Raw genomic sequence first — 57,671 nt, 5'->3', positions numbered from 1 at the left:
CGCTCCCGCCGCGTCCGACCCGGGCTTGAGCGAGGAGAACGAGCGGCTGCGGGCCGAGATCGCCCGACTGCGCGCCGCCGCCGAGCTGCCCGCCGGCCGGCAGGCCGACGCGGAGGCCCGGCCCGAGCCCGCGGAACGGGAGACCGGCCGTGAGTGAAACGGAGATGGAGTACGTGTACGCCGTCGGCCTGGGGGACCTGGCCCTCGACGGGACGGCCCCGGTCACCGGGGTCGACGGCGGCACCGTACGCACGGTCGGCGGTGGACGGGGGCTCACCGCCCTGGTGTCCGCCGTCCCCGCCGACCGGTTCGCCGAGGAGCACCTCGCACCCCAACTGGAGGACCTGGAAAGGCTGGAGGCGATCGCGCGGGCCCACCACGCCGTGGTGGACGCCGCCTTCGCCACCGCCACCGTCCTCCCGATGCGGCTGGCCACGGTCTACCGCGACCAGGCGCGGGTGGCGGCGATGCTCGACGAGCAGCACCCCTATTTCGAGGAGCTGCTGCGCACCCTGGACGGCCATGTCGAACTCGGGCTGAAGGTGTACGCCGAGCCGCGCGCCGCCGCGCCCGCCGAGGAGCCCGAGCCGGCGGGCGCGAGCCCCGGCCGCGCCTATCTGCAGCGCCGCCGCGCCGAGCGCCGCCGCGCCCAGGACACCTACGGCGCCGCCCGCGACACCGCGGAACAGGCGGCCGGGGTGGCCTCGGCGCTCGCCTCCGCCCGTGCCGTCCACCGTCCCCAGCAGGGCGAGTGGTCGGCCGGGCGGGGCGAGAACGTGGCCAACGAGGCGTACCTCGTGCCCCGGCAGGACGTGGAGCGGTTCCGTACCGAGCTGGCCGCGCTCGCCTCGGACCTCCCCGGTGTCACCATCGAGGTGACCGGGCCCTGGGCGCCGTACTCCTTCGCGGGCGGGGTCACGAGTTGAGCATGCGGCCCGCGAACGGACAGGACGCCGAGCCGGTCGGACAGCCGCCCGTCGCCCTGATCGACCTGCTGGACCGGCTGCTGAACGGCGGGGCGGTGCTCACCGGCGACATCGTGCTGAGCATCGCCGACGTCGACCTGGTGCACATCAACCTGCGCGCGGTCATCCGCTCGATCACGGGGGACGCGCCGGGCCCCGCCATCATGCCGCCGCGTGCCCGCCCCGAGGAGGAGCGATGACGCCGGAAACACCCGCGAACGCGCTGGCCGCCCATATGCGGACGGACCCCGACACCGTGGAACGGGATCTGATGAAGCTGGTCCTCACCATTGTTGAATTGCTGCGCCAGCTCATGGAGCGCACCGCCATTCACCGGGTGGACCAGGGAGATCTCGAAGAGGACCAGGAAGAACGCATCGGTATGACGCTGATGATTCTCCAGGAACGCATGGAAGAACTGTGTGAGCGATACAACCTGACAATGGACGAACTGAATCTGGATCTCGGGCCGTTGGGATCGTTGCTTCCCCGAGACCTGTGAATTCCGAAAACCTGTTTTGCCGCCGGGGGAAAGGACAGTAGGGCACTATGACTGACGACAAAAAGAGCAGCAGGAGCACCACCGCGGCGAGTGCCAAGAAGGCCGCCTCCTCCCGCACCGCCACGGCGCGGGCGACGGCCGGCAACGCCAAGGAGCAGGCGCAGGAGGCCAAGAAGTCGACGGTCTCCACCGCCCAGTCGGTCGGTGACACCACCCAGCGCGTGAGCCGCGCGGCCGTCGCCGGTCTGCAGACCGGCCAGCAGGTCGTCGCGGCCAACACCGCCAAGGCTGTCCAGGCCGCGGGCACCGCGTGGACGGTCATCAAGCACCGCAAGGCGGTCGCCGCCGCGGCCGCGGCCGGTGTGGCGGGCGTCGCCGGAGCGGCCTTCGCGATAGGCCGCACGACGGCCAAGCCCCCGATGGGCCCGCTGACCCGACTGGCCAAGGGCCGGATCTGAGCACACTCGCTCCGCGAGAACAGCACCACCCACGGCGACCTCCCCCGCGTCCCCCGACGCGCGGGAGGTGCTCGTGTGTCCGGGGTGCCTTCTGTGACGAACCGCACCCTACGGGCGAAGGCGCAGGCAGACGCGGGTGCGGTGGCTGACCGTACGCGAACGTCACAGGCGGCGGACCGGGGGAGGAGTACGGGTCTGCCACGATGGTCGGGCCGCAGGCCGGGCAGGTCCCCTTGGTGACACCCGCCGCGGCAGCCGACAGTTCCGGCGGAACCACCGCGCAGGCCGACGAGGGCCCGCGGCTCCGCCGCCTCCGCCGAGACCCGCGCGCGTCACCGCGACCGGGCCTGTTCCACCGGGTACGCCATCATGTCCTTCTCCTCCGCCGGTGCCCCGCGCCCGCGTGCGCTCACCGACGCCTCCTCGCCCTGGCGTTCCCTGAAGTACCCCAGCATGCGGTGGTGGTCCGTCGCCCACCTCGTCTCCAACACCGGCACCTGGATGCAGCTCACGGTCCAGAACCTGCTGGTGCTCCAGATCACCGGCTCGGCCGCGGCGACCGGCCTGTCCATGTCCGTACAGGCGGCCCCCGGACTGCTGATGGGCCTGGCGGGCGGCACCTTCGTCGACCGGTGGCCGCGCAAGCTGACCGCAGCCGTCAGCCAGGCGCTCCTCGGCGTCGTCGCCCTCGTCACGGCGTTCCTCGTCGTCACGCACCGGCTCGACCTGCCCGCGCTCATGGCGCTGGCCGCCGTGACCGGTCTCGTCGCCACCGTCGACGGACCGGCCTGCTCGCTGCTCGGCAACGACCTCGTACGCGCCGAGGACGTGCCCTCCGCCATCGGCGTGGGCTCCCTGGTGCACAGCGCCGGGCGGCTCGCGGGCGCGGCGCTGGCCGGAGTCACCGTCGGCCTGCTCGGGACGGCCTCCGCCTACGCGGCGAACGCGCTGTCCTTCCTGTTCGTCGCGGCCGTGATCCCCTTCCTGCGGCCCCTGCGACACACCGAGCCCGCCACCCCGGACCGCGCCTCGAAGCCGGACATGAGCGCCAGGGAAGGGCTGCTCTTCTTCGTGCGCCGCCCGCGCCTGGTGGCTCTCGCGGGCATCACCGGGATCAGCGCGGTGTTCGGCCGCAACTACGCGCTCACCCTGGCGGTCCTGGTCACCGGGCCGCTCGCCGGCGGGGCCGGGTCGTTCGGCACGGTCTCCACGGTGCTCGCCGCCGGGGGCATCGTCGGCGCGGTGCTGGCCGCTCGGCTGCGCAAGCCGTCGGTCCGGCTGGTCGGTCTGCTCGCCGCGGCCGGGGGTCTGCTCCAGGTGGTGGCCGGACTCGCGCCGTCGCTCGCGGTGCTGCTGGTGCTCGTGCTGCCCATGGCCGTCGTGGAATCGGTCTCGGACACCGCCGGGACGACCGTCCTCCAGACCGACCCGCCGCCCCGTCTGCGGGGCCGGGTGCTCGGCGTCTGGAGCACCGTCTCCACCCTCTGGGGACTCGCGGGTCCGCCGGTGCTGGGCCTGCTGATGCAGCACGCCGGGGCGCGGGGCGCCCTGGTCGCGGGCGGGCTGCTCATCGCCGCCACGGTCGGCGCGGGCCACCTGCTGCGCGGCCGGTGGACCTCCGCGCCGGTGCCGGCGGCCAAGGACCCGGCCGCCGTCCTCGTCACCGCCGCCTGAGGGTCATTCCTCGCCGGTGCGGCGTACGCACTCGGTGACGACCGCGCGGAGACTGTCCGTGCGGGCCAGGATCGCGCGCTGGATCATCGCGCCGTTGCCGTGCTTCAGCAGGCCCGCGAGGGTGTCCTGGACGCCCTTGGCGTCGCCGTGGTCGTCCAGGGCGTCGCGTACGTGGTCGAAGAGCGCGCGCACCACCGTCTCCGCCGGGGCCGGACGCATGGTCAGGGGGTGCAGCAGGTGCTCCTCCAGGCCGAAGCGGGCGGCCTGCCAGGCGGCGAGCCGGACCAGGGAGGTGCTGAGCCGGGCCGGGGGTTCACCCGCCTGCCACTCGCGGGCGGCCGTCTCCACGAGCGCGCGGCACAGCAGGGCCAGCAGGACCGTGGTGTCCGGGTCCAGACAGACGTCGGCGACCCGGATCTCGACCGTGGGGTACTGGGCGGAGAGCCGGGCGTCGAAGTAGATCATCCCGGTGTCCCGCAGCACGCCGGTGCCGACCAAGTCCCGTACCTGCTCGTGGTACCGGTCGGCGGAGCCGAAGACGTCCGTCGGCCCGGCCGAGGGCCAGCGGCCCCACATCTGGCTGCGGTAGCTGTTGTAGGAGCTGTCCTGGCCCTGCCAGAAGGGGGAGTTGGCGCTCAGCGCGAGCAGGACCGGCAGCCAGGGGCGGATGCGGTCCAGTACAGCCACGCCCTCCTCGTCCGAGTCCACCGAGACGTGCACATGACACCCGCAGGTGAGCTGGTCCGACAGGGTCAGCCCGAAGCGGTCGGCCATCCAGTGGTACCGCCGGTCCGGAGTGAGGGTCGGGTTGACCGGCAGGGGAGAAGTACCGAGCGCGGCGACCGCCGCACCCGTGCGCCCGGCCAGCCGCCCCGCCTCGGCCCGGCACCGGCGGATCTCGGCGGCCAGTTCCTCGGCGCGGGTCTGCGGGGCGGTGGCGAACTCGAGCTGCTGGCGTTGCAGCTCCGGCTCGAAGACCTGCTCCCCGTCCTTCCGGACGGCGTGGCCGGCCTGCGCCAGCACCGCCGCAGCGACCGCCCTCGGCTCGCCGCTCTCCGCGTCCACCAGGAGGAGTTCCTCCTCCACTCCCACGCTGCGCACCCGGCCCGTCCTCCCTGCCCGGTCCGGGGACCGGCCTTCTTTCCTCGCGTCCAATCGGTCAGTCGTCGCCCGAGCCGGGTTCGGCCATCCTGCGATGGGCCTCGGCCTTGAGCTTGTCGGGGACCACCTTGGCGGCCATACCCTGCGCCTTCGTCCTGGCGGACCCCGCGATTACTTTGTCCTTGCCCTCGAAAAGGGCGTCCAGTCCCTCACGCGCGACCTCGGCCGGATCGTCCTTCTCCTGGCGGCCGACCTGCGTGTCGTCCATGTCGGCGCGGTGGAAGAACTCGGTCTCGGTGGGGCCGGGCATCAGCGCGGTCAGGGTGACACCGGTGTCCTTCAGCTCGCTCTGCAACGCCTGGGTGAAGGACTGCACGAACGACTTCGACGCGTTGTACACCGCCTGGAAGGTGCCGGGCATCGTGGAGGCGATGGACGAGGTGACGAGGATGCGGCCCCGGCCCCGGGACACCATCTCGCGCACCACCCGCTTGCCCAGGTGCACGGTCGAGCGCACATTGAGGTCGACGATCTCCAGCTCGTCCTCCAGATCGGTCTCCGCGAACGGGCCGCCCTGGCCCACCCCCGCGTTGAGCACCGCCACATCGAGGGGACGGCCCGTCGCGCTGACCGCCGTCCACAGCTCCTCCGCCTGGTCGTAATGGCGCAGGTCGGCCCGGACCGGCTCCACCGACGCCCCGGTCTCCGCCCGGATGTCCTGGGCCGCCTGCCGCAGCCGGGTGTCGTTCTCGGCGTTGACGATCAGGTCGTAGCCGCGCTCGGCAAGCTGCTTGGCCAGCTCGAAGCCGATACCGCTGGACGCGCCCGTGACCAGGGCGAGAGGCTTGAGATCGTTCATGGCCGGGTCTCTTCCTGTACGAGTTCTGTACGAGTTCTGCTGTAAAGGGCCGGCGCGGGCGGGGCGCGCCTCGCGTACCTCCCGCAGTTCCCATATCGGCCGGTCCTGAACGGTCCGGGGACACGGTGGCCCCGATCGAGGGCGTTTCCGTGCTCCCGTCGGAGGGGACTCGCTGTCCATGGTGGCCAACCGCGTGCCGGTCCTGCGGGCCCGCTGGCTGACGCAGACCTTCCTGAGCTGGCCCTACCCGCCGGCGACGGTCCAGGCGCTGCTGCCCGAGGGGCTGGTCGCCGACGAGTTCGAGGACGCCGCGTGGGTCACGCTCACGCCGCTCCTCATGGCCGACGTCCGGGTTCTCGGGATGCCCGCGCTGCCCGCCTTCGCGGAGACCAACCTGCGGACTTATGTGCGCGGAGGGGACGCCGTGTGGTTCCTCTCCCTCGACGTGACCTGCCCGCCGCTGCTGGCGGGCCGCGCGCTGGGCGTGCCGTACCACCTGGCCGACCTGCGCGTCTCCGTCACCGGGGACACCGTCACGTACACCGGTACGCGCCGCACCGGCGACGCCGGGTACCGCCTGGTCGTCCGGCCGGGCGCGCCCGTGGAGCCGACGGAGCTGGACGGGTGGCTGACCTCGCGGTGGCGGGCGTACAGCAGGCGGCTGGGCCTGCTCTGGGAGACGCCCGTGGGGCACGAGCCCTGGGCGCCGGCCGGGGTCTCGGTGGCGGCGCTGGAGCAGACGGTCACGCAGGCGGCCGGGCTGCCCGCGCCGCGCGGCGAACCCAGGGCGCTGTTCTCCCGGAGCGTCGACCACGCATGGGTGGGCGCGACCCGGCCCGTGCGATCCCCGACCCCACCGAACCCCCGACAAGGAGGCCGGACATGAGCGAGCAGACCCCGACCCCGTCCCAGGCAGAGGGCGAGCGGGAACCGGACCCGGAGACCGAGGGCCGTACCCGTGCCGTCCACCCCGACGTGGCGCGCACCACCCCCTCGCAGGCCGAGGGCGAACGGCTGCCGGAGGACGACGAGTAGCCCCCGCTACCGGAGCGCGTGCACCGCAGCCGCGAACACCGGCGGCATCCGGGACGCCACCGGCACGATGAGCCGGGCGGTGCCCGGACGGCTGCTCGCGGCCAGCAACGCCCTGGTCAGCAGCCGGTGGCGGCGGGTGACCAGCGTCCACTCCCGCTCGTACCGCTCCGGCCGCCCGGCCGCGAGGCACCGTACGGCGGCCTCGGCCGTCGCCAGGGCGAGCGCGATGCCCTCGCCGGTGAGCGCGTCCACGTAGCCCGCCGCGTCCCCGACGAGCAGCACCCGGCCCGCGACCCGGCGCCGCACCCGCTGCAGCAGCGGCCCGGCACCGCGCACCTCGGTCGCGCCGGCCCCGCGCAGCGCGGCGGTGAGCGCCGGGAAACCGGCCAGGTGCTCGTCGTAGCCGCGCCGGACCCGGCTCAGCACCGCGACCCCGACCAGGCCGTCGGCGACCGGGGTCACGTACGCCTCGCCCTGGCCGGACCAGTGGACCTCCACGAAGTCCGTCCACGGGGCGATCCGGTAGTGCCGGCGCAGTCCGTACCGCCCCTGCGTGCCGCCGGGCAGCTCCAGGCCGAGGCGGCGGCGGACGGGGGAGTGCAGGCCGTCGGCGGCGATCAGCCAGCGGGCCGTGATCCCGGCGGCGGTGACGCTGTCCCGCGTCTGACGCACCTCGCCGACCTTGCCGGGCACGATCCGCACACCGAGGCCGAGGGCGCGCTCGTGCAGCGCGTGGTGCAGGGTCGTACGGCGGACACCCAGCCCCGGCCGGTCGCGGAAGGGGGCTTCGGCGCGGCGGACGCCGTCCACGTAACGGATGCCGCGCAGCTCCCGGCCCGCAGGCTCCACACCGAGCGCCCTGAGCGAGGCGACCCCACCGGGCATGACGCCCTCGCCACACGCCTTGTCCACGGGCGCGGAACGGGGCTCGACCACCACGACGGTCAGCCCGGCCAGCCTGGCGTGCACGGCCGCCGCGAGTCCGGCCGGGCCGCCCCCCGCCACCAGGACGTCGATCACGCCGCGACCGCGGCGGCCAGCGCCTGGTTCTCGCACCGGATGCGCACGGTCAGCACGGCGGCGTTCAGCACCGTGAACGCCACGGCGGTCACCCAGGCGGTGTGCACCAGCGGCAGCGCCACCCCCTCGGCCACCACGGCCACGTAGTTCGGATGCCGCAGCAGCCGGTACGGCCCCCGCGCCACCAGCGGCAGACCCGGTACGACGATCACGCGGGTGTTCCAGCGCGGCCCGAGCGTCCCGATGCACCACCACCGCAACGCCTGCGCGCCCACCAGCACGGCCAGCATCGGCCAGCCCAGCGCGGGCACGAACGGCCGCCCGCCGAGACACACTTCGAGCGGACAGCCCACCAGCAGACCCACGTGCAGGGCGACCATCGCCGGATAGTGCCCGTCACCCGCCACGATCGCCCGACGGGCCCTGCTCCAGCGCTCGTTGCGCCGGGCCACGACGAGTTCGCCGACCCGCTCACCCGCGACGACGGCCACCAGCAGCGCGTACCAGATCATGTTTCCTCCTGTCGGGCTCACCAGCTCAGCAGCACCAACTCGCAGGCCAGGCCCGGCCCGATGGCCAGGAGCAGGCCCGGAGTGCCGGGAGTTGGGCGGCGTTCGGTGAGGGTGTCGCGCAGGATGTGGAGTACGGAGGACGAGGAGAGGTTGCCGACCTCGGCCAAGTGGCGCCAGCTCAACGCGAGTTCCTCGGCGGGAAGATCGAGCGCCTCGGTGACGGCGTCCAGGATGCGGGGGCCGCCGGGGTGACACACCCAGGCCGTCACGTCCTGCGGCTTCAAGCCGTGGTCGGCGAGGAACTCCCTTACGTCGTCGGCCAGATGGTGCCGGAGCACCCGCGGGATGTCCGGATCGAGGACGACCTTGAAGCCCGACTCCCCGATGTCCCAGCCCAGTACGCCGCCCGCGTCCGGGTACAGACGGCTGCGCGAATCCACGATCACCGGGCCGGTGAACGCGCCCGCGCGGTCCGCCCCGCAGGCCACCACGGCGGTCGCGCCGTCGCCGAAGAGGCCGGTGGCGACCAGGTTGGCCGTCGAGGCGTCGCCGCGCTGGAAGGTGAGCGAGCACAGCTCGACCGACAGCAGCACCGCCACCTGGTCCGGCCGCCCCAGCAGGAAGTCGTGCACGCGGGCCAGGCCGGCCGCGCCCCCGGCACAGCCCAGCCCGAACAACGGCACCCGCCGCAGGTCCGGGCGCAGCCCGAGCCGGCCCGCCACCCGCGCGTCGACGGACGGGACGGCGACCCCGGTGACCGAGGTGAGGACCAGCAGGTCCACGTCGGCCGCCGACAGCCCGGCGGTGCGCAGCGCCTCCCGGACCACGCGGGCGCCGAGATCGGTGGCGGTGGTGATGAAGAGGTCGTTGGCGGCGCCGAAGCCGTCCAGCGTCTCGTACCGCTCCAGCGGCAGCGTCATGTGGCGGGCGCGGACCCCGGCGTTGCGGTGCAGCCGGTCCAGGACCTGGCGGTCGGTGCCCTCGGGCAGACAGGCGCGGGCCACCATGTCGGTGATCTCGGCCTGGGCGAAGCGGTACGGCGCGAGGGCACCGTGCACGGCGGCGATCCGCGTCATGAGGCTCCCGTACGTCGGCCGATCCGGGTGGACTCAGCAGCCCTTCCCTGCACCGCCGACCCGGCACCAGAGATCGCCCGTCCGGCCGTTCCGGATCGTGACGCGCCGGGCGGGCCCCTACGATCGCCGGGTGGTGACCCCCGAGCAGTCGACGATCCCGGCCCGCAAGGTCTCCGCCCTGGCCGGGTCCTGTCACCCGGGCCCGCTGGTGGTGGTCACCGCACTGACGGCGGCGCTGGCCGTGACGGCCGGTCAGGAACCCGGCCGCTGCCTGCTCACCACCGGCGCCGTGCTGACCGGGCAACTCTCCATCGGCTGGTGCAACGACGCCTTCGACGCGCGCCGGGACATCGCCACGGGCCGCCGGGGCAAGCCCGTCGCGGACGGCGCGATCGAGGTGCGAGAGGTGTGGACGGCCGCCTGGGCCGCGCTGGCCCTGTGCGTACCACTCTCCTTCGCCAACGGGTGGGCGGCGGGGGCCGCGCATCTGACCGCCGTCGCGGCCGCTTGGGCGTACGACCTGCGGCTCAAGGCCACCCGCTGGTCCTGGGCGCCGTACGCGGTGTCCTTCGCCGCGCTCCCGGCCTTCGTCACGCTGGGTCTGCCGGGGCGGCCGTGGCCCGCCTGGTGGGTGCTCGCCGCCGGGGCACTGCTGGGCGTCGGCGCCCACCTCGGCAATGTGCTCCCGGACATCCGGGGCGACCTGGCGACCGGGGTACGCGGCTGGCCGCAGCGGCTGGGCCCCGACCGCGTACGGCTGCTGCTGCCGGTGCCCCTGGTCACCGCGTCCGCCCTGCTGGCGCTCGGCCCGGCCGGACAGCCCGGTACCCGGCAGTTGGCCGCGCTGGCCGGGGCCGGGCTGATCGCGGTGGCCGGGACGGTGCTGGGCCGCCGCCGCGAGCGGGCCGCGTTCGCGGCGGCGGTCGCCGTGGCGGTGCTGGACGTGGCACTGCTGCTGAGCGGCGGCGGGCTGGGGACCGGGGCATCCTGAGACCGGGGCGTTCTGAGACCGGGGGAGCCGCATCCGAGCGGTGTCCCGAGGCCGAAGTACCGCATGAGCCGCCCGCTGCCAGGAGGTGAACCATGCCCGACGCACTGCCCCCGCCCGAGTCGCTGCCGCCGCCCGGCGAGACCCCGCCCGTCGAGGGATCGACCGCCGAGGCCCACCCCGAGCGGCCGGACGGCGGACCCTTCGAGCACCCCCGGCTCTGGCTGGGCCTCATCGTCCTCGGCTGCGCACTCGTCGCCGCGTACTTCCTGGTCAGGATGATCGACCTGTGAGAGGCCCGCTCACTTCAGGCCGCTGAGCATGATCCCGCGTACGTAGTGCCGCTGGAGCAGCAGGAAGAGCACCAGCACCGGCAGGATGCTCAGCACCAGCCCCGCCATCACGATCGGCATCGTGCGCGTCGGGTCGACATAGTCCTGGAGCAACTGGATGCCGACCGGCAGCGTCATCACGTCCGGGTTGGCGGTCGACACCAGCAGCGCCCAGATGTACTCGTTCCACGCGTCCACGAACGTCAGCAGCCCCAGCGTCACCATGACCGGCTTGGTCTGCGGCACCACGATCCGCCACCACACCGCGAACTCCCCGGCGCCGTCGATCCGTGCGGCCTCCAGCACCTCGTCCGGGATCGACACCATGAACTGGCGCATCAGAAAGATCCCGAAGCCGTTGACCAGGAACGGCATCGCCAGCGCCACGATGCTCACGGTCAGCCCCGCACCGCCCCGCCCCAGCACGTCGTTGCCGCCCGCCAGCGGCCAGTGCACCAGGATCAGGAAGTGCGGGATGAAGAAGAGGAACGGCGGGAACATCATCGTCGACAGCACCAGCCGGAAGATGAAGTCCCGTCCGGGAAACCGGAGTTTGGCGAGCGCGTAGCCCGCGAGGGACGACGTCAGCAGCACCGAGGCGTTGATCAGGGTCGTGGCGATCACGCTGTTGCGGAACAGCACCGGCAGATCGAGCTGGTCGACCGCAGCCTTGTAGTTGGACAGGTCGAACGCCTGGGGCAGGAACCGGTACGGCAGTGTGCCCGACTCGCCCGGCCCCTTGAACGAGGTCATCACCATGTCGAGGAACGGCACCACCGTGAGCACGGCGCCCGTCACGACCAGCAGATACGACAGCCACGGGAAACGGCGGCGGATCACGCGTCCTCCCCCTTGCTCCGGAAGATCCACAACTGGGCCAGGGTGACCACGAGGATCACCACGAACAGCACGAAGGCGGCGGCACTCGCGGTGCCCCAGTCGCCGTAGGAGAACGCCTGCCGGTACATCTCCAGCGCGGCCACATTGGTCGCGTCACCGGGACCGCCCTTGGTCATCACGATGATCAGCGCGAAGGACTGGAGCCCGGTGATGAACTGCGTGACGCACACGAACAGCAGCGCCGGCCGGAGCAGCGGCAGCGTGATCCGGAGGAAGACGGTCACCGGACCGGCGCCGTCCAGCGCGGCCGCCTCGTAGTACGACACCGGGATGGACTTCAGCCCGGCCGTCAGGATGAGGATCGCCGACCCGACCGACGCCCACGCCTGGACGACCACCACCGCGGGCAGCGCGGTGTCCGGGTCCTGGAGGAACGCCACCGAGTCCAGCCCGACGGCGTTCAGGGCGCCGTTGACCAGTCCGCCCGGCTCGTACATGTACTTCCACACATTGCCGACGGCGACCACGGTCGTCACGATCGGCAGCAGGTACAGGGTGCGCCACAGCCCTTGGAAGCGGAGGTTGTCGATGCAGGTGGCGACCAGCACCGAGCCCGCCAGCGCCAGGGCCACCGTGCCGAGCGCGAACAGCAGGGTGTTGGTGAGGATCGGGGTCAGGAACGTCGAGCCGTCCGCGAAGAGGCTCGTGAAGTTGTCCAGGCCGACCGGCCGGATGTCGGCGAGGTCGAACCCCGCCCAGCGGGACAGCGACAGCAGCAGCGCGAAGCCGAGCGGCAGGATCAGGAAGACGGCGAAGAACAGCAGCACCGGCGCGAGGAACAGATAGGCGACGACCGCCTGATGGCGCCGGGCACGGGCGCGGGGGTCCACGGCCGTGCGGGCCGGGTCGGCGGAGCGGGGGCGCGGGGGACGCGCGGTCGTCTCCGGGGTCAGGGCGTTCACCATGAGCGCGACACCTCCTGGTCGACCTGGCGGCGGATGGTGCGCAGCGACTCGTCCACCGACTGCTGACCGGTCCACAGCGCCTCGACGTTCTTCCGCAGCAGCGACTTGGCCTGCTGCGCGCCCGGCACGTTCGGCTCCGGCACCGCGTACCCCAACGCGTCGAGAAACGGGAGCAGGTTGGGATCGCCGCCCTTGCCGAGCAGCGTCCGCATGTCGTCGGCGCGGCCGGTCAGTGAGCCCACCGACACCTGGAGGGCGCTCATCCGGGTCACCGTCGCGCCCTTGCCGACGCCCACCCGTTCGGTGTTGAGCCAGCGCAGGAACTCCCATGCCTCACGCGGGTGTTGGCTGGAGGCGTTGACGCCCAGCATGAACCCGGTGGCGAGGGTGGCGGGCTTGTCGCCCAGCTCCGGGACGGGCACCGGGGCCACGGCCACATCCCGATAGGCGGCGCCCATCTGGGACTTGAGGCTGCCGGTCCACCATCCGGCGCTGATCACCATCGCCACCTGTCCGGACTGGAACGCCTTGTAGACGTTGACGCCGGGCTCGCTCGCCCCTCGATTGACGAGGCGGTGCTCCAGGTCCAGCACGGCCCGCCCGGCCGGTGAGTCGATGGCGGTGCGCCTGCCGTCCCCGGACACGAAGCTGCCCCCGGCCGCGTTGAGCAGGGCGAGGGTCTGGCCGACGGTGGTGGAGTCGTCGTACGTCGAGAGGCCGAAGCCCTGGACCAGGGTGTTGCCGTACCGGTCGCGCCGGGTGGTGCGGTACGCGGTGTCCTCCAACTCCCGCCAGGTGCGCGGGGGGCGGGTGATGCCGGATTCCTGGAGCAGGCGCTTGTTGTAGTAGAGGGCGTACGTCTGGGCCTCGGTGGGATAGCCGTAGACCTTGCCGCCGACGGATGCCGAGCCGACCGCCGCCGCGCCGTAGCCGCGGGTGATCTCCGCCGCGTCCTCGGGCGGGGCGGGGCGCAGGACTCCGGCGCGGACGAGCTGGCCGTTCCAGAGGCAGTACGGCTGGAGGATGTCGGCGCCCTGGCCGGCCGCCTGCCGGACCATGAACGTGGTCAGCAGATCGTTGAACTCCACCGCCTTGGTGCGCACCTTGACCCGGTCGTGCGTGGCGTTCCACTCGTCCACCGGGCCCTGCAGGGCCGCCTTCAGCTCGCCGCTCGCGTAGTGGGAGAGCAGGGTGAGGACGATCGGGTCGCCGGGGCGCCCGGTGCCCTGGTGCGGCGCGGCGCAGCCCGCCGCGAGCAGGGTCGCGGTGAGCGCGAAGCGGCGGCGGCTCAGCCCGTGCGGTGCGCCGGTCACCGGGCCGCCTCCCGGCGCAGCACCCGGAAGACCCGCGTCGTGCCGAACCCGGCCCGGCGGTACAGCCGGGCCGCCGACGAGTCCCGGTCGGTCCACAGGAACCACGCCGACCCCGCGCCGAGCGCCCGCATCCGCTCCAGGACCAGGTGCAGCAGCACATTGCCGAGCCCGGTCCCGCGCATCTCGTCCAGCACACCGAACGGGCCGAACCGCTCGATCGCCGACTCGTACGCGCCGTGCATCGCCCAGCCCACCAGCCGGCCCGAGGGGTCCCGTGCGACCACGATCCGGTCCAACGGGGCGCCGGTCAGCAGGCATTCGCGGATCGCGCGTGCCCAGTCCGGGACGAAGTGGACGGCGGCGAGGGCGAGGAGTGCGGGCAGGTCGTCGTCGGTGGGGGTGCCGAACGCGTAGCCCCGCGCGGTCAGTTCGGCGGCCCGGCGCCCGACCTCGGGAGGGAAAGCGTAACCGGTCAGTGAGCGGTCCATCGCCACCGCCTCGTCCACAGTGCGGAAGCCCAGGGACTCCAGCAGGGCGGCCGCCTCCGGGTAGGTCTCGGCGTCCAGGCCGGGGAGGAAGTAGTTCGGGGTGTACGGGGCGAAGTCGACGCGGGTGCGGCCGTGGGCGAGCAGCCAGTCCAGGGCGTCGGCCAGCAACTCGCGGCCCACGCCGCGCCCTTGGGCGGCCGGGTCGACGAAGAAGAAGGGGAGCCAGCCCTGTTCCGGCTCCAGGTCGGTGCCGGTCATCGGGGTCAGCCGGCGTACCGCGTAGGCCGCGCCGACGAGGCACCCGTCCTCCTCGGCGATCCGGAGGCCGGCCGGGTCGAAGTTGGCGTCGAGCAGCACCAGGGAGCGGAAGCGGTCCGCGGTGACGGGGTCGGCGGGCGCGCTCCGGCACCACGCCGCCACCAGCGGCGGACCGTCACCCGGCCGGAACCCGCGGATCCGGGTCCGGGCTCTCGTCGTGGGATCGGTCATCGGCGTCCTTCCGTCTCAGGGGTAGAGCAGTACGTCCTCACCGGCCCACCGGCCGGGCGGTGCGGGCGGCTCGCACAGCGTCAGCGGGTCCTCGCCCGCGTCGACCGTCCGCCGCAGTGCGTCGGAGCCCCAGAGGCGGTCGATGAAGTCGCCGGACCAGGCGAAGTCGTCCGGGTACAGCCGCCGCAGCGTGCCGATCATGGCGACGGCGGTGCGTACGGGGGCGAACGCCTCGCGGTCCGTGATGTGGAGGTGGACCCCGCGCAGGGGTACTCCGGCGTGCTTGTCGAAGGTGGGTACGTAGCGCACCTCCCTGAAGTGCACGCCAGGCAGGCCGAGTTCGGCGAGTGCGGGGGCGAAGCGGGCGTCGATGTACGGGGCACCCACGGTCTCGAAGGGCTGGGTGGTGCCCCGGCCCTCGGAGACGTTGGTGCCCTCGAACAGGCAGGTGCCGGGGTAGACGACGGCCGTGGCGTACGTCGGCATGTTGGGGGAGGGCGCGATCCAGGGGAGACCGGTGGCCTCCGCGTCCATCCTCCGCTGCCAGCCGGCCGCCTTGATCACCGTCAAGTCGGCCTGGCGTCCGGCTACTTCGGCCACGGCCGACCTGTTGAGGCACCAGGCGAGTTCCCCGCAGGTCAGCCCGTGCCGGATCGGCACCGGCGCCCGGCCGACGAAGCTCGCGAACGCCGGGTCGAGCACCGGGCCCTCGCTGACGAGCCCGCCGAGGGGGTTGGGCCGGTCGGCCACCACGAACCGCACGCCGGTGCGCGCGGCGGAGACCATCAGGTCGAACATCGTCCAGACATAGGTGTAGAAGCGCGCTCCCACGTCCTGGAGGTCGTACACCAGCGCGTCCACGCCGCTGTTGATCAGCACCTTGTCGAGCCGGTCGCCCTCGCGGCGGTACGTGTCGTAGACCGGCAGGCCGGTGGCCGGGTCGACCTCGTCCGTCTCGCTGCCGCCCGCCTGGGCGGTGCCGTACAGCCCGTGCTCGGGGCCGAACAGCGCGGCCAGGTGCACGCCCGCCTCCATCAACGCGGGTGCCGTCGGGCTCAAGTCGGGCAGCACACAGGTGTGGTTGGTCACCAGCCCGAGCCGGCCCGGCCCGGCGAGCCCGGGCAGCGCGCACAGCCGGGCGATCCCGGTCGTCACCATGAATCGGTCGTCCCCAGTAGCACTACTCATTCTTCGCCCCTTATCGGAAATTCTCTTGAATGTCCCGGAATTGGGCAATGCTGCGGACACTACCTCCCGGTACCGGCACCTCCCCGACGACGACGTTCCCCCGTCAGGGTGGAAACCCGTTCGACTCCCCCCACTTCGCGGTGACCGGGTTCGGTTGGCTGGAAAGGGGTCCCTCGGGAGGGGGTTGACGGCCCAGGAGGGGTTTGCGGCAGCTACCCGTGGGGCGGGGCATCGGGGGCGGAACGGGTCTTTCCGGGCCCCGTACCTGTGGGTGAGCCTGCGCAGCCCTCTATCACGCCCCGCTGTAGCAATGGTTGCTTCACGACGACTTCAGGTCCGGGGGCTCAGGAGGGGCCATTCGGAACTTGGGTCACTCCGGTGTGACTAGCATGTGGGCATAACCGGACTGGAAGATCGCCTTCCTCCGAGGCGGCCGCTTCCGGACCCGCGATCGAGGCGTTCGGTCGCCGATTCTTCTGCTCGCAGACCGAGGGACCGCGGAATGTCAGTTCCTGCACCGTCCGTTCAACACCGCTCGACGGCCGTTCAGCGCAGTTCGTGGGCGGTGCCCGCGGCCGTGGTCGCGGTGACCGCCGTCGCGGCCGCCGTCGCGGTCGGGGCGGCGCCGTCCGGCACCCGCAGATGGACCCTGATCGTGGCGGGCGCGGGTTGGGCGTGCGTCGCCGTCGCGGTGCTCGTCGGACACCTCCTCGTCCGCCGGGCCAGGCTCGCCGCCGCCACCCAGGCCGCCGAGAACGACCGGCTCCGCGCGCAGGCGCAGCAGACGGCCGCGCAGACCGGCCACCTGGCCAACGTCACGCTGCCCTCCCTGCACAACCTGGTGCTGACCGGCAGCGGCGCCGCCGACGCGCTCGCGGGCGTCTCGATGCCCAACGACCAGAACCTGCGCCGCCTCGCCCAGCTCTCCGCCGGCGCCCTGGAGGAGGCCGTGGGCCGCGCGGCCGCCGCCGACGAGGAGTCCCGGCAGACCCAGGAGGCCCTCAACGAGGTGCTGGCCGAGGTGGACCGGCTCGGCCGGGAGACGCTGCCCGCCGCCGTCGCCCGGCTCGCCGAGGGCCGCTCGGCCGACACCGTCCTCGGTGAACTCACGCTGCCCCGGATGCCGTTGATGCACGACCTGAGCGAGCTGGTCGTCCGCGAACTGGCCCGCAGCGAGCGGCGCGCAGGCGGTGCCCGGATCGCCTCCACCAAGGCGCTCAGCCGGGTCCAGGCCAAGGCCGTCAGCATGCTCGCCGACCTCAGGGCGATGCAGGACGAGCACGACGGCAAGATGCTCGGCGACCTGATGCGGCTGGACCACAAGACCTCCCAGCTCGTGCTCATCGCCGACCGGCTGGCACTGCTCATGGGCGGCAAGACCAGCCGTACCTGGAACAAGCCGATCCGGATGGAGAGCATCCTCCGGGGCGCCATCGGCCGTATCGCCGCCTATCAGCGGGTCCGGCTGCACTTCACCTCCCAGGCCGCCATCTCCGGCTTCGCCGCCGAAGGCGTGATGCACCTCCTCGCCGAACTGATCGACAACGCGGCCAACTTCTCCCCGCCCACCGACGAGGTCCACGTCTACGTCGAGGAGCACCGGGCCGGGATCGTCGTCACCGTCGAGGACAGCGGACTGACCATGTCCGAGGCGGCGATGCGGCACGCCGAGGGCGCGGTGGCCGGCAGCATGGCCGACCTCGCCTCCCTCCAGGGCACCCGGCTGGGCCTCGCCGTGGTCGGACTGCTCGCGCTCAAGTACCGCATCAACGTCAGCTACCGCCCCTCCTCGCGCGGCGGCACCGGCGTGGTCGTCCTGCTGCCCCGGCACCTCATCGCGCAGCAGCGCGACCCGTGGCCCGCACAGCAGGAGGCGGCCCGGACGGCCACCGCCCGCGCGGTCCCGGCGCCCGAAGCAGCGACGCCCGCTCCCGTCGTCGAGGCCCCCGTCGTCGAGGCGCACGTCCTGGAGGCGCACGTACGCCCCGATCCCCCAGTGAAACTGCGGGAAGTCCCCGAGCAGACCCGGCACGAGCCGCCCGCGGCCATGCCCGCCGACGCCACCCCGAACGGCCTCCCCGTCCGCAAACCCGGCCGCACCATGAGCGACGCCGAGCGCGCCCAGCGTCCCCCGAGCGAGCCCACCCCGCCCCGCAAGCGGCCCGTGCACGACGTCGGCTCCCGTTTCGGCGCCTTCCACCGCTCGCGCAAGTCCTCGGGCGACACCCTGGGCGGCCGCCCCGACCCCGAGCCGCCGACCGCCGGTTAGCACCCCCAAGCCCCGCCGGGCCCGCGCCCGGCAGCCACGCCCCCCTCGTGCCCATGAGATTGGAGGAACGGGCCGGTGACCGAACAGCCGGACACCACCGTCCCATCACCCATCATGCAGACCACCGACAACAGCCTCGTCTGGCTGCTGCAGAACCTGCTGGAGCAGACGCCCGGTGCCCGGCACGCCCTGGTCCTCTCACGCGACGGCCTCAAGCTCTGCTGGACCCCCGACCTCGCCGCGGACCAGGCCGACCAGCTCGCCGCGATCTGCTCCGGCCTCCAGGCCCTCTCCCACGGCGCGTCCGTGGAGTTCGGGGACGGCTCCGGCGGCGTGCTCCACGCCATGACCGCCTTCCACGGCGGCCTGCTGTGCATCGTCGGCGCCGGTGAGGGCGCCCACCTCGCGGTCGTCGCCGCCGAGGACGCCGATCCCGGCCGCCTCGGCGAGGAGATGACCGGGCTGGTCGACAAGATCGGCGAGCATCTGCGGGCCGCGCCCCGGCAGCCGTTCCAGGGGAGTACCCCGTGACCCGCAAGCCGGTGGACACCGGTGCCCCCGACCGGCTCTACACGGTCACCGGCGGGCGCAGCAGCGTCGACGACACCCTGGACCTGGTCACCCTCATCGTCGCGGAGTGCCAGCCGACCACGGGCATGCAGTCGGAGCACACCCGCATCCTGAACCTGTGCCGGCACCCCACCTCGGTGGTGGAGATCTCCGCCGAGCTGGAACTGCCGATCACGGTCTGCCGCATCCTGCTGGCCGACCTGCTCGACACCGGCCGGATCACCGCGCGCCACCCACCCGTGAATCCCTCGCTCCCCGATCCCGCCCTTCTCAAGGAAGTGCTCCATGGGCTCCGCAATCTCTGAGCTGCCCGCCCACCGCACGCCACTGGCCGACGCGGCGGAAACCGGGCTGAAGATCGTCGTCGTGGGCGGCTTCGGCGTCGGCAAGACCACGCTGGTCCGCTCCGTGAGCGAGATCCGGCCGCTGAACACCGAGGAGGTGATGACGGAGGCCGGCGTCGGCATCGACGAGACCAGCGGCGTCGCCGCGAAGTCCACCACCACCGTCGCCTTCGACTTCGGCCGGATCAGCCTCAACGACACCATGGTGCTGTACCTGTTCGGCGCGCCGGGCCAGAAGCGCTTCTGGTTCCTGTGGGACCGGCTCTTCTCCGGCACCCTCGGCGCCGTCGTCCTCGTGGACACCCGCCGGATGGACGACTCCTGGTACGCGATAGACCGGCTGGAACACCACGGCACGCCCTTCGTGGTGGCCGTCAACCGGTTCGACGACGACGCGGCCCACCACTCCCTGGACGAGATCCGGCAGGCCCTCGCGCTCCCGGACCACGTGCCGATGATCGACTGCGACGCCCGGGTCCGGCAGTCGGGCAAGGACGTGCTGATCACTCTCGTGGACCATGTGTACACGCTGGCCACGGCCCAGGAGGCGACCCCGTGACCGACCCCGGCCCCATCTCCGCGCACCAGGCACCGCCGCCCGGCTGCCCCGCCCACACCGACGCGGTGCGCCTGGCGGGCCTGGAGTACCAGCAGACGCCGTCGCAGATGTACCGGGCGCTGCGCCGCGAGCACGGCGCGGTCGCGCCGGTTCTGCTGGACGGCGACATCCCGGCCTGGCTGGTGCTCGGCTACCACGAGGTCGCCCAGGTGACCAGCCACGACGAGCTGTTCGCGCGGGACTCGCGGCGCTGGAACCAGTGGGACAACATCCCGCCCGACTGGCCGCTGATGCCCTTCGTCGGCTACCAGCCCTCGGTGCTGTTCACTGAGGGGGAGGAGCACCGGCGTCGGGCCGGGGTGATCACCGAGGCGCTGTCCGGGGTGGACCAGTTCGAGCTGGCCCGCGACTGCGAGCTGATCGCCGACGAGCTGATCGCCCGGTTCGCCGGCAGCGGCCAGGCCGAGCTGATGACGTCGTACGCGCACGCCCTGCCGATGCGGGCCGTGGTGCAGATGTGCGGTATGCCGATGTCCGGCGCCGACACCCAGCAGCTCGTCGACGACCTGCGGATCTCCCTGGACGCGGCCGAGGGCGACGACCCGGTGGCGGCCTACGGGCGGGTGGGCGAGCGGCTGGTGCGGCTGGTCCAGGACAAGCGGGCCGACCCCGGCAAGGACGTCACCTCGCGGATGGTGCTGCACCCGGCGGGGCTCAGCGACGAGGAGATCGTCCAGGACCTGATCTCGGTCATCGCCGCCGCGCAGCAGCCCACCGCCAACTGGATCTGCAACGCGCTGCGTCTGCTGCTCACCGACGAGCGGTTCGAACTCAGCGTGTCCGGCGGCCGGGTGAGCGTGGGCGAGGCGCTGAACGAGGTGCTCTGGCTCGACACCCCCACCCAGAACTTCATCGGCCGCTGGGCGGTACGGGACACCCAGCTCGGCGGCCGTCAGATCCGGGCCGGCGACTGCCTGGTCCTCGGGCTGGCCGCCGCCAACACCGACCCGAGTCTGTGGCCCGAGGGCCATGTGGGCGCGGAGAACGCCGCGCACCTGTCGTTCAGCAACGGCGAGCACCGGTGCCCGTACCCGGCGCCGCTGCTCGCGGACGTCATGGCGCGCACCGCAGTGGAAACGCTGCTGGAGCGGCTGCCCGACCTGGTGCTCGCGGTGGACCCGCACACGCTGACCTGGCGCTCGTCCATCTGGATGCGCGGGCTGACCACCCTCCCGGTGCGGTTCACCCCGGTCGACGGATAGCCGCCGGCCCGCTGGGCCCCCGGGGGAGGGGGCCCAGCGGCGCGGGTCAGGCGGTGGGGGTGAAGCGCACGGGCAGGGCCTGGGGGCCGCGGGTGAACACGCCCTGCTCGACCGGGTCGAAGCCCTCGGCGAAACGCAGGTCCGGCATGGCGTCCAGCAGTTGGGCGACGCCGATCTCGACCTCCGCCTTGGCGAGCAGCGCGCCCACGCAGAAGTGCCGGCCCAGCGCGAACGCCAGGTGGTCGGCGGCCGCGGAGAAGGCGTTGGTGGCGGTGAGGTCCTCGCGGAAGATGTCGAAGCGGTCGGGCTCGCGGTAGCGGTTCTCGTCCCGGTTGGCCGAGCCGATCAGGCAGGTGACGGTGACCCCGGCCGGGATGGTGCCGCCGCTGAGCTTCACCTCGGTCGCGGACTGCCGCATGATCATGTGCACCGGCGGGGTGAAGCGCAGGGTCTCCGCGAACGCCCGCGGGATCAGGCTGTGGTCGGCCCGGACCGCGGCGAGCTGGTCGGGGTGGCTCAGCAGGTTGGCGAAGATGCTGGCGATCGCCTTGTCCGTGGTCTCACCGCCGGCGGCGAGCAGCAGGCTGCAGAACGCCTTGATGTCCTCGTCGCTCATCCGCACCCCGTCGACCTCGGCGGCGCACAGCACCGACAGCAGGTCGTCGCCGAGGTTGTCGCGGCGCTCGCGGATGATCGGGAGCATGTACTCCGCGAACTCCACGCGGGTGCGCTCGCCGGCCGCGGCCACCTCCTGGTCGCCGGACAGGTTGCCGAGGAAGGCGATGACGGCGGTGTACCAGCGGTGGAAGCGGCTGTGGTCGGCCTTGTCCAGGCCCAGCATGTCCGCGATCACGTTGACCGGGAACCGGGTCGCGTAGTCGGTGACGAGGTCGGCGGAGCCGGAGTGCCGGAAGGCGTCGATCAGTTCGCGAGAGTTGCGCTCGATGACGGGCAGGAACTTCTCCTGGAGGTCCCGGCCGCGGAAGGCGGGGGCGACCAGGGCCCGGCGCACCGCGTGCTCACGGCCGCTGAGCTGGAGGATCGTCTTGCCGTGGACCGGCTCGATCTGCCAGTCGTAGTTGTCGGTGGTGAACTCGCCGTCCTTGTCCTTGAAGACGCGTTCGACGTCTTCGTAGCGCGAGACGATGTAACTCTGCGTGGCCTCGTGCCAGATGAGGGGCGCGGACTCCCGCATCAGCCGGTAGGCCGGGTACGGGTCCGCCGCGAACTCGGGCGAGAGGATGTCGGGTATCGGTGCCGCAGTGGTCATGATGCTCCGTCGAGACCGGGAATGGCGTGTTCCGTAAGGTTATTGATCATTCGTCAGCCATGACAGCCCCCTAAGGCTTCGAGTGGGGCACAGTGCGCGCCTTGGCCGGATACCGGTCGTCCGGAAAGCGGGGTGCGCGGTCTGTTCTTCGACCCGCGTGTCCTGATCTGGTCGGTGCGGCGGGGGGTCACGGGTGAAAACGGGGCGCACGGTCGGCGCACAGGCGCGTGGTACGGAGTCATGTGCGCTCAAGTGAGAGCGTGGTGGCACATGCGCCGGATCGGCCGGATCAGCGTGGGTCATATCCGGGTGAACTGCCGTACTCCGGGCGCCTGTTGGCCGAATGGTGGATGCTGAATGCCGTTAGGCATATGCCAAAGGCAGCGCGGGCGATTATTGCGCGCTCTATTACCCATCGGTAATCGATCGAACGAGTACCTCCGGTCGTGGACTTTCCCTTAGTGTGATGAGTGTGAATGAACAGGGTCCGGGCAGTCTGGTTCCGACCGGCCGCACGGGAACTGTCATCTCGGGGATGGAGCGCTTCGCTCCTTCGTTCGATCTGACGCACTGTGCGGATCGGGCAAGCAGTCCGGGAGCCGCGGAAACGGAATGCGCGGCGGCTCGGAAAAACAAGCTGATGTACGTGCTGCCAAGGGGGGCGTCGTGGTCAATCCTTTCGACGATGAATCGGGCAAGTTCCTGGTGCTCGTGAACGAAGAGGGCCAGTACTCGCTCTGGCCGGCGACGCTCGCCGTGCCGGGGGGCTGGCGGGCCGAGGGTCCGGAGGGGTCGCGCCAGGAGTGCCTGGACGCGATCGAGGCCCAGTGGACCGACATGCGGCCCGCCAGTCTGGTGCGGGCGATGGCGGCCGACGGCTAGGCCGTCCCCGCAGCCCCGGCCCGTCCGGGGTGTCATGCCTGGTCGTACGGCATTTTGCCGCCAAGTGATCCCCTGGGCGCCGCTCTCGCCCCGGGGGCCGCCGGGTCGGCGGGGCCGGACGACCGTCACCGCCGGCGAGACGCTCGCGCCGGTTCCCGTTCCCGCTCGCCGAGGTCCCGGCGGCCCGCCCGGCCGCAGGGTCGACGCGCGTGGATACGACGGGCACTCGTGCGCCGGTAAGCGGAAGTGCGGATGGGCGCGGCCGTTTCGACATCTCGCAGACGCACTTTCTTCCTTTCACCGTCACGGAAACGCCTTGGGGCGAGCCGCTGCGCGCGCGTTCGTTTTACCCGGGCTTTCCTTACCGTCCCCGGAACCTCTCCCCAAAGGTTGATCCCGCATGCGTGAAAACCGCTCGGCCGCGTTCGCAGCGACGCCCGAAGAACCGTTCGAACTGACCATCGCCCAGCAGGGCGTGTGGTATGGGCAACTGGTCGACCCGGACAGCCCAAAATACAACATCGGGGAATGCCTGGAGATCCGCGGCGGCCTCGACGAGGGTTTATTCGCCGCCGCGGTGGACCGTGCGGTCCACCTCCACGACAGCTTTCACCTGGTATTCGTCACTGACGGTGAAACGATTCGCCAGCGGGTGGTGCGTCCCGGACCGGGCGCCCCGAGCCGGCTGCACCGGGTCGATCTGAGCGAGGCGGAGGACCCGGCCGCCGAGGCCGAGCGGTACATGGCCGACGACATGGCCACCGTCGACCGACTGGACGCCCCGCAACACCACTTCGCGCTGCTGCGGCTCAGTCCCACGCTGCACTACTGGTACATCCGCTACCACCACATCGCCGTCGACGGCCTCAGCGGCGCCCTGTTCGCCCGTACCGTCGCCGACCTCTACACCCGCGCGGTACGGGGCGAGAGCACCGACGACATCACCGCCGCGCCCCTGCGGGACCTGGTGGACGAGGAGGCCGCCTACCGCGCCTCCGGCCGCACCGAGGCCGACCGCGCCTACTGGACCGGCCGCTTCACCACCCCGGCCGGGGACGGCTCCGACGACGGGACCCGCGCCGCCGCGCCGCTCGTCCGCCGCCGCACCGACGCCCCCGCCCCGCGCACCGCCTCCGACGCGCCGGTGGAACTGCACTCCGGCGACACCCTCCCCGTCACCGTGCTGGACGAGCTGCGCCGCCTCGCCGGGGACAGCCGCACCACCTGGACCGCCGTCCTGGTCAGCGCGGTCGCCGCCTATGTCGCCCGGGTCACCGGCACGCAGGACGTCAGGGTCGGGCTCGCCTCGCACGGCCGGCACGCGGGGCTGCGCCACATCATGGGCATGACCTCCAACATTCTCCCGCTGCGCCTGGCCGTCACCCCGGACATGACCGTCGGCGCCCTGGTCCGCGCCGTCGCCGCCGAGATGCGCGGCGCGATGCGCCACCGCCGCTTCTCCCGCGAACAGCTCGCCCGCGAGCTGAACATGGCCGACGACGGCGCCCGCCTCACCGACGTCGTCGTCAATGTCATGGGCTTCGAGTACGGCCTCGGCTTCGGCGACAGCACCGCCACCTCCCGGCTGCTGTCCATCGGCCCGGTGGACGACGTGTCCCTCTTCGTCTCCGAACGCTCCGAGGGACAGGGGCCGTTGATCGGCTTCGACACCAACCCGGAGCTGTACCACCCGGACGACGTCCGGCTGCACCAGCACGCCATGGTCTCCTTCCTCACGGCACTGGCCGGGGCGGACGCCGAAACCCCGCTCGCCGAACTCCCGTTGCTCGACGACACCGCCACCGACGAGGTACTCGCCCAGGGGCGCGGCGCCGAACTGCTCACCGGGGACACCACGCTCCCGCAGGCGTTCGCCGCGCAGGTTGGCCGTACCCCAAACGCCCCGGCCGTCGTCGCCGGGGCGCAGACCCTCACCTACCGCGAACTGGCGCAGGCGGCGGCCGAGTTGTCCGGTGCGCTGAGCGGCTGGGGGGTCGGCGCCGAGGACGGGGTCGGGGTGCTGGTGGACCGCTCGGCCGCCGTGGTGACGGCCTCGCTGGGCGCGGTCGGCGCCGGTGCCGCGTACGTGCCGATGGATGCCACGTGGCCCGCCGACCGGCTGGACCGCGTCGCCGGAACCGCCGGGGTCCGCGCCCTGATCGTGGACGCGGCCAACGCCGAGGCGGACTGGGTCAAGGAGCGGGCCGCCACCCTCCCCGTCCTCGTCGTGGACGAGCGCGGCGGCCTCCTGCACGGCGCCCCGGAGCAACCGGGCACCCCGCGCGCGGTGGAACGGGGTGACCGCCTCGCCTACGTGATGTTCACCTCCGGCTCCACCGGCCTCCCCAAGGGCGTCGGCGTCACGCACGACGACGTACTCGCGCTGGCCGCCGACTCGGCCTGGCGGGACGGCGTCTTTGACGCGGTGCTGATGCACTCCGCGTACGTCTTCGACGCCTCCACCTTCGAGATCTGGGTGCCGCTCCTCAACGGCGGCCGGGTGGTCGTCGCCCCGCCCGGCGGCCTGGAGCCGCGCGTCCTGAAGGAGCTGACGGAACGGTACGGGGTCACCTCGCTGTTCCTGACGACCTCGCTGTTCAACCTCGTCGCCGAGACCGACCCGGCCGCCTTCACCGGGCTCCGCCTGGTGGCCACCGGCGGTGAGGCGGCCGCCCCCGGCCTGACCCAGCGGGTGGCCGAGGCCGCCCCCGGCACCCGCGTGCTCAACGCCTACGGCCCCACCGAGACCACCACCTTCGCCACCCGCCACCAGGTCACCGCCGGCACGACGGGCGTGCCCCCGATCGGCCGCCCCCTGGACGGCATGAACGCCTACGTCCTCGACGACCGCCTGCGCCCGGTCCCGCCCGGCGTGGTCGGCGAGCTGTACGTCAGCGGCCGGGGCGTGGCCCGCGGCTACCTGGGCCGCGCCGGGCTGACCGCCACCCGCTTCGTCGCCGACCCGTACGACACCGACGGCGCCCGGATGTACCGCACCGGCGACCTCGCCCGCTGGACCGCCGACGGTGACATCGAGTACGCCGGGCGCGTCGACGGACAGGTCAAGCTGCGCGGATTCCGTATCGAGCCCGCCGAGATCGAGAACACCCTGCTCACCGACCCCGCCGTACGCTCCGCCCGCGTCGTGGTCCGCGAGGACGTGCCCGGCGACCCGCGCCTCGTCGGCTATGTCGTGGCCGAACCCGGCACCGCCCCGGACGCCGCCGCGCTCGCCCGTACCGTGGGCCGGGCGCTGCCCGCCTACATGGTGCCGTCGGCGTTCGTCCTGCTCGACGCGCTGCCCCTCAACGCCAACGGCAAGCTCGACCACCGCGCCCTGCCCGCGCCCCGCGCCGCCACGGCAGCCGGGCGTGCCCCGCGCACCGCCCACGAGGAAGTGCTCGCGGGCCTGTTCGCCGATGTGCTCGGCGTGGACGCGGTCGGCGTGGACGACGACTTCTTCGCCCTCGGCGGCCACTCCCTGCTCGCCACCCGTCTCGCCGGCCGGGTCCGCACCGCGCTCGGCGCCGAGGTCGACCTGCGTACCCTCTTCGAGCACCCCACGGTCGCCTCCCTGGCCGCCGTGCTGGACACCTCCGGCGAGGCCCGCCCCGCGCTCGTCCCGCAGGACCGGCCCGATACCGTGCCGCTGTCCTTCGCGCAGCAGCGGCTCTGGTTCCTCAACCGGGCCGAGGACTCCGGCGACACATACAACGTCCCGCTCGTCCTCGACCTCGAAGGCCCGCTGGACACCGACGCCCTGCGCGGCGCCCTCGCCGATGTGGTGGCCCGGCACGAGAGCCTCCGTACCGTGTTCGCGGAGGAGGACGGGGTGGCCCGCCAGGTCGTCCTGGCCGCCGCGCACGCCGCCGAGCTGGTCCCGCTCGCCGTGGAGGAGCCCCCGGCCGGGGCCGACGCCGAGGTGTGGGCCGAGGAGGCGGTGGCCCGGCTGGCCGGTGCCCCCTTCGACCTCGCCGGCGGTGTCGCCTTCCGCGCCGGGCTGCTGCGGCTCGGTGCCGACCGGCACATCCTGGTCCTGGTCCCGCACCATGTCGTCGCCGACGGCTGGTCCCTCGCCCCGCTCAGCCGGGACGTCGGCGCCGCCTACCGGGCCCGGCTGGCGGGGGAGGACACCCCCGACTGGCCCGCGCTGCGGGTGCAGTACGCCGACTACGCCTTGTGGCAGCGGGAGCTGCTCGGGGAGGACGGCGACCCGGAGAGCCTCGCCGGGCGGCAGCTCGCCTTCTGGCGGGAGGCGCTGCACGGCGCCCCCGACCTGCTCGAACTCCCGCTGGACCGGCCGCGCCCGGCCGTTCCGAGCCACCGGGGCGGGGCGGTGCCCTTCGAGCTGCCCGCCGACGCGCACACCGCGCTGACCGGGCTGGCCCGCGCGGCCGGCTGCACCCCGTTCATGGTGCTCCAGGCCGCCCTCGCCGTGACCTTGGGCGCCCACGGCGCGGGCGAGGACATCCCGCTCGGCACCGCCGTCGCCGGGCGCGCGGACGAGGCGCTGGACGACCTGGTCGGCTTCTTCGTCAACACCCTGGTGCTGCGCACCGACCTCTCCGGCGACCCGACGTTCCGGGAACTCCTCGGCCGAGTCAAGGAGTTCGACCTCGCCGCGTTCAGCCACGGGGACATCCCGTTCGAGCGGCTGGTGGAGGCGGTCAACCCCGAGCGCTCCGGCGACCACCACCCGCTCTTCCAGACCATGCTCGTCCTGCAGAGCCAGGAGCGGGCCGGGATCGACCTGCCCGGCATCACCAGCCGGGACCGCTCCGGGCACACCGGGATCAGCAAGTTCGACCTGACCTTCTCGCTCACCGAGAACGCGGCCTCCGCCGACCGGTCCGAGCCCGCCCGGGGCATCGGCGGCTACCTGGAGTACGCCACCGACCTCTTCGACGAGGCCACCGCCCGCGACCTGTGCGACCGGTTCGCCCGCGTGCTCACCGAGGCCGTCCAGCACCCCGACCGGCGCCTCGGCGACCTCGACCCGCTGGGCCCCGGCGAACGCGACCGCCTCCTCGCCCAGGGCCACGGCACCCACCGCCCGCTCCCCACGGCAACCGCCCCGGAAGCGGTCCGCGCGTGGGCCGCCCGCACCCCGGACGCCACCGCCGTACGGGACGCGGACACCAGCTTCACCTACGCCGAACTCGACGCCCGCGCCGACGCGTTGGCCCACGTACTGCGCGAGCGCGGCGCCGGGCGCGAGACGCTGGTCGCGCTCGCCCTGCCGCCGTCCGTCACCACCGTCGTCGCCATGCTGGCCGTGCTGCGCGCCGGTGCCGCCTACCTGCCCGTGGACCCGCGCTACCCGGCCACCCGCATCCGGCACATGGTCACCGACGCCCGCCCGGTCCTGCTGCTCACCACGCCCGACGTCCACGAGACGCTCCCGCCCACCGGCGTACCGTGGCTCGACCCGGACCAACTCGGCTCGGGCAGAAGCGAGTCGGAGCATCCGGTCCACCCCGCCGACCCGGCGTACGTCATCTACACCTCCGGTTCCACCGGCCGGCCCAAGGGCGTGACCGTGCCGCACGGCGCGCTCGCCAACCACATGGCCTGGATGGCCGGGCACCTGTCGCTCACCCGGGGCGACCGCGTCCTCGCCCGCACCTCCACCAGCTTCGACGCGTCCGTGTGGGAGCTGTGGCTGCCGCTGATGAACGGCGCTGAGGTGTGCGTGCTGCCCGACGGGGTCAACCAGGACCCGAGGGCGCTGGTCGACTGGATGGGCCGGTTCGGCGTCACCGTCGCCCAGTTCGTGCCCTCGCACCTCGCGCTGGTCCTCGCCGAGGCCGCCGACGCGGCACCGCTGCCCGCGCTGCGCGCCGTCCTGTGCGGCGGCGAACCGCTGCCCCGCGCGCTCGCCGACGACATCGCCCGCACCTGGCACGCCGAGGCGCACAACCTGTACGGCCCCACCGAGGCCACCATCGACGCCACCGCCCACCGCGTCACCGAGGACGCCGAGGGCCACGCCGCCGACACCGTGCCGATCGGCCGGCCCGTCGACACCATGCGCGCCTACGTCCTCGACACCCGGCTGCGCCCCGTACCGACCGGGGTCACCGGTGAGCTGTACCTCGCCGGGCCCAACCTCGCACGCGGCTACCTGCGCCGCCCCGGCCTGACCGCCGAGCGCTTCGTCGCCGACCCGTTCGCCACCGACGGCGCCCGCATGTACCGCACCGGCGACCTCGTCCGGTGGAACCGGCACGGGCTGATCGAGTACGTGTCCCGCGCCGACGACCAGGTCAAACTCCGGGGTTTCCGGATCGAGTTGGGCGAGGTCGAGGCCGCGCTCCTGGCCCGCCCCGGCGTCACCTCGGCCTGCGCCGTCATCCGCGAGGACGCGCCCGGCAGGCGCCGGCTGGTGGCGTACGCCGTCACCGCCGACGGGGCTCCGCGTGCCCTCACCCTGCGCGACGACCTCGCCGAGACGCTGCCGCACTACATGGTGCCCGGCGCCGTCGTCGTCCTGGACGAACTCCCGCTGCTGCCCAACGGCAAGGTGAACCGGCGCGCGCTGCCCGAACCCGAGCCGGAGGCCGAGAACTCGGTGACGCCCGGCCGGGGCACGCCGCAGGAGGAACTCCTCGCCGGGATCTTCGCCGACGTGCTGCACCGCCCCGCCGTCGGCCCGCACGACAGCTTCTTCGACCTCGGCGGCCACTCCCTGCTCGCCATGCGCGTCGTCAGCCGCATCCGCGCCGTCCTCGGGGCGGAGGTCGCGGTGCGGACCCTCTTCGAGCACCCGACCGTCGCCGGACTGGCCCGCGCCCTCGACACCCCCGGCCGGGCCCGCCCCGCCGTGCTGCCCGCGCACCGCCCCGAGCCGCTGCCCCTGTCCTACGCCCAGCAGCGCCTGTGGTTCCTCAACCGGCTGGAGGGGCCCAGCTCCACCTACAACATCCCGCTCGTCCTCGAACTCGACGGCGCCCTCGACCCGGACGCCCTCCGGGCCGCGCTCGGCGATGTCATCGAGCGGCACGAGGCACTGCGCACGGTGTTCCCCGAGCGGGACGGCGTGCCGTACCAGACGATCCTGCCCGCCGAGGCGGCCACGCCGGAGCTGCCCGTGGTGAGCACGGCACCGGCCGACATGGACGCCACCGTGCTGGCCGCCGTGCGGGAGACGTTCGACGTCACCGCCGACCTGCCGCTGCGCGCGCTGCTGCTGCGCTCGGCGCCCGAACACCATGTGCTGGTCCTCGTCGTCCACCACATCGCCGGCGACGGCTGGTCCCTCGCCCCGCTCGCCCGCCACCTCGGCACCGCCTACCGGGCGCGCCTGGAAGGCGCCGAGCCGGGGCTCACCCTCGGCACCCCGCTCCAGTACGCCGACTACACCCTCTGGCAGCGCGGCCTCCTCGGCGACGGAGAGGGCGAGGCCGACGACGGCGTACTGCGCGGGCAGTTGGACCACTGGAACACCGCCCTCGCCGGGATGCCCGGCCTGATCGACCTCCCGCTGGACCGGCCCCGCCCGGCATCCGTCGACCCCAGGGGCGGAGTCCACACCTTCGAGGTGCCCGCTGAACTGCACAGCCAACTCAAGCGGCTGGCAAGGGAGTCGGGCAGCAGCCTCTTCATGGTGCTCCAGGCGGCCGTGGCCACCCTGCTGCACCGGCACGGCGCCGGCGACGACATCCCGCTCGGCTCGCCCGTCGCGGGCCGCACGGACGAGGCGCTGGAGGACCTGGTCGGGTTCTTCGTCAACACCCTCGTGCTGCGCACCGACCTCTCCGGCCGCCCGACCTTCCGCGAACTCCTCGTACGCGTGCGGGAGTTCGACCTCGCCGCGTACGCCAACCAGGACGTGCCCTTCGAGCGGCTGGTGGAGCACCTCAACCCGGTCCGGGCCCGCGACCACCACCCGCTGTTCCAGACCATGGTGGTACTCCAGAACCAGGACAGCGTCCGCCCCGACCTGCCCGGCCTCACCGTCGAGGACCGGCTCGTGCACAACGGGCTGAGCAAGTTCGACCTCACCTTCGCCTTCACCGAGGAGCGCGACGGCGGCCTCGGCGCCGGGGTCGAATACGCCACCGCGCTGTTCGACCGCAGCACGGTCGAGCACCTCACGGCCCGGCTGCTGCGCCTGCTGGAGCGGGTCGCCGCCGAACCCGAACGCCCGGTCGCCGAGCACGACTTGATGACACCGGACGAGCACACCCGCGTCGCCCGCTGGGGCACCGGCCGCGCCCTGCCCGCCACCGACGAGCCCGCCGTGCTCCCGGCGCTGTTCGCGGCCCAGGCCGCCCGCACCCCGGACGCGGTGGCCGTCACCGACGACGACGCCTCCCTCACCTACGCCGCACTCGACGCCCTCTCCGCCGATCTCGCCGCCGCCCTCGCGGGCCTCGGCGTCGGCCCGGAGACCGGCGTCGGCGTGCTGCTCGGCCGCTCCCCGGCCGTCGTGACCGCCTCCCTCGCCACCGTCCGCGCCGCCGGGGCCTACGTCCCGCTGGACGCCCGCTGGCCCGAGGAACGGCTCGACCAGGTCGCCGGAGCCGCGGACGTGCAGGTCCTCCTGGTCGACGAGGACGCCCACGGCTCACCCTGGGTGCGCGCGGCCGCCGGGCGGACACCGGTCGTCGTCCTGGACCGGCTCGGCCGGGTCCTGCGGGGCGCCCCCGCGCGGCCCGGCCGTACGGCGCCCGTGCCGGGCCCCGCCGCGCTGGCCTACGTGATGTTCACCTCCGGCTCGACCGGCCTGCCCAAGGGCGTCGGCGTCAGCCACGCCGACGTGGTCGCGCTCGCCGCCGACTCCGCCTGGCGGGAGGGCGCCGCCGACGCCGTACTGATGCACTCGGCGTACGTCTTCGACGCCTCCACCTTCGAGATCTGGGCCCCGCTGCTGCACGGCGGCCGGATCGTCGTCGCACCCGAGGGCGTCCTGGACGCCCGCGCGCTGGACGACGCGGTGCACACCCACGGGGCCACGGCCGTCTTCATGACGACCGCCCTGTTCAACGTGATCGCCGAGACCGACCCCGGCGCCTTCACCGGCCTGCGGCTGGTGTGCGCCGGTGGTGAACTGGCCTCCCCGGACGCCATGCAGCGGATCGCGGCCCTCGCGCCCGACACCCGCGTCCTGCACGTGTACGGCCCCACCGAGACCACCACCTTCGCCACCCGCTACCCGGTGGCCGCCGGCCTGCCCGCCGGGCCGCCGCCCATCGGCCGCCCGCTGGACGGCATGCGCCTGCACGTCCTGGACGACTCGCTGCGGCCCGTACCGCCCGGTGTGGTGGGAGAGTTGTACCTCGCCGGACACGGAGTGGCGCGCGGCTACACCGGCCGCCCCGGCCTGACCGCCACCCGCTTCGTCGCCGACCCGTTCGACGTTGCGGGTGGCCGGATGTACCGCACCGGCGACCTGGTCCGCTGGACCCCGGACGGGCAGATCGCCTACGTCGGCCGGTCCGACGGCCAGGTGAAGCTGCGCGGCTACCGCATCGAGCTGGGCGAGATCGAGAACACCCTCGCCTCCTGCCAGGGCGTCGCGGACGCCTTCGCCGTGGTCCGCGAGGACACACCGGGCGACCGGCGCCTGGTCGCCTACGTGGTCCCCGCCGGCGGGGCGAACCCCGACCCTGCCGACCTCGCCCGCGCCGTCGGCCGCTCGCTGCCCGCGTACATGGTGCCCAGCGCCCTGGTCCCGCTGGACGCGCTCCCGCTCACCCCCAACGGCAAGGTGGACCGGCGCGCGTTGCCCGTCCCCGAGTACGCCCCGGTGAGCGGACGCCCCGCCCGTACCGCCCGCGAGGAGATCCTCTGCGGACTCTTCGCCGACGTGCTCGGGCTGGACGCGGTCGGCCCCGACGACGACTTCTTCGCCCTCGGCGGCCACTCCCTGCTCGCCACCCGGCTCACCGCCCGCGTCCGGGCCGCACTCGGCGTGGAGGTCCCCGTCAAGACGCTGTTCGAGCACCCGGCGCCGGCCGCGCTGGCCGCCGTGCTCGACGGCGCCGAGGCGGCCCGGCTCCCGCTGACGCGGGCCGAGCACCGGGCGGAGCCGCTGCCGCTGTCCTTCGCGCAGCGCAGGCTCTGGTTCCTCAACCGGTTCGAGGGCCCCAGCGACACCTACAACGTGCCGCTCGTGCTGCGCCTGGACGGCCCGCTGGACGCCGAGGCGCTGGAGAGCGCGCTCGCCGACGTGGTCGAACGCCACGAGAGCCTGCGCACCGTCTTCCCCGACACCGACGGCGTGCCGCGTCAGCTCATCCTCGACGCCCGCACCGCCGACCTGGACCTCACCCCGCGCGACACCGATCCCGCCCGCCTGGACCAGGTGCTCGCCGCCGAGGTGGCCCACGCCTTCGACGTGAGCGCCGAGGCACCGGTACGGGCCCGGCTGGTGCGGCTCGGCAGCGAGACGCACGTCCTCGTCCTGGTCCTGCACCACATCGCCGGCGACGGCTGGTCCCTCGCCCCGCTCGCCCGCGACCTGGGCGAGGCGTACCGGGCGCGGCTCGCGCACGAGGAGCCGGGCTGGACCGAACTCGCCGTCCAGTACGCCGACTACACCCTGTGGCAGCACGCGCTGCTCGGCGACGAGGAGGACCCCGACAGCCGGGCCGCCCGGCAACTCGCCTACTGGCGCAAGGCGTTGGCCGGAGCGCCCGAGCTGCTGGAGCTGCCCGGAGACCGGCCGCGCCCGGCAGTCACCGAGCACCGGGGCGACGCCTTCGCCTTCCCCGTGGACGCCGCCACCCACCAGGCCCTCGCCGCGCTCGCCCGCGCCCGCGGGTGCAGCCTCTTCATGGTGCTCCAGGCCGCTCTTTCGGTGCTGCTGTCCCGGCACGGCGCGGGCGAGGACATTCCGCTCGGCACCGCCGTCGCCGGACGCACCGACGAGGCTCTGGACGACCTGGTCGGCTTCTTCGTCAACACCCTGGTGCTGCGCACCGACCTCACCGGCGACCCCACCTTCGCCGAAGTACTGGACCGCGTGCGAGAGTTCGACCTCGCCGCCTACGACCACCAGGACGTGCCCTTCGAGCGGCTGGTGGACGCCCTCAGCCCGGAGCGGGCCCAGAACCACCACCCGCTGTTCCAGACCATGCTGGTGCTCCAGAACACGGCCGGCGCCGACATCGAGCTGCCCGGCCTCACCGTCTCCGAGCAGCCGGTGCGCACCGGCATCAGCAAGTTCGACCTCACCTTCACCTTCACCGAGACCGAGGACAGCGCCGGGCACCCCACGGGGCTCGACGGAGTTCTGGAGTTCTCCACCGAGCTGTTCGACCACGCCACCGCATACACCCTCGCCGACCGGCTGACCCGCCTCCTCGCCTCCCTCGCGGCCGACCCCGGCCAACGGGTGCACGAGACCGAGGTGCTGGGCGCGTCCGAGCGGGAGCGGCTGGAGCGGACGGCACTCGGCCCGGTCCGGCCGGTGCCCGCGCGGACGGCACCCGAGGCGTTCCGCGCCCAGTGCGCCCGGACCCCGGACGCGGTCGCGGTACGCGCGGCCGACCGCACCCTGACCTTCGCCGAACTCGACCAGCTCTCGGGCGACCTCGCGCACCATCTGCGGGGCCGGGGCATCGGCCGGGGCGACCTGATCGCCCTCGCGCTGGAGGGCACCGCCGACCAGGTGGTGGCGATGCTCGCCGTCACCAAGGCCGGGGCCGCCTACCTGCCCATCGACCTGGACCACCCCGAGGCGCGCATCGCGTACACCCTGTCCGACGCCCGCCCGGCCCTCCTGCTCACCCACGCCCACCGCGTCCGGGACCGCCGACTGGCCGTGCCGGTGCTCACGTTGGACGACCCGGCCGCCTGGTCCACCGGCCACACCGCGCCGCCCGCCACCGTGCCCGACCCGCGCGACGCGGCGTACGTCATCTACACCTCGGGCTCCACCGGCCGCCCCAAGGGTGTCGTCGTCACCCACGCCTCGCTCACCAACCACATGGCGTGGATGGCCGGCCACCTCGCCCTCACCGGCGACGACCGGGTCCTCGCCCGGACCTCCCCCAGCTTCGACGCCTCGGTGTGGGAGACCTGGCTGCCGCTGCTGCACGGCGGCTCCACCTGCCCGGTACCGGCCGCCCTCAACCACGACCCCGTTGGGCTGCTCCGCCGGGCGCGTGAACTGGGCGTGACCATCGCCCAGTTCGTGCCCTCGCACCTCTCGCTGGTCCTCACCGAGACGGCCGGCGAGGAAGCGCCGACGACGCTGCGGGCCGTGCTCTGCGGCGGCGAACCCCTGCCGCGCACCCTGGCCCGGCGGGTCCGGGACGCCTGGCGGGCCGAGCCGCACAACCTGTACGGGCCCACCGAGACCACCATCGACGCCACCGCCCACCACCACACCGACGACGACACCGGCACCGCCGAGGGGAGCGTGCCGCTCGGGCGCCCCGTCGACAACACCCGCGCCCACGTCCTCGACGCCCGCCTCCAGCCCGTACCGCCGGGCGTCACCGGGGAGCTGTACATCGCCGGCGACGGGCTGGCCCGCGGCTACCTGGGCCGGGCCGGGCTCACCGCCACCCGCTTCGTCGCCGACCCGTACGGGCCCGCCGGAAGCCGGATGTACCGCACCGGCGACCTCGTCCGGCGCGACGCGGACGGCCTGCTCACCTACGTCTCCCGCGCCGACGACCAGGTCAAGCTGAACGGCTTCCGCATCGAACTCGGCGAGATCGAGACCGCGCTCGCCGCCCTGCCCGGCATCACCGCCGCCTGCGCCGTCGTACGCGAGGACCAGCCGGGCGAACGGCGCCTGGTGGCCTACGTGGTGCCCGGCGGGGGAGCGGCCGACGTGGCCGACGACGCGCTGCGCCGGGGGCTGGCCGACACGCTGCCGCCGTACATGACGCCCGCCGTCTTCGTGCACCTGGACGCCCTGCCGCTGATGACCAACGGCAAGACCGACCGGCGCACCCTGCCCGCACCGGCCCGCACCACCGGCACCCGGCCGGGCGGGGAGCCGCGTACCGAGCGGGAGCGCGTGCTGTGCGAGGTGTTCAGCTCGGTGCTGCGGGCGGACACCGTCCGCACCGACGACGACTTCTTCGCGCTCGGCGGCGACAGCATCCTCTCCATCCAGCTCGTCAGCCGGGTCAGGCAGGCCGGGCTCGCCGTCACCCCGCGCGACGTCTTCGTGCACCGCACCCCGGAGGCCATCGCGGCCGTCGCCACCGTGCTGACGGCGGACTCGGCCGAACCCGCCGAGGCGGGCACCGGCGAGATGCCGCCCACGCCGATCGCGGCCTGGTTCCTGGAGCGGCCCGGCCCCACGGACGGCTACAACCAGTCCGCCGTCCTGCGCACCCCGGCCGACGCCGACGAGGCATCCCTCGGCCAGACCCTCCAACTCCTCATCGACCACCACGACATGCTCCGCATGCGGGTCACCCGGTCCACCGAGGAGGAGCCGTTCCTGTACGCACAGCCGCCCGGCTCCGTGCAGGCGCGCAAGCGCCTCACCCGGCTCGACATCGCCGGGCTGGACGCGGCCGCCGCGACCGCCGCGCTCACCGAGGCGGGCGAGCAGGCCCGCGCCCGGCTGCGGCCCGCCGACGGCCATGTCATCGAGGCCGTCTGGGGCGACGCGGGCCCGCGCACCCCCGGCCGGCTGCTGATCGTCGTCCACCACCTGGCCGTCGACGCGGTCTCCTGGCGAGTGCTCGGCGCCGACCTCGCCGCCGCCTGGCGGACGGCCACCGGTACGCCGTCGCCGCTGCCGTCCGTCGCCACGCCGTACCGGAGCTGGGCCCGCCTCCTCGCCGCCCAGGCCCGCACTCCGGAGCGGGAGCGCGAACTCCCGCTGTGGGAAGGCGTACTGAGCACCCCGGACCCGCGCCTCGGACACCGGCCGCTGGACGCGGAGCGGGACACCGCCGAGCACACCCGGACCATCACCACCCGGCTGGACGCCCGCTGGACCGGCCCGCTGCTCACCACCGCGCCGGCCGCCTTCCACGCCGGGGTGGACGACGTGCTGCTCACCGCCCTCGCCCTCGCGATCCGCGCCTGGCGCGAGGACCGGGGCACCGGCCGCACGGACGACACCGCCGTACTGATCGACCTGGAGGGACACGGCCGGGAACAGCTCGCCGACCACCTCGACCTCTCCCGCACCGTCGGGTGGTTCACCAGCCTCTACCCGGTGCGCCTCGACCCCGGGCCCGGCCGGGTCGTCGACCCCGCGCGCTTCGACGCGACCCTGATCGACCGCGCCGTGAAGCAGATCAAGGAACAGCTCAGGGCGATACCGGACCACGGCGTGGGCTACGGCATGCTCCGGCACCTCAACCCCGCCACCCGCGACCGGCTCACCGCCGAGGCCCCGCAGATCGGCTTCAACTACCTCGGTAGGTACGCGAGTTCGGCCGGGAGTACGGGCGACTGGGAGGTGCTGCTGGATGGCGGCCAGCCGCGCAGCCAGGACCCGGACATGCCCGTCCACCACGTCGTCGACATCAACGCGCACACCGAGGACCGCCCGGACGGGCCCGTGCTCGTCACCCGCTGGGCCTGGCCCGGCGACCTCCTGAAGGAGGAGGACGTGGCGGACCTGGCCGACGCCTTCGCCCGCGCCCTGCGCGCCGTCGCCGAACACGCCGAACAGCCCGACGCGGGCGGCTACACGCCCTCCGACCTTCCCCTGGTCTCCCTCGACCAGGCCCAGATCGACCGACTTCAGAACAAGTGGGGTGGACGCAAGTGACCGGGTTCCAACTGGAGGACGTACTGCCCTTGACGCCGTTGCAGGCGGGCATGCTCTTCCACTCGCTCTACGACTCCCAGGCCGTGGACGTCTACACCACCCAGTTCGTCTTCGACCTGGAAGGCACCGTCAGCGTCTTCGCCCTCCGCTCCGCCCTCGGCACCCTGCTGCGCCGCCACGCCAACCTCCGGGTCGGCTTCCTCCACGAGGACCTGGACCAGCCCGTCCAGGCGGTCGCGGCGCAAGTACCCGTACCGCTGGAGGAGTTGGACCTCACCTCGGCGGACGGACCGGAGGCGCTGGAGGCGTTCCTCGCCGAGGACCGCACCCGGCGGTTCGACCTCACCACCCCGCCCCTGATGCGGTTCACCCTCGTCCACACCGGGCCCGGCCGGCACAAGCTGGTGATGACCAGCCACCACCTCCTCTTCGACGGCTGGTCCGTCCCGCTGCTGGTCCGCGAGCTGTTCGAGCTGTACGCCCGCCAGGGCGACGACCTCACCCTGCCCCGCGTCACCCCGTACCGCACCTACCTCGCCTGGCTCGCCGCGCAAGACCGGGCGGCCACGCTGAAGACCTGGCGGGAGGCGCTGGCGGGGCTGGAGACGCCGACCCTGCTCGCCGGGCGGGACGCGCCGGAGGGCCCGGACTCCGCCGAGCTGCCCGAGACCCTCGTGCTGGAGCTGGACCGGGACACCACACACCGGCTGCGCGAGACGGCCCGCGCCTCCCGGCTCACCCTCAACACCCTGGTCCAGGGCGCCTGGGGCCTGGTGCTGGGCCACCTCACCGGGCGCTCCGACGTGGTGTTCGGCACCACCGTCTCCGGGCGGCCGCCGGAGATCCCCGGCATCGAGACGATGATCGGCCTGTTCATCAACACCGTCCCGGTACGGCTGCGCCCCGCGCCCGGCGAATCCCTGGCCGCGCTGCTCACCCGGCTCCAGGAGGAGCAGGCCCGACTGCTGGGCCACCAGTACGTCGGGCTGACCGAGATATGCGAGACGGCCGGGCTCGACCGGCTCTTCGACACCCTCGCCGTCTTCGAGAACTACCCGCTGGACGCCGAGGCCCTGCGCACCGCCCAGCAGGGCATGGCCGGCCTCACCGTCGCCGGGATCGAGGGCACCGACGCCGCCCACTACCCGCTCACCCTCACCATCGCCCCCGGCGAGGACAGCCTCCGCGTCACCTTCGGCTATCGCGCCGCTCTGCTCGACCGCACGGAGATCGAGCAGACCGTGGCCCGCATGCGCCGTCTGCTCACCCGCATGGCGGAGGGCCTCGACGTACGGGCCGACAGCCTGCCCCTGCTCCTGGACGGGGAGCGGGAACGGCTGCTGGAGGCGGGGCGCGGCGCCGAACTCCGGCTGAACGTGCGGAACATGAGCGTGCCGGACGTGGTGGCCCGGCAGGCCGTGCACCACCCCGGCACCATCGCCGTCACCGGCGCGGGGGAGGAGCTGACCTACGGGCAGCTCCAGGAGCTGTCCACCGGGCTGGCCAAGGCCCTCACCGGCTCCGGGGTCGGCGCCGAGGACGGGGTCGGCATCCTGCTCGGCCGCTCCTCGGCCCAGGTCACCTCCGCCCTGGCCGTCCTGCGCGCGGGCGCCGCGTACGTCCCGCTGGACCCGCGCTGGCCTGCCGACCGCCTCGACCGCGTCACCGAGTCCGCCCCGCTGCGCGCCCTCATCGTGGACGGGACGACACGGGACGAACCCTGGGTGCGGGGGCTCGACATCCCCGTCCTCACCGTGGACTCCGCCGGACGCGTCGTCAGCGGCGGTCCCTTCGCCCCCGGCGCGCTGCCCGCCGTGTCCGGCGGCGACCGGCTCGCCTACGTCATGTTCACCTCCGGCTCCACCGGCCTGCCCAAGGCCGTCGGTGTCACCCACGCCGACATCACCGCCCTCGCCGCCGACCGCACCTGGGCCGACGGCGTCGCGGACGCCGTGCTGATGCACTCCGCGTACGTCTTCGACGCGGCCACCTTCGAGATCTGGGCGCCCCTGCTCAGCGGCGGCCGGGTCGTCGTGGCCCCGCCGGGAACGCTCCAGCCCGAGACGCTCCGCGACCTCGTCACCCGGCACGGGGTGACGGCAGCCTTCCTGACCACCGCCCTGTTCAACGTCATCGCCGAGGCCGACCCCGGCGCCCTCGGCCTGCTCCGGCTGGCCGCCGCCGGCGGCGAGGCCGCCACCCCCGGCGTGCTCCAGCAACTGGCCGCCGCCCACCCCGGCACCGCGGTCCTCAACGCCTACGGCCCCACCGAGACCACGACCTTCGCCACCCTCCACCGCGTCCCGGCCGACGCCCCGCCCGGCATGCCCCCGATCGGCCGCCCGCTGGACGGCATGCGGGCCTACGTCCTGGACGCGGCCCTGCGCCCGGTCCCGCCCGGCGCCGAGGGCGAGCTGTACATCGCGGGCCCCGGTGTCGCGCGCGGCTACCTCGGGCGCCCCGACCTCACCGCCACCCGCTTCGTCGCCGACCCCTTCGAGGGCGACGGCACCCGGATGTACCGCACGGGTGACGTGGTGCGCCGGGACACCGAGGGCCTGATCCACTACGTCAGCCGCGCCGACCAGCAGATCAAGCTGCGCGGCCACCGCATCGAGCCCGCCGAGATCGAGGCGGTCCTGCGCACCGACCCGTCCGTGCGCGCCGCCTGCGTCCTGGTCCGCGAGGATCTTCCGGGCGACCGCACCCTCGCCGCGTACGTCGTCCCGGCCCCCGGCCACACCGCGGACCCCGCCAAGCTGGCCGCCCACATCGGCCGCCACCTGCCGTCCTACATGGTGCCGTCAGCCATCCAGCCGCTCGACGCCCTTCCGCTGACCGTCAACGGCAAGGTGGACCGGGCCGCACTGCCCGCGCCCACCGGCACCGGACCGGGCGCCGCGGGACGGGCGCCGCGCGGGGCGCACGAGGAGATCGTCGCCGGACTGTTCGCGGACGTCCTCGGTGTGCCCCAAGTCGGCGTGGACGACGACTTCTTCGCCCTGGGCGGCCACTCCCTGCTCGCCACCAAGCTGGTGGGCCGCGTCCGTACCGCGCTGGGCACCGAGACCGAGATCCGCACCCTCTTCGAGAACCCGACGGTCGCCTCCTTCGCCGCCGTCCTCGCCGACGGCGACCGCCCGGCCCGCCCCGCCCTGGTCCCGCAGCCGCGCCCCGAGGTGCTGCCGCTGTCCTACGCCCAGCGGCGCCTGTGGTTCCTGCACCGGCTCGAAGGCCCCTCCGCCACCTACAACATCCCCTTCGCCGTACGCCTCGACGGCCCGCTGGACCAGGAGGCCCTGCGCGCCGCGCTGGATGACGTGGTGGCCCGGCACTCCGCGCTGCGCACCCTCTTCCCGGCCGACGGGGAGGGCCCGCACCAGCACATCACCGAACCCGGCGCGGCGAGCGTGCCGTTCACCGTCCGGGAAGCCGACGAGGAGCGGCTCGGCGCGGCCGTGGCGGGGATCGCCGCCGAGGCCATCGACATCGAGAGCGAACTCCCGCTCCGGGCCACGCTGTTGCGCCTCGCCGACGACTCCCACGCGCTGGTCCTCGTCGTCCACCACATCGCCGCCGACGGCTCCTCCCTCGCGCCCCTTACCCGCGACCTGGGCACCGCCTACCGCGCCCGCGTCGGCGGTCGGGCCCCGGCGTGGACCGCGCCGCCGGTCGACCATGTGGACCACGCGCTCTGGCAACGGGCCCTTCTCGGCGACGAGGACGACCCCGACAGCGTACTGTCCGGCCAACTCGACCACTGGAAGCGGGCGTTGGGCGGCCTGCCCGAGCTGATCGACCTGCCGTGGGACCGGCCGCGCCCCGCCGTGCCCCACCACATCGGCGCCACCCACGACTTCACCCTGGACGCCGGCACCGCCCGCCGGATCACGGACCTCGCCCGCACCAGCGGATGCAGTGTCTTCATGGTCCTCCAGGCCGCCCTCTCCCTGCTGTTGTCCCGGCACGGCGCGGGCGAGGACATCCCGCTCGGCACCGCCGTGGCCGGACGCACCGACGAGGCGGCCACCGATCTGGTCGGCTTCTTCGTCAACACCCTCGTCCTGCGCACCGACCTCTCGGGCGACCCCACCTTCCGCGAACTCCTGGACCGGGTGAAGGAGTTCGACCTCTCCGCCTACACCCACCAGGACCTCCCCTTCGAGCGGCTGGTCGAACTCCTCAACCCCGCCCGCTCGCAGAGCCACCACCCGCTGTTCCAGACCATGCTCGTCCTCCAGAACCACAGCCCGGCCGCCCCGGTCGAGCTGCCGGGTCTCACCGTGAGCCCGGTCCCGGTCGAGCTGGACGTCAGCAAGTTCGACCTGTCCTTCACCTTCACCGAGACCCACGACGACCAGGGCGCACCGGGCGCCATGCGGGCCGCCGTGGACTACGCGACGGAACTCTTCGACGCGGCCACCGTGGAGGCCCTCGGCGAGCGCCTCGCCGGGCTGCTCTCCGCCGTCACCGCCGACCCCGACCGCCCGCTGCGCGCCTACGACGTCCTCACCGACGCCGACCGCGCCCGCGTCACCGCCTGGGGCACCGGCCCCGGGGCCGACCAGCCCGAGAGCGTCCCCGCCCTGTTCCGGCGCTGGGTACGCGACTCCCCGGACGCCCCGGCGGTCCGCGACGCCACCACCACGCTCACCTACCGCGAACTCGACGCCCTCGCCGACTCCGTCGCCGCCGACCTCGCCGCGCGCGGCATCGGCCCCGAGGACCGGGTCGCCGTCGCCCTGCCCCGCAACCGCGAGCTGCTGGTCACCCTGCTCGGCGTCCTCAAGGCCGGGGCCGCGTACGTACCGCTCGACCCCGACTATCCGGCCCGGCGCCTCACCCACATGGTCCAGGACTCCCGGCCGCGCCTGCTGCTGACCACCCCCGAGGTGCGCGAACGGCTGCCCGAACTGCCGGTGCCGCACGTCCACGTCGGGGACCTCATGCGGGGCACGGCGGCCGCCTCCGCTTCGGGTGATCCCGACCCGGCGCACCCGGCGTACGTCATCTACACCTCCGGCTCCACCGGCCTGCCCAAGGGTGTCGTCGTCACCCACCAGGGGGTCGGCGCGCTGGCCCGGACGCACGCCGAGCGGCTGCGGGTCGGCCCCGGCCACCGGGTGCTGCACGTGGCGTCCGTCAGCTTCGACGCGGCGTTCTGGGAGATGTGCATGGGCCTGTTCACCGGGGCCTGCCTGGAGATCGACGAGCGCGACGCCCTGCTGCCCGGACCGGCTCTCGCCGGCACCGTCCGGGAGCGCGGGGTCACCCACCTCACCCTGCCGCCCGCCGCGCTCGCCGTGATGCCGCCCGGCTCGCTGCCCGAGGGCACCACCATCGCCCTCGCCGGTGAGGCGTGCCCGCCGCACCTGGTGCACACGTGGGCGCGCGACCGGCACCTGGTCAACGCGTACGGGCCCACCGAGACCACCGTCTGCGCCACCATGAGCGCCTTCCAGCACGCCGACGGTCCCCTCGCCCCCGACCGCACCGTGCCCATCGGCGTCCCCGTCGACGGCACCCGCGTCCACGTCCTGGACGACCGGCTGGCCCCCGTACCGCCGGGCGTGGTCGGCGAGTTGTACGTCTCCGGCGCCAGCCTGGCCCGTGGCTACCACGAGCGGGCCGCCCTGACCGCGACCCGGTTCGTGGCCGACCCCTTCGACCGCGCGGGCGGCCGGATGTACCGCACCGGTGACCTGGCCCGCTGGACCGCCGACGGCGAACTCGTCTACGTCTCCCGCGTCGACGACCAGGTCAAACTGCGCGGCTTCCGCATCGAGCTGGGCGAGATCGAGGCCGCCCTCACCGCGCTGCCCGGCATCGGCTCCGCCTGCGCGATGGTCCGCGAGGACCGCCCCGGCGACCGGCGCCTGGTCGCCTACACGGTCGCCGAGGAGGGGCAGCGGGTCCCCGACGCCGCCGAACTGCGCGCCCGCCTCGCCGAGACCCTGCCCGACCATATGGTCCCGGCCGCCTACGTCACGCTGGACACCCTGCCGCTGACCCCCAACGGCAAGACCGACCGGCAGGCCCTCCCCGCACCCGAGCGCACCGCGCCCGGCGAGGGCACCGCCCCGCGCACCGACCTGGAACGCGAGCTGTGCACGGCGTTCGCCGAGACCCTCGGTGTGCCCCAAGTCGGCGTACAGGACGACTTCTTCGCCCTCGGCGGCCACTCCCTGCTCGCCGTCACCCTCGCCCAGCGGATCGAGGAACGCTGCGGCCGGCGCCTGTCCCTGCGGGACCTCTTCGCCGCGCCGACGGTGGAGGGCGTGGCCCGGCTGCTGGAGCGGACGCCGGGGGAGCAGGGGTACGGCAGCGGGCTGGACCTCGCCGCCGAGGTGCGTCTCGCCCCGGACATCACGGCCACCGCACGCAGGAGCGCCCGCCCGGGCACGCGCCCGCTGCTCACCGGCGCCTCCGGGTTCCTGGGCGCCTTCCTCCTGCGGGACCTCATCGAGAGCACCGATGGCCCGGTCGACTGCCTGGTCCGCGCCGAGGACCCGCTGCGGGCCGCCGAGCGGCTCCGGGCCAACCTGGAGCACTACGGCCTCTGGCAGCCCCGCTACGAGACCCTGATCAACGCGGTGCCGGGCGACCTCGCCGCCCCCGGCCTCGGCCTCACCCCTCAGGACCGCACCGCGCTGGTGCGCCGCCTCGGCCCGGTCCTGCACAACGGCGCCCGCGTCAACTTCGCGGCGGGGTACGGGGATCTGCGCGCCCCCAACGTCGCGGGCACCGAGGAGCTGCTGCGGCTGCTCGCCGACTCGGCGTCCCCGGGCCTGCACTACATCTCGACCACCAGCGTGTTCGCCCCGGCCACCGGACCCGACCCGGTCGTCGTCACCGAGTCCACCCCGACCGGCCCGCCGGCCGATCTGCCCGACGGGTACGCCCGCAGCAAGTGGGTCGCGGAGGGCCTGGTCGGGCTCGCCGCCGAACGCGGGCTGCCGGTCACCGTGCACCGGCCCGGCCGGATCAGTGGCGACACCGCCACCGGTGCCTGCCAGGACCGGGACCTGCTCTGGCAGCTCATCAAGGGCTGCCTCCAGGCCGGGGCCGTGCCCGATCTGCCGTACGGCTCCACCGACTGGGTGCCGGTGGACCACGTCAGCCGGGCGGTCGTGGCGCTCGCCGGGTCGGGCCAGCCGGGCGGCGAGGTGTACCACTTCACCAACCCGGACGCCCCGGACCTGGGCCGCGTCTTCGCGGCGGCCGCGCGGCTCGGCCACGAGCTGAGCACCGTCCCCGTCGAGGAGTGGCAGGCCCGCGTCGCCGCCGACCCGGACAACGCGGCCCAGCTCTTCCTCGGGGACGAGCCGCAGACCCGGCACGAGGCGATGGACCGGCGGCGCTTCGACTCCGACCAGACGGCCAAGGCGGTGGGCGTCCTGGGCGTCCACCAGCCCGAGCTGACCGATGAGGTGCTCGCCCGCTACCTCACCTGGTTCCAGAGCACCGGCTTCCTGCCGGAGCCGGGGAAGGGAGGGGCCGCCCGCTAGCGCGCGGACCGCTCGGCGGCGCGCTTGATGCCGTGCAGGGCCTCCTCCAGGCCGCGGCTGACGTGCTCGCCCTCGACGTTGTCGGTGTGCAGCTCGACGGTCAGCCGCGAGCTGCCCGCCTCGTCGCCCGCGGCCACGTGCAGCCGGCCGTGGTAGTCGTCGGGGCCGGGCGCGCCCCACTCCAGGCTCTTGCCGTCCTCCAGCACATGCACCCACGCCTCGCTGGTGACGTCCTGCTCCGGCTCGCCGGGCGGGTCGATGTGCGCGGTGACCGTGACGCGGTCGCCGCCCTCCGGCTCGACCGAGGTCAGCCGGGGGAGGTAGGACGGGAGGTTCTCCACGTCCGCGAGGTAGTCGAAGAGGCGGTCCGCCGGGACGGCCACGGTGATCGAGTTGTCGTAGTTACCCATGGTCCCGCTGTGCCCCGGCGCGGGGGGCGGTAACGGTGCGGACGGGCGGATTGATCCGGACGGGTGAACCGGTGCGGACGGCTGGCGCAGTGCCGGGTCACTCGGCCTCCGCGCTCTCCTCGCCGAACAGATGGCGCACCGTCGAGCGGTAGTTGGCGCGGACGTGGGCCAGGGCGTGGGCGCGGGCCCGGTTCGGGTCGCCGGAGGCGATGGCGTCGTACAGATCGTGGTGCTCGGTGAGGAGCTGGGGCCACTCGGCGTTGCGCCGGGTGAGCCAGCGCAGGCGGCCGTCGACCGGTTCCATCACCGAGATCAGCAGGCCGTTGCCCGCCATGGCCAGGATGCGGTCGTGGAAACGGGTGTTGACGTCCGTGATCACCTCCGCCTCGCCCGCCTCCGTGGCCGTCGCGGCCTCCGTGAGCAGTGCGCGCAGTTCCTCCAGCGCCTCCGGGGTCGCGCGGGACGCGGCCAGCCCGGCCGCGTACACCTCCAACGCCTCGCGAAGCTCGAAGAGTTCGCGTACGTCGTCCGGGGTCAGCCGGCGTACCACCGCGCGGCGGGCGGACTCGAACAGGACGAAGCCCTCGCCGACCAGCGCGCGGATCGCCTCGCGCACCGGGACGCGGGATACGCCGTACCGGTCGGCCAACTCCCGTTCCACCAGCCGGTCTCCGGGGCCGAGGCGCCCGGCGATGATGTCCTGCCGCAGCGCCGCGAGGACGCGCTCGCGCACCGAGCCGAGCGGTTCGGGCTTCGCGGTAAGGGGGCTCATGGGGTCATCCTCGCTGCCGGGCGGTGCTTTTACGGAGCCGTAACGGCGACGACATCGGTCGGAACGGTTGACGGCGGAACCATGACGGCAGTTTGGTATACCAAATGACCGCCGCCCTCCGCCCCCGTCGCCCCAGGAGGTCCCGTGTCCCTCGCCGACCACGCCGAAGCAGCGGGCGCGCCCGCCTTCACCCCCGACCCGCGCCTGACCAACGAGGACCTCGCCCCGGCCGCCCGGCGCAACTGGAAGGTCTTCGACCTGTTCGCGCTGTGGATGTCGGACGTCCACAACCTCGGCAACTACACCTTCGCCGCAGGGCTGTTGGTACTCGGCATGAACGTCTGGCAGGTGTTCACCTCCCTGCTCACCGGCTTCGTGCTGATCTTCATCGGGATGAACTGGATGGGCCGCATCGGCCAGCGCCACGGCGTGCCCTTCCCCGTGGTCAGCCGCATCGCCTTCGGCGTCTGGGGTGCCAACATCCCCGCGCTGATACGGGCGTTGATCGCCATCATGTGGTACGGCATCCAGACCTACCTCGCCTCCGTCGCCGTCAACGTGATGCTGCTGGCCGCCTGGCCCGACCTGGAGTCGCTGACCGAGCACTCCTTCCTCGGTCTGGACGCCCTCGGCTGGATCTCCTTCCTTACCCTGTGGCTGGTCCAGGCGCTGATCATCAGCCGGGGGATGGAGTCCGTACGCCGGTTCCAGGACTTCTGCGGGCCCGCGATCTGGCTGGTGATGATCGCGCTCGCCCTCTGGGTGCTGGCCAAGGCCCACTGGACCATCTCGCTCACCGCGACCCCGCACCCGGTCTCCACGGGGGAGCAGTGGCGGCAGTGGTTCGGGGCGATCGGGCTGATCCTGGCGACCTACGGCACGCTGATGCTCAACTTCTGCGACTTCTCCCGCTTCGCACCCGACTACCGGACCGTGCGGCGCGGCAACTTCTGGGGTCTGCCGGTCAATTCGACCGCGTTCGTGGTGCTGTCGGTCATCGTTACGGCAGGGTCGCTGGAGGTGTTCGGCAAGGCCGTCACCGACCCGGCGGAACTGGTCGCGCGGGTCGGCAACACCTGGGTCCTGGCCGTCGCCGCGCTGACCTTCGCCGTCGCCACCATGGGCGTCAACATCGTCGCCAACTTCGTCTCCCCGGCGTACGACCTCGCCAACGTCTGGCCGCAGAAGATCACCTTCAAGGTCGGCGGCATGATCAGCACGGTCGCCGCCCTGGTCGTCACCCCGTGGAACCTCTTCTCCAACCCGACGGTCGTCAACTACTTCCTCGGCGGCCTCGGTGCCTTCCTGGGCCCCCTGTTCGGCGTGATCATGGTCGACTACTACGCCGTCAAGCGCGGCCGGGTGAACGTCGACGCACTCTTCGACGCCACCCCCGGTTCCCGCTACCACTACCGCCACGGCGTCAACCCCAGGGCCCTCGGCGCCTTCCTCCCCTCGGCCGCGGTCGCCGCCGTGCTGGCCCTGGTCAAGGACTTCGGTGATGTCGCGCCCTACTCCTGGTTCATCGGTACGGCGCTCGGAGCGGGCCTGTACTGGCTGCTGAACCGGGGCCGGGCCGGGGCGGAGGCGTGAGAGGCATGCGGATCGTCGTCACCAACTGCAACACCACGGCCCAGATGACCGAGGAGATCGTCCAGGGCGCCCGTGCCGCCGCCGCCCCCGGCACCACCGTGACCGGCCTGACCCCTGCCTGGGGCCCCGAGTCCGCCGAGGGCTGGCTCGACAGCCACCTCTCCGCCGCCGCCGTCCTGGACACCCTGCGCACCTACGACGGCCCCCCGTACGACGCCGTCGTCCTGGCCGGCTTCGGCGAGCACGGCCGCGAAGGCGTACGCGAGCTGGTCGACGTCCCCGTGGTGGACATCACCGAGGCCGCCGCCCACCTCGCCTGCCTCCTCGGCCGCCGCTACGGCGTCATCACCACCCTCGACCGCTCCCGCGGCCAGATCGAGGACAGCCTCGAAACCGCCGGAGTGGCCCGCAACTGCGCCACCGTCCTCGGCACCGGCCTGGCCGTCCTGGACCTCACCACCGATCCCACCCGCACGGAGACCGCCTTCCTGACGGCCGCCACCCAGGCCCAGGCGGCCGGCGCCGAAGTCCTCATCCTCGGCTGCGCCGGCATGACGGGCCTCCAACGGAAGCTGTCCTCCCAGCTCCGCCTCCCGATCGTGGACGGCGTGAGCGCGGCGGTGAAACTCGCCGAATCCCTCGTCACCCTGGGCCTGACCACGAGCCGCACGGGCAGCTACGCGCGCCCGCTGCCGAAGCGACGGGTGTGGGGGCGCCCGCAGCCGACCTGAGCAGGGCCTTCGCCGACGAGTGGGATTAATCGTGCGCCGCCGGGAAACGCGGACCGGGACCGGATGACCGCGAGCGCCTGGAGGCGAGCATGAGTGACGAGACCCCGATGGCGGACGACGCCTACCAGCCCACCGGCGGCAATGAGGAGCAGGAGGACGCCGCGCCGCTGGATCTGCAGGACGCGGTCGGTGAGCGGGACTACGACGAGATCCTGGACGAGGGGTACTCCCCGCCCGAGTGGCCGCTGGGCGTGAACCAGCACGGGACCACGGCCGCCGAGCAGCAGGAGGGGGAGACGCTGGACGAGCGGCTGGAGCAGGAGGTGCCGGACGTGACCGCGCCGGCCGGGGACGGGGTCGGTGACCTGCCCGGCGGGGAGGGCGAACCGGTCGACTCCGAGGTGGGCGACGCCCGCGCGGGCCGCCTGGTCGCCCCGGACGAGGGCGCGCACGGCGATACGGTGAGTGAGGAGGTCGCGGAGGACGTCGGTATCGACGGGGGCGCGGCCGGTGCGGAGGAGGCGGCCGTGCATGTGATCCCGGACGAGGGCTGACCGCCCAGGGTTCTTACCGAGTGGTGACGCCGGGGCGGTGAACCGGGGAAGCGGGCGCCCGGGGGCCTAGCTTGAGGCCATGCGTGTACTGGTCACCGGCGGTGCCGGGTTCATCGGGTCGCATGTCGTGGACGCGCTGCGGGCGTCCGGGCACGAGGCCGTGGTCTTCGACGTCCGCGACGATCCCGCCGCGGACGTGCGCGACCGGGACGCCCTCGCCCGCGCCCTCGCCGGTGTCGACGCCGTCTGCCACCAGGCGGCCATGGTCGGCCTCGGCAACGGGGTCGCCGACGCGGCCGAATACGTCTCCCGCAACGACCTCGGCACCGCCGTCCTGCTGGCCGCGATGGCGGAGGCGGGCGTGCGGCGGCTGGTGCTGGCCGGGTCGATGGTGGTGTACGGCGAGGGCCGCTACGCGTGCCCGGCCCACGAGGTCGTACGACCGGGCCCGCGCGCCGAGGCCGACCTGAAGGAAGGCCGCTTCGAGCCGCCCTGCCCCGCCTGCGGCACCGCGCTCGTCCCCGGCCTGGTCGGCGAGGACGCCCCCGCCGACCCGCGCAACGTCTACGCCGCCACCAAGCTGGCCCAGGAACACCTGGCCGCCGCCTGGGCCCGCGCCACCGACGGCACCGCGCTCTCCCTGCGCTACCACAACGTGTACGGCCCCCGGATGCCCCGCGACACCCCGTACGCCGGAGTCGCCGCGTTCTTCCGCTCGGCGCTGGAACGGGGCGAGGCGCCACGGGTGTTCGAGGACGGGGGCCAGCGGCGCGACTTCGTGCACGTACGGGACGTGGCGGCGGCGAACCTCGCCGCGCTCACGGCGCCGGACCGGCCCGGCACGCTCACCGCGTACAACACCGGCAGCGGCGAGCCCCGTACGGTCGGCGAGCTGGCCCGGGCGCTGGCCGCCGCGCACGGCGGCCCGGAGCCGGTGGTCACCGGCGAGTACCGCCTCGGCGACGTACGGCACATCACCGCGGACTCCGCCCGGCTGCGCACCGAGCTGGGCTGGCGGCCGGGGGTCGCCTTCGCCGAGGGGATGGCGGAGTTCGCGCGCACGCGCTGAGTCAGGAGGCCGGGGCGGGCAGGGTCACCTCGAAGCGGCAGCCGCCGGAAATGTTCCGTACGCTCGCCCGCCCCTGGTGCGCCTCCACGATCCCCCGCACGATCGCCAGCCCGAGCCCCGCGCCCGCCGGGGGCGTCCGCGCGTCCGTGCCGCGCCAGCCGGTGTCGAAGACGCGGGGCAGGTCCTCCTCGGGGATGCCGCCGCAGCCGTCCGTCACCGACAGCACCACGCCCTCCGGCGCCCGCCGGGCCGCGACGGCGACCGTGCCGTCGGCCGGGGTCCGGCGGATGGCGTTGACCAGCAGGTTGGCGAGGACCCGGCTCATCTCCTTGCCGTCCACCTCCACCGGCACCGGCCGCACCCCGTCACCCACCAGCCGTACGCCGTGCTCGCGGGCGAGCGGGCCGACCCCGGCGAGGGCGTCGCCCACCAGGTCGTACAGCGAGATCCGGGACGGGCTCAGCGGGAGCGTCCCGGCGTGGATGCGGGAGAGTTCGAAGAGGTCGCCGACCATGCCGTCCAGGCGTTCCACCTCGGTGCGGATCTGCCGCAGGTAGCGGGCCGGATCGGCGGCCACCCCGTCCTCCAGTGCCTCCGACATGGCGCGCAGACCGGCCAGCGGGGTCCGCAGATCGTGCGAGATCCAGGCGACCAGCTCACGCCGGGACGCCTCCAGAGCGCGTTCACGCTCGCGGGAGGCGGCCAGCCGGGCGCTGGTCGCGGCCAACTCCCGGCTCAGGGCGTCCAGTTCGGCGGTGGCCGGTACGGCGGGCGCGGAGAAGGCGCCCGCGTCGCCGAACTGCCGTGCCGCGTCCGTCAGTTCCCGGCTGCGGGCGACCACCCGGCGGCCCAGGAGGAGCGCGCTGGCCAGCGAGACGACCGCCGCCATGGCGACGACCGTGGTCACCACCCGCAGGTCGTGCGGGGACAGGAACATCGCCCACGCCACCGCCATGGTGCCCGCCAGCATGGCGAACACGCCGACGCCCGCGACCACGGTGAGCGAGGCGGTCAGTGAGCGGCGCCGGACCAGCCGCAGCACGGCGGCGCCGAGCAGACCGGAGGCGGCGGCGCCGAGGAAGGCGTAGAGGGCGATGAGGAGGTTGTCACGCATGCCGGTCCTCCTCCGGCCCGGCGGCCGCGTCCGGTTCGAAGCGGTAGCCGACGCCCCAGACGGTGCGGATCAGCCGGGGCCGCGCCGGGTCGTCCTCGACCTTGCCGCGCAGCCGGCGCACATGGACGGTCACCGTGGACAGGTCACCGAAGTCCCAGCCCCACACCTCCCGCATCAGCTCCTCGCGGGCGAAGGCGCGTCCCGGATGCCGCAGGAGGAACGCCAGCAGATCGAACTCCCGCAGGGTCAGGGCGAGTTCGGTACCGTCCTTGGTGGCCCGACGGGCAGCCGCGTCGACGGTCAGGCCCGCCGCCGCAAGGGTGCCGGGGACGGCAGCGGCGGCGGGGCGGGTGCGGCGCAGTACCGATTCCACGCGCAGCACCAGCTCGCGCGGGCTGAACGGCTTCGTCACATAGTCGTCCGCGCCGACCTCCAGACCGAGCACACGGTCGTCCTCGTCGCCCCGCGCGGTGAGCATGATGACCGGCACCGGACCGCGCTCGCGCAGCCGCGCGCACACCTCAAGGCCGTCCATGCCGGGCAGCATGAGGTCGAGCACCACCAGGTCGGGCCACTGCCCGGCGGCGGACGCGAGGGCGGAGGGGCCGTCGGCGGCGCGGTCCACCGCGTGTCCGGCGCGGACCAGGTACCCGGCGACGACCTCCGCCACGGTCGGGTCGTCGTCCACGACCAGGACGCGGCCCGCGGACGGTGTGGTGTACGGCTGCTGCATGCCCTCAGCCTGGCACCGCCGCCGGGCCCCAGCCGCCACGGCGGCCGGACGTCCGCGTTTCGTAAGGAGCGGAAGTCCGGTTCGTCCTGGTTCGGCTTCGTAGGGTGAAAGCCGTGACCACCTCACTCCCCCACACCGTGGACGTCGTGCTGCCCTGCCTGGATGAGGCGGAGGCGCTGCCCTGGGTGCTGGCCCGCATCCCGGCCGGCTGGCGCGCGATCGTCGTGGACAACGGCTCCACCGACGGCTCCGCCGAGGTCGCCCGCGCCCTGGGCGCCACCGTCGTACGCGAGGAACGGCGCGGCTTCGGCGCCGCCTGCCACGCCGGGCTGCTCGCCGCCACCGCCGACATCATCGGCTTCTGCGACTGCGACGCCTCCCTCGATCCGGGCCTGCTGGTGCCCTTCGCCGAGGAGGTGCGCGCGGGCGGGGCCGATCTGGTGCTCGGGCGGCGCCGTCCGCAGGGGCGGGGAAGCTGGCCCGCGCACGCCCGCGCCGGCAACCTCGCGCTCTCCCTGCTGCTGCGCCGCCGCACCGGACTCACCCTGCGCGACCTCGGCCCGCTGCGCGCCGCCCGCCGCGCACCCCTGCTCGCCCTCGGCCTCACCGACCGGCGCAGCGGCTACCCCCTGGAGATGGTGGTCCGCGCGGCCGACGCGGGCTGGCGGGTCACCGAACACGACGTGCCGTACCTGCCGCGCTCCGGTGCCTCCAAGGTCACCGGCACCTGGCGCGGCACGTGGCAGGCGGTACGCGACATGAGCCGGGTCCTGCGCGACACGCCATCGGGGGGTACCCGGTGACGGCAGGGCCTTCCGCCGGCGCCGCGGTACCTGGAGTACGCCCATGACCACTCTCCTCGTCATCGCCAAGGAACCCCGGCCCGGCAGGGTCAAGACCCGCCTCACCCCGCCGTTCACCCCCGCGCAGGCCGCCGCGCTCGCCGAGGCCGCGCTCACGGACACGCTGCGCGCGGTGGCCGCCGCCCCCGCGCGGCGCCGGGTGCTGGTCCTGGACGGGCGGCCGGGGCCCTGGCTGCCGGACGGGTTCGAGGTCGTACCGCAGTGCGCGGGCGGCCTGGACGATCGGCTCGCGGACGCCTTCTCCCGCTGCGCCGGACCCGCCCTGCTGGTCGGCATGGACACCCCGCAGATCACCCCCGACCTGCTGACCCTGGACTTCACCGACTGCGACGCCCGTTTCGGCCCGGCCGAGGACGGCGGCTTCTGGGCCCTCGGCCTGGCCCGCCCCGAGCCCGAGCTGCTGCGGGGCGTCCCGATGTCCGTGCCCGAGACGGGGAGCGTGCAGCGCGAGCGGCTGGCCGCCGCCGGGCTGCGGGTGCGCGAGCTGCCCCGGCTGCGGGACGTCGACACCGCCGCCGACGCCCACGCCGTCGCCGCCCTCGCTCCGGACACCGCCTTCGCCGCGCGTCTGGCGGCCCTCACCCACCCCGGAGCAGCATGAGCACCGTGACCGCGCCCGCCTGGGCGGCCTCCGACCCGTACGCCACCGCGCTGCGCACCGGCCGGGGCCCGCTGTTCCTGCGGCGCGGTGACGGCTGGCTGCTGCCGCTGGACGTGGAGCGCTGGTGCGCGGCCGCCGACGCCGTGGACCGGGCGGTGCTGGACCGCTGCGAGGGGGCCGTGCTCGACGTGGGCTGCGGCCCCGGCCGGCTGGTGGCGGAACTCGCCGCGCGCGGCCGCAGCGCCCTGGGCGTCGACGTGAGCGAGGCCGCGGTGGCCCGTACCCACACGCTCGGCGGGCGGGCGCTGCACCGCTCGGTGTTCGACCCGCTGCCCGGCGAGGGCGGCTGGGGCACGGTGCTGCTCATGGACGGCAATGTGGGCATCGGCGGCGACGTGGCCACCCTGCTGCACCGGATGCGCGAACTCCTCTGTACCGGCGGCCTGTTGATCGTGGAGACGGTGCCCGGAAACGTGGACGAGCGGGCCCGCGTGTGCGTGGTGGACGTGGCGCACGGCGGGGGAGCGGTGGGCGAGCCGTTCCCCTGGGCCCGCGTCGGCACCCCCGCGCTGCTGGACCTCGCGCGGCGCGGGGGCTGGCCGGAGACCGTTCAGTGGACGGACGGCGAGCGGTGCTTCGTGGCGCTGCGCAGCCGCAGGACGAGCAGCAGGGCGGAACCGCCGAAGAGCGCGGCCGTGATGAGCAGCCAGCGGAGCAGGAACCCGTCCGGGTCCAGCCCGGTGGCCGACCGGTAGCGGCCGGCCGACAGACCCAGGATCAGCGGGCACCACACCAGCAGCGTCAGCCCGGACAGCACGGCGGGCACGCGTACGTACGGCGTCCACCACGCGGCGGTCCCGGCCCGCAGCGCGCGGTCGAGCACGGAGTAGAGCGGCAGCAGCACCAGGTCGTGCAGCAGCGCCGCCCCCACGAACCAGAGGACCACCCCGAGCCAGTCGTCCTTCAAGAGGCGTACCCCGGCATAGGCGACGAGCGCGAACGAGCAGACCAGCAGCAGAAGTTGCAGAGGGCTGCCGACCAAGGCGCGGAATTTCGGCAGGCGCATCACAGGTCTCCGAAGGTCAGCCGGCCCACCCACTTGGTGTTGTGGACGCCGGGAGCGGCGGGCACGATGATCCGCGCCGGATAGCCGTGGTCGGGGGACAGCTCCTCGCCGTTGACGTACAGGGCGAGCAGGGAACGCGGGTCGGACACCTGGTTGGCCCGCAGCGCCGCCCGCCGGAAGGCGCCGTGCCGCTGGAGGGACTCCACGAGCACGTCGGGCGGATCACCCGCGTACCCGGCGAGCGCGGCGAGGTCGCGCAGCCGCACCCCGCGCCACCACTGGTCCGCCGTGGACCAGCCCTCGACGCAGGCGATCGGCAGGGACGAGCTGTGCTGCGGCAGCCGGAGCAGCTCGGCCTGGCTGAGCCGGACCGTGCCGGCCGGGCCGGTGACGACCAGGCGCCAGGCGTCCGGATGGGTGTCGGCGTCGGTGATCCCGGCGTAGCGAGCCGTCTTGTTGATCTGGAAACCGTTCGGCCCGCCACCGGGAGCGGCCCCGCCGTGCGGCGCGAGCAGCGCGGTACGGCGCAGCGGGCCGCCGAGGCTCTGCCCCACCGTCGTCACGAACAGCAGCAGCGAACCCCCGCCGACCAGCCACAGCGCGCCCCGCCGGGACACGGTGGGCGGGGCCGGACGGGGCGCGGCCAACTCCGCTTCGTCCCCTCGTCGTTCACGAACGGCACGCACGGCCATCGGGGCCCGCAGCACCGCGTGGACGACGAACGCGGCGATGAACACCCAGGCACCGTAGAAGTGGAGGGGGTAGAAGGAGCCGGGAAAGACGTACTCCAACTGGATGTTGAGCAGTCCGGTGACGAACTGGAACAGCACGCCCCCGACCAGGAGCAGCAGCGACACCCGCTCCAGCGCGTGCGCCACCGAACGGGCCGGCGGCAGCGTGAACAGCTTCGGCACCACTGACCACAGCTTGGCCAGCAGCACCGGGACCAGCACCACGCCCAGCGTGACGTGGACACCCTGGCTCAGCCGGTACAGCCAGGACGGCCCGGCCGGCCAGTCGAAGAGGTAGAAGCCGAGCACCCCCTTGTCCGGAGTCGTGTCGTTCACCGGGGAGAGATCCGGGTTGTAGGCGGCGTAGGACACCAGACCGGTCACGAACAGCGCGCTGATGCCGCCGAGCAGCACCAGCCCGAGCACCGCCGTGAACCAGGTGCCACGCACGGGGCTGCGCCAGAAGCGGGGAGAGGTGGGAAGCCGGGGATCGTCGCGCATGCCCCGACCGTAGGCCCGGCGACACCCCGGAACGGGCGCGCGACCCATGACGAAACGCTGACGTCCGGCCCGGAAGGCGGACCGGAGCCGTCCCTACGGCCTAGCGTGCCGATGTGATCCACCACCGGCCCCACCCCTCACACCGTGACCTGTACGCCGCAGCGGCAGCCGTCCTGCTGGTGACCGCCGCCGTCCTGGTCGGCCGTCACATCCAGGACGCCCACCACACCCTGTTCGTGCACTGGCCCCCGCTCTTCGCCGACTGGGACCCGCACCTCGGCCCCGGCACCCCGGCCGCGCTGATCCTCGCGGCCGCCGGAGTGGCGTACGGTCCCACGCTCGCCGCCCGGCTCCCGTGGCGTGGCCTGCCCTGGGTGGCCTGGGCCGCGTCCGCCGCCTGGATCGTCTCCCTCGCCCTGGTCGACGGCTGGCACGACGGCATCGCCGGCCGGCTCACCACCGCGAACGAGTACCTCCAGGTCATCGACCGCTTCCACGACATCCCGGCCACCCTGCGCGGCTTCGACGGCCATATCCTCGCCGGTGTCCCCGGCAACTGGCCCGCCCATGTCGCCGGCCATCCCCCCGCCGCCACGCTCACCTTCGTCCTGCTGGACCGGATCGGTCTCGGCGGGGGCGGCTGGGCCGGGATGTGGTGCGTGGTGCTGGGCGCGTCCGCCTCCGCCGCGGTCCTGGTCGCCGTACGGGCGCTGGCGGACGAACGCCTCGCCCGGCGCGCGGCGCCCTTCCTGGTCCTCGCCCCGGCCGCGGTCTGGATGGGCGCCTCGGCCGACGCCTACTTCGCCGCCGTGGCCGCCTGGGCACTGGCCTGCCTCGCACTCGCCCTCACCCGGCGCTCCCTGCTGTGGGCGGCCGCCTCCGGCCTGCTGGCGGGCCTGACCGGCTATCTCTCCTACGGCCTCACCCTGATCGCGCTGATCGGGCTCGCGGTACTCGTCCTCGCCCGCGCGGACCTCCGGGCCCGCCCCCTGCTCGTGCTGCCCTTCCTGGCCGGACTGGCCGTGGTACCCGTCGTGTTCGCCCTGTACGGATTCAACTGGTGGACCGCCTATCACCTGTTGGTGACCCGCTACTACCAGGGCGTCGGCGGCACGCGCCCGTACGGCTACTGGATCTGGGCCAACCTCGCCTGCGCCGCGATCATCACCGGCCCGGCGACGGCAGCGGCCCTTCCGCGCACCGTGGGCTCCCTCGTCCACCGCGTCGACCGCTCCGCCACCCGCCTCGCGCTGATCGTCTGCGCGGCCCTGGCCGCCTTGCTGATCGCGGACCTGTCCGGCATGAGCAAGGCGGAGACGGAACGCATCTGGCTGCCCTTCGCGGTGTGGCTGCTGCCCGCCTGCGCCCTGCTACCCCGCCCCCGAGCCTGGCTGGCCGCCCAGGTGACCCTGGCCCTGCTGCTCAACCACCTGCTGCTGACGGGATGGTGAGGAGGTCGAGTTGGTACCAGCTCCCGGACTTGCCCCCGAGGTCGGCCGGACCGGCGGGGCCGGTGCGGACGAACCCCGCCTTGAGCAGGACGCGTTGAGAGGCGGTGTTCTCGTGGGCGGTGGCCGCGCGGAGGGTGTGCAGGGCGTGCCGGGCCGATGCCAGCGCGCTCAACTCCCGTACGGCTGCCGTCGCCACGCCGCGCCCGCTGGCGTGTTCCGCGACCCGGTAGCCGACTTCGGCGGTGCCTTCGGCGAGGTCGTAGAGGTTGAAGCGGCCCAGGACGGTGCCGGTTGCGGTGACGAGCAGGTAGA

The 57,671-nt window shown here is 73.7% G+C and carries 43 protein-coding genes and 1 pseudogene (2 of these 44 cut by a window edge); 26 read left to right on the top strand and 18 right to left on the bottom strand.

Annotated features, from left to right (window positions below; genetic code table 11):
* The 6 genes from E5083_RS08315 to E5083_RS08290 form a co-directional block, all read left to right on the top strand.
* On the top strand, positions 1-157 hold the 3' end of the coding sequence (locus E5083_RS08315) for a gas vesicle protein (protein WP_135784941.1). Its footprint begins 254 nt before the window's first position; only the last 157 of its 411 coding nucleotides appear in the window; the start codon falls outside the window, past its left edge; it ends in the stop codon at positions 155-157.
* Positions 150-926 carry a GvpL/GvpF family gas vesicle protein gene (locus tag E5083_RS08310; RefSeq protein ID WP_244317429.1) on the top strand — a complete coding sequence of 259 codons (777 nt, stop codon included), beginning with the start codon at positions 150-152 and terminating at the stop codon, positions 924-926. The genes E5083_RS08315 and E5083_RS08310 overlap by 8 nt, the downstream gene beginning before the upstream one ends.
* 2 nt (positions 927-928) lie before the next feature.
* Positions 929-1,165: a gas vesicle protein gene (locus E5083_RS08305; protein ID WP_135784940.1), complete on the top strand. Its 237-nt coding sequence runs from the start codon at positions 929-931 to the stop codon at positions 1,163-1,165.
* Entirely contained in the window at positions 1,162-1,467 is a 306-nt protein-coding gene (locus tag E5083_RS08300) for a gas vesicle protein K (RefSeq protein ID WP_135784939.1), read from the top strand. The genes E5083_RS08305 and E5083_RS08300 overlap by 4 nt, the downstream gene beginning before the upstream one ends.
* A gap of 47 nt (positions 1,468-1,514) precedes the next feature.
* Entirely contained in the window at positions 1,515-1,925 is a 411-nt protein-coding gene (locus E5083_RS08295) for a hypothetical protein (protein WP_135784938.1), read from the top strand.
* A gap of 453 nt (positions 1,926-2,378) precedes the next feature.
* Positions 2,379-3,599: an MFS transporter gene (locus E5083_RS08290; protein WP_425276712.1), complete on the top strand. Its 1,221-nt coding sequence runs from the start codon at positions 2,379-2,381 to the stop codon at positions 3,597-3,599.
* Between the two features lie 3 nt (positions 3,600-3,602).
* Here the strand turns inward: E5083_RS08290 and E5083_RS08285 are convergent, their stop codons facing one another.
* Together E5083_RS08285 and E5083_RS08280 are read right to left on the bottom strand one after the other, a co-directional pair.
* A complete protein-coding gene (locus E5083_RS08285; RefSeq protein WP_135784936.1) occupies positions 3,603-4,700 on the bottom strand; it encodes a glutamate--cysteine ligase 2 in 1,098 nt (365 codons plus the stop codon).
* A gap of 58 nt (positions 4,701-4,758) precedes the next feature.
* Positions 4,759-5,559, bottom strand: a complete 801-nt coding sequence (locus E5083_RS08280; RefSeq protein ID WP_135784935.1) for an SDR family NAD(P)-dependent oxidoreductase — start codon at positions 5,557-5,559, stop codon at positions 4,759-4,761.
* Between the two features lie 178 nt (positions 5,560-5,737).
* Between E5083_RS08280 and E5083_RS08275 the strand changes: the two genes are divergently transcribed.
* Both E5083_RS08275 and E5083_RS31150 read left to right on the top strand, forming a co-directional pair.
* Positions 5,738-6,445: a YqjF family protein gene (locus tag E5083_RS08275; RefSeq protein ID WP_135784934.1), complete on the top strand. Its 708-nt coding sequence runs from the start codon at positions 5,738-5,740 to the stop codon at positions 6,443-6,445.
* A complete protein-coding gene (locus E5083_RS31150; RefSeq protein WP_167513492.1) occupies positions 6,442-6,594 on the top strand; it encodes a hypothetical protein in 153 nt (50 codons plus the stop codon). Before E5083_RS08275 ends, E5083_RS31150 begins: the two co-directional genes overlap by 4 nt.
* A gap of 6 nt (positions 6,595-6,600) precedes the next feature.
* Here the strand turns inward: E5083_RS31150 and E5083_RS08270 are convergent, their stop codons facing one another.
* Genes E5083_RS08270 through E5083_RS08260 form a run of 3 tightly spaced genes read right to left on the bottom strand, consistent with a single transcriptional unit; the run spans position 6,601 to position 9,202 of the window.
* Positions 6,601-7,614, bottom strand: coding sequence for an NAD(P)/FAD-dependent oxidoreductase (locus E5083_RS08270; RefSeq protein WP_135784933.1), 1,014 nt, complete (start codon positions 7,612-7,614; stop codon positions 6,601-6,603).
* Positions 7,611-8,126 carry an isoprenylcysteine carboxyl methyltransferase family protein gene (locus tag E5083_RS08265; RefSeq protein ID WP_135784932.1) on the bottom strand — a complete coding sequence of 172 codons (516 nt, stop codon included), beginning with the start codon at positions 8,124-8,126 and terminating at the stop codon, positions 7,611-7,613. Before E5083_RS08265 ends, E5083_RS08270 begins: the two co-directional genes overlap by 4 nt.
* A 17-nt stretch (positions 8,127-8,143) precedes the next feature.
* The gene (locus tag E5083_RS08260) at positions 8,144-9,202 is read right to left on the bottom strand and encodes a type III polyketide synthase (protein WP_135784931.1); all 1,059 of its coding nucleotides are present in this window, start codon (positions 9,200-9,202) and stop codon (positions 8,144-8,146) included.
* Between the two features lie 130 nt (positions 9,203-9,332).
* On the opposite strand from E5083_RS08260, the gene E5083_RS08255 reads away from it, so the two are divergent.
* Both E5083_RS08255 and E5083_RS08250 read left to right on the top strand, forming a co-directional pair.
* Complete coding sequence (locus E5083_RS08255) at positions 9,333-10,193, top strand: UbiA family prenyltransferase (protein WP_244317428.1); 861 nt, start codon at positions 9,333-9,335, stop codon at positions 10,191-10,193.
* A gap of 92 nt (positions 10,194-10,285) precedes the next feature.
* Positions 10,286-10,483: a DUF6480 family protein gene (locus E5083_RS08250; protein ID WP_135784929.1), complete on the top strand. Its 198-nt coding sequence runs from the start codon at positions 10,286-10,288 to the stop codon at positions 10,481-10,483.
* A 9-nt stretch (positions 10,484-10,492) separates the two neighbouring features.
* Here E5083_RS08250 and E5083_RS08245 read toward each other — a convergent pair whose 3' ends face one another.
* The 5 genes from E5083_RS08245 to E5083_RS08225 are packed head-to-tail and all read right to left on the bottom strand — an operon-like array spanning position 10,493 to position 15,775.
* Positions 10,493-11,362 (bottom strand): carbohydrate ABC transporter permease, encoded by an 870-nt coding sequence (locus E5083_RS08245; RefSeq protein ID WP_135784928.1) that lies wholly within the window; start codon positions 11,360-11,362, stop codon positions 10,493-10,495.
* Entirely contained in the window at positions 11,359-12,327 is a 969-nt protein-coding gene (locus E5083_RS08240) for a carbohydrate ABC transporter permease (protein ID WP_135784927.1), read from the bottom strand. The genes E5083_RS08245 and E5083_RS08240 overlap by 4 nt, the downstream gene beginning before the upstream one ends.
* Positions 12,321-13,640 carry an ABC transporter substrate-binding protein gene (locus E5083_RS08235; protein ID WP_244317427.1) on the bottom strand — a complete coding sequence of 440 codons (1,320 nt, stop codon included), beginning with the start codon at positions 13,638-13,640 and terminating at the stop codon, positions 12,321-12,323. Before E5083_RS08235 ends, E5083_RS08240 begins: the two co-directional genes overlap by 7 nt.
* Positions 13,637-14,617 carry a GNAT family N-acetyltransferase gene (locus E5083_RS08230; RefSeq protein ID WP_135784926.1) on the bottom strand — a complete coding sequence of 327 codons (981 nt, stop codon included), beginning with the start codon at positions 14,615-14,617 and terminating at the stop codon, positions 13,637-13,639. Before E5083_RS08230 ends, E5083_RS08235 begins: the two co-directional genes overlap by 4 nt.
* 15 nt (positions 14,618-14,632) lie before the next feature.
* Entirely contained in the window at positions 14,633-15,775 is a 1,143-nt protein-coding gene (locus E5083_RS08225; protein WP_244317426.1) for an exo-beta-N-acetylmuramidase NamZ family protein, read from the bottom strand.
* Positions 15,776-16,307: 532 nt separating this feature from the next.
* Here E5083_RS08225 and E5083_RS08220 point away from each other — a divergent pair.
* From E5083_RS08220 to E5083_RS08200, 5 genes are all read left to right on the top strand, one after another.
* Complete coding sequence (locus tag E5083_RS08220; protein ID WP_244317425.1) at positions 16,308-18,074, top strand: sensor histidine kinase; 1,767 nt, start codon at positions 16,308-16,310, stop codon at positions 18,072-18,074.
* A 75-nt stretch (positions 18,075-18,149) separates the two neighbouring features.
* On the top strand, positions 18,150-18,605 hold the full coding sequence (locus E5083_RS08215) for a roadblock/LC7 domain-containing protein (RefSeq protein WP_135784924.1): 456 nt from the start codon (positions 18,150-18,152) through the stop codon (positions 18,603-18,605).
* Positions 18,602-18,949, top strand: coding sequence for a DUF742 domain-containing protein (locus tag E5083_RS08210; protein ID WP_135784923.1), 348 nt, complete (start codon positions 18,602-18,604; stop codon positions 18,947-18,949). Before E5083_RS08215 ends, E5083_RS08210 begins: the two co-directional genes overlap by 4 nt.
* Positions 18,930-19,547 carry a GTP-binding protein gene (locus tag E5083_RS08205; RefSeq protein ID WP_031182205.1) on the top strand — a complete coding sequence of 206 codons (618 nt, stop codon included), beginning with the start codon at positions 18,930-18,932 and terminating at the stop codon, positions 19,545-19,547. The genes E5083_RS08210 and E5083_RS08205 overlap by 20 nt, the downstream gene beginning before the upstream one ends.
* Positions 19,544-20,809 (top strand): cytochrome P450, encoded by a 1,266-nt coding sequence (locus E5083_RS08200; RefSeq protein WP_135784922.1) that lies wholly within the window; start codon positions 19,544-19,546, stop codon positions 20,807-20,809. The genes E5083_RS08205 and E5083_RS08200 overlap by 4 nt, the downstream gene beginning before the upstream one ends.
* A 46-nt stretch (positions 20,810-20,855) precedes the next feature.
* Here E5083_RS08200 and E5083_RS08195 read toward each other — a convergent pair whose 3' ends face one another.
* The gene (locus tag E5083_RS08195) at positions 20,856-22,079 is read right to left on the bottom strand and encodes a cytochrome P450 (protein ID WP_135784921.1); all 1,224 of its coding nucleotides are present in this window, start codon (positions 22,077-22,079) and stop codon (positions 20,856-20,858) included.
* A gap of 666 nt (positions 22,080-22,745) precedes the next feature.
* On the opposite strand from E5083_RS08195, the gene E5083_RS08190 reads away from it, so the two are divergent.
* The 3 genes from E5083_RS08190 to E5083_RS08180 all read left to right on the top strand — a co-directional run bounded on the left by E5083_RS08190 (position 22,746) and on the right by E5083_RS08180 (position 45,170).
* Entirely contained in the window at positions 22,746-22,961 is a 216-nt protein-coding gene (locus E5083_RS08190; protein WP_086693285.1) for an MbtH family protein, read from the top strand.
* Between the two features lie 400 nt (positions 22,962-23,361).
* Positions 23,362-37,662: a non-ribosomal peptide synthetase gene (locus tag E5083_RS08185; protein WP_135784920.1), complete on the top strand. Its 14,301-nt coding sequence runs from the start codon at positions 23,362-23,364 to the stop codon at positions 37,660-37,662.
* Positions 37,659-45,170, top strand: a complete 7,512-nt coding sequence (locus E5083_RS08180) for a non-ribosomal peptide synthetase (protein ID WP_135784919.1) — start codon at positions 37,659-37,661, stop codon at positions 45,168-45,170. Before E5083_RS08185 ends, E5083_RS08180 begins: the two co-directional genes overlap by 4 nt.
* Here the strand turns inward: E5083_RS08180 and E5083_RS08175 are convergent.
* Positions 45,167-45,580 (bottom strand): SRPBCC family protein, encoded by a 414-nt coding sequence (locus E5083_RS08175; RefSeq protein WP_135784918.1) that lies wholly within the window; start codon positions 45,578-45,580, stop codon positions 45,167-45,169. The genes E5083_RS08180 and E5083_RS08175 overlap by 4 nt on opposite strands.
* A 97-nt stretch (positions 45,581-45,677) precedes the next feature.
* Positions 45,678-46,352 carry a GntR family transcriptional regulator gene (locus E5083_RS08170; protein WP_135784917.1) on the bottom strand — a complete coding sequence of 225 codons (675 nt, stop codon included), beginning with the start codon at positions 46,350-46,352 and terminating at the stop codon, positions 45,678-45,680.
* Between the two features lie 144 nt (positions 46,353-46,496).
* On the opposite strand from E5083_RS08170, the gene E5083_RS08165 reads away from it, so the two are divergent.
* From E5083_RS08165 to E5083_RS08150, 4 genes are all read left to right on the top strand, one after another.
* A complete protein-coding gene (locus E5083_RS08165) occupies positions 46,497-47,945 on the top strand; it encodes an NCS1 family nucleobase:cation symporter-1 (protein WP_135784916.1) in 1,449 nt (482 codons plus the stop codon).
* 5 nt (positions 47,946-47,950) lie between these two features.
* A complete protein-coding gene (locus E5083_RS08160; protein WP_135784915.1) occupies positions 47,951-48,676 on the top strand; it encodes an aspartate/glutamate racemase family protein in 726 nt (241 codons plus the stop codon).
* 89 nt (positions 48,677-48,765) lie between these two features.
* Entirely contained in the window at positions 48,766-49,230 is a 465-nt protein-coding gene (locus E5083_RS08155; RefSeq protein WP_135784914.1) for a DUF5709 domain-containing protein, read from the top strand.
* A 79-nt stretch (positions 49,231-49,309) separates the two neighbouring features.
* Positions 49,310-50,299 carry an NAD-dependent epimerase/dehydratase family protein gene (locus E5083_RS08150; RefSeq protein WP_135784913.1) on the top strand — a complete coding sequence of 330 codons (990 nt, stop codon included), beginning with the start codon at positions 49,310-49,312 and terminating at the stop codon, positions 50,297-50,299.
* A gap of 1 nt (position 50,300) precedes the next feature.
* On the opposite strand, the gene E5083_RS08145 is transcribed toward E5083_RS08150, so the two are convergent.
* Positions 50,301-51,413 (bottom strand): sensor histidine kinase, encoded by a 1,113-nt coding sequence (locus E5083_RS08145; protein WP_135784912.1) that lies wholly within the window; start codon positions 51,411-51,413, stop codon positions 50,301-50,303.
* Entirely contained in the window at positions 51,406-52,146 is a 741-nt protein-coding gene (locus E5083_RS08140; protein WP_135784911.1) for a response regulator transcription factor, read from the bottom strand. The genes E5083_RS08145 and E5083_RS08140 overlap by 8 nt, the downstream gene beginning before the upstream one ends.
* Before the next feature lie 104 nt (positions 52,147-52,250).
* Between E5083_RS08140 and E5083_RS08135 the strand changes: the two genes are divergently transcribed.
* The 3 genes and pseudogenes from E5083_RS08135 to E5083_RS31675 all read left to right on the top strand — a co-directional run.
* Positions 52,251-52,949, top strand: coding sequence for a glycosyltransferase family 2 protein (locus tag E5083_RS08135; RefSeq protein ID WP_135784910.1), 699 nt, complete (start codon positions 52,251-52,253; stop codon positions 52,947-52,949).
* Positions 52,950-52,992: 43 nt separating this feature from the next.
* Positions 52,993-53,610: a TIGR04282 family arsenosugar biosynthesis glycosyltransferase gene (locus E5083_RS08130; RefSeq protein ID WP_135784909.1), complete on the top strand. Its 618-nt coding sequence runs from the start codon at positions 52,993-52,995 to the stop codon at positions 53,608-53,610.
* A pseudogene (locus E5083_RS31675) lies at positions 53,607-54,023 on the top strand (class I SAM-dependent methyltransferase); the annotation flags it as partial. The gene E5083_RS08130 and the pseudogene E5083_RS31675, both read left to right, overlap by 4 nt.
* A gap of 197 nt (positions 54,024-54,220) precedes the next feature.
* On the opposite strand, the gene E5083_RS08120 reads toward E5083_RS31675, so the two are convergent.
* Both E5083_RS08120 and E5083_RS08115 read right to left on the bottom strand, forming a co-directional pair.
* The gene (locus tag E5083_RS08120; RefSeq protein WP_244317424.1) at positions 54,221-54,676 is read right to left on the bottom strand and encodes a hypothetical protein; all 456 of its coding nucleotides are present in this window, start codon (positions 54,674-54,676) and stop codon (positions 54,221-54,223) included.
* Positions 54,676-55,908: a molybdopterin-dependent oxidoreductase gene (locus tag E5083_RS08115; protein WP_167513491.1), complete on the bottom strand. Its 1,233-nt coding sequence runs from the start codon at positions 55,906-55,908 to the stop codon at positions 54,676-54,678. Before E5083_RS08115 ends, E5083_RS08120 begins: the two co-directional genes overlap by 1 nt.
* Before the next feature lie 113 nt (positions 55,909-56,021).
* Here E5083_RS08115 and E5083_RS08110 point away from each other — a divergent pair, with 113 nt between their 5' ends.
* Positions 56,022-57,359, top strand: a complete 1,338-nt coding sequence (locus E5083_RS08110; RefSeq protein ID WP_135784906.1) for a hypothetical protein — start codon at positions 56,022-56,024, stop codon at positions 57,357-57,359.
* Here the strand turns inward: E5083_RS08110 and E5083_RS08105 are convergent.
* On the bottom strand, positions 57,331-57,671 hold the 3' portion of the coding sequence (locus E5083_RS08105; RefSeq protein ID WP_135784905.1) for a GNAT family N-acetyltransferase. 202 nt of this gene lie beyond the right edge of the window; the window shows 341 of its 543 coding nt (coding positions 203-543); its start codon lies beyond the right edge, outside the window; the stop codon is at positions 57,331-57,333. The genes E5083_RS08110 and E5083_RS08105 overlap by 29 nt on opposite strands.

The organism is Streptomyces bauhiniae, from assembly GCF_004784475.1.
GTDB lineage: Bacteria > Actinomycetota > Actinomycetes > Streptomycetales > Streptomycetaceae > Streptomyces > Streptomyces seoulensis.
This window is presented reverse-complemented; position numbering and strand designations above follow the sequence as displayed.

Excerpts from the sequence above, each read along its gene's own strand:
- E5083_RS08305 (WP_135784940.1), top strand. The coding sequence starts at position 929 with ATGCGGCCCGCGAACGGACAGGACGCCGAGCCGGTCGGACAGCCGCCC.
- E5083_RS08300 (WP_135784939.1), top strand. The coding sequence starts at position 1,162 with ATGACGCCGGAAACACCCGCGAACGCGCTGGCCGCCCATATGCGGACG.
- E5083_RS08295 (WP_135784938.1), top strand. The coding sequence starts at position 1,515 with ATGACTGACGACAAAAAGAGCAGCAGGAGCACCACCGCGGCGAGTGCC.
- E5083_RS08290 (WP_425276712.1), top strand. The coding sequence starts at position 2,379 with ATGCGGTGGTGGTCCGTCGCCCACCTCGTCTCCAACACCGGCACCTGG.
- E5083_RS08280 (WP_135784935.1), bottom strand. The coding sequence starts at position 5,559 with ATGAACGATCTCAAGCCTCTCGCCCTGGTCACGGGCGCGTCCAGCGGT.
- E5083_RS08275 (WP_135784934.1), top strand. The coding sequence starts at position 5,738 with ATGGTGGCCAACCGCGTGCCGGTCCTGCGGGCCCGCTGGCTGACGCAG.
- E5083_RS31150 (WP_167513492.1), top strand. The coding sequence starts at position 6,442 with ATGAGCGAGCAGACCCCGACCCCGTCCCAGGCAGAGGGCGAGCGGGAA.
- E5083_RS08265 (WP_135784932.1), bottom strand. The coding sequence starts at position 8,126 with ATGATCTGGTACGCGCTGCTGGTGGCCGTCGTCGCGGGTGAGCGGGTC.
- E5083_RS08260 (WP_135784931.1), bottom strand. The coding sequence starts at position 9,202 with ATGACGCGGATCGCCGCCGTGCACGGTGCCCTCGCGCCGTACCGCTTC.
- E5083_RS08250 (WP_135784929.1), top strand. The coding sequence starts at position 10,286 with ATGCCCGACGCACTGCCCCCGCCCGAGTCGCTGCCGCCGCCCGGCGAG.
- E5083_RS08240 (WP_135784927.1), bottom strand. The coding sequence starts at position 12,327 with ATGGTGAACGCCCTGACCCCGGAGACGACCGCGCGTCCCCCGCGCCCC.
- E5083_RS08230 (WP_135784926.1), bottom strand. The coding sequence starts at position 14,617 with ATGACCGATCCCACGACGAGAGCCCGGACCCGGATCCGCGGGTTCCGG.
- E5083_RS08225 (WP_244317426.1), bottom strand. The coding sequence starts at position 15,775 with ATGGTGACGACCGGGATCGCCCGGCTGTGCGCGCTGCCCGGGCTCGCC.
- E5083_RS08220 (WP_244317425.1), top strand. The coding sequence starts at position 16,308 with ATGTCAGTTCCTGCACCGTCCGTTCAACACCGCTCGACGGCCGTTCAG.
- E5083_RS08205 (WP_031182205.1), top strand. The coding sequence starts at position 18,930 with ATGGGCTCCGCAATCTCTGAGCTGCCCGCCCACCGCACGCCACTGGCC.
- E5083_RS08195 (WP_135784921.1), bottom strand. The coding sequence starts at position 22,079 with ATGACCACTGCGGCACCGATACCCGACATCCTCTCGCCCGAGTTCGCG.
- E5083_RS08185 (WP_135784920.1), top strand. The coding sequence starts at position 23,362 with ATGCGTGAAAACCGCTCGGCCGCGTTCGCAGCGACGCCCGAAGAACCG.
- E5083_RS08175 (WP_135784918.1), bottom strand. The coding sequence starts at position 45,580 with ATGGGTAACTACGACAACTCGATCACCGTGGCCGTCCCGGCGGACCGC.
- E5083_RS08170 (WP_135784917.1), bottom strand. The coding sequence starts at position 46,352 with ATGAGCCCCCTTACCGCGAAGCCCGAACCGCTCGGCTCGGTGCGCGAG.
- E5083_RS08160 (WP_135784915.1), top strand. The coding sequence starts at position 47,951 with ATGCGGATCGTCGTCACCAACTGCAACACCACGGCCCAGATGACCGAG.
- E5083_RS08155 (WP_135784914.1), top strand. The coding sequence starts at position 48,766 with ATGAGTGACGAGACCCCGATGGCGGACGACGCCTACCAGCCCACCGGC.
- E5083_RS08150 (WP_135784913.1), top strand. The coding sequence starts at position 49,310 with ATGCGTGTACTGGTCACCGGCGGTGCCGGGTTCATCGGGTCGCATGTC.
- E5083_RS08145 (WP_135784912.1), bottom strand. The coding sequence starts at position 51,413 with ATGCGTGACAACCTCCTCATCGCCCTCTACGCCTTCCTCGGCGCCGCC.
- E5083_RS08140 (WP_135784911.1), bottom strand. The coding sequence starts at position 52,146 with ATGCAGCAGCCGTACACCACACCGTCCGCGGGCCGCGTCCTGGTCGTG.
- E5083_RS08130 (WP_135784909.1), top strand. The coding sequence starts at position 52,993 with ATGACCACTCTCCTCGTCATCGCCAAGGAACCCCGGCCCGGCAGGGTC.
- E5083_RS08120 (WP_244317424.1), bottom strand. The coding sequence starts at position 54,676 with ATGCGCCTGCCGAAATTCCGCGCCTTGGTCGGCAGCCCTCTGCAACTT.
- E5083_RS08115 (WP_167513491.1), bottom strand. The coding sequence starts at position 55,908 with ATGCGCGACGATCCCCGGCTTCCCACCTCTCCCCGCTTCTGGCGCAGC.